Annotated in this window: 61 protein-coding genes and 1 other RNA gene (1 of these 62 running past the window's edge); 40 read left to right on the forward strand and 22 right to left on the reverse strand. The window is 34.0% G+C overall.

What is annotated here, in order from left to right:
* Positions 1-1,046 (forward strand): hypothetical protein (locus RTX21_RS13390; protein ID WP_312768488.1); only part of this gene is annotated, 1,046 nt, incomplete at its 5' end.
* On the opposite strand, the gene rnpB is transcribed toward RTX21_RS13390, so the two are convergent.
* The 3 genes from rnpB to RTX21_RS13405 form a co-directional block, all read right to left on the reverse strand.
* Positions 1,041-1,337: RNase P RNA component class A (gene rnpB, locus RTX21_RS13395), an RNA gene on the reverse strand. The two genes, RTX21_RS13390 and rnpB, sit on opposite strands and share 6 nt — an antisense overlap.
* Positions 1,338-1,362: 25 nt before the next feature.
* The gene (locus RTX21_RS13400; protein ID WP_312768490.1) at positions 1,363-2,724 is read right to left on the reverse strand and encodes a M64 family metallopeptidase; all 1,362 of its coding nucleotides are present in this window, start codon (positions 2,722-2,724) and stop codon (positions 1,363-1,365) included.
* Between the two features lie 5 nt (positions 2,725-2,729).
* Entirely contained in the window at positions 2,730-3,098 is a 369-nt protein-coding gene (locus RTX21_RS13405) for a hypothetical protein (RefSeq protein ID WP_312768492.1), read from the reverse strand.
* Between the two features lie 239 nt (positions 3,099-3,337).
* Between RTX21_RS13405 and RTX21_RS13410 the strand changes: the two genes are divergently transcribed.
* From RTX21_RS13410 to yajC, 5 genes are all read left to right on the forward strand, one after another.
* A complete protein-coding gene (locus tag RTX21_RS13410; protein ID WP_312768495.1) occupies positions 3,338-3,832 on the forward strand; it encodes a sigma-70 family RNA polymerase sigma factor in 495 nt (164 codons plus the stop codon).
* Positions 3,825-4,511 (forward strand): beta-carotene 15,15'-monooxygenase, encoded by a 687-nt coding sequence (locus RTX21_RS13415; RefSeq protein ID WP_312768498.1) that lies wholly within the window; start codon positions 3,825-3,827, stop codon positions 4,509-4,511. The genes RTX21_RS13410 and RTX21_RS13415 overlap by 8 nt, the downstream gene beginning before the upstream one ends.
* A gap of 135 nt (positions 4,512-4,646) precedes the next feature.
* A complete protein-coding gene (locus RTX21_RS13420) occupies positions 4,647-5,552 on the forward strand; it encodes a transcription antitermination protein NusB (RefSeq protein WP_312768499.1) in 906 nt (301 codons plus the stop codon).
* Positions 5,553-5,573: 21 nt separating this feature from the next.
* Positions 5,574-6,077 (forward strand): DUF1573 domain-containing protein, encoded by a 504-nt coding sequence (locus tag RTX21_RS13425; RefSeq protein ID WP_409414982.1) that lies wholly within the window; start codon positions 5,574-5,576, stop codon positions 6,075-6,077.
* 2 nt (positions 6,078-6,079) lie between these two features.
* Positions 6,080-6,409 (forward strand): preprotein translocase subunit YajC, encoded by a 330-nt coding sequence (yajC, locus tag RTX21_RS13430; protein ID WP_312768501.1) that lies wholly within the window; start codon positions 6,080-6,082, stop codon positions 6,407-6,409.
* Positions 6,410-6,513: 104 nt separating this feature from the next.
* Here the strand turns inward: yajC and RTX21_RS13435 are convergent, their stop codons facing one another.
* The 3 genes from RTX21_RS13435 to aroC are packed head-to-tail and all read right to left on the reverse strand — an operon-like array spanning position 6,514 to position 8,710.
* Positions 6,514-7,071 carry a TlpA disulfide reductase family protein gene (locus tag RTX21_RS13435; protein WP_312768502.1) on the reverse strand — a complete coding sequence of 186 codons (558 nt, stop codon included), beginning with the start codon at positions 7,069-7,071 and terminating at the stop codon, positions 6,514-6,516.
* An 11-nt stretch (positions 7,072-7,082) separates the two neighbouring features.
* Positions 7,083-7,649 (reverse strand): thioredoxin family protein, encoded by a 567-nt coding sequence (locus tag RTX21_RS13440; RefSeq protein WP_312768503.1) that lies wholly within the window; start codon positions 7,647-7,649, stop codon positions 7,083-7,085.
* Complete coding sequence (gene aroC, locus RTX21_RS13445) at positions 7,649-8,710, reverse strand: chorismate synthase (protein WP_312768504.1); 1,062 nt, start codon at positions 8,708-8,710, stop codon at positions 7,649-7,651. Before aroC ends, RTX21_RS13440 begins: the two co-directional genes overlap by 1 nt.
* A 48-nt stretch (positions 8,711-8,758) precedes the next feature.
* Here aroC and RTX21_RS13450 point away from each other — a divergent pair, with 48 nt between their 5' ends.
* Complete coding sequence (locus RTX21_RS13450) at positions 8,759-9,487, forward strand: SDR family NAD(P)-dependent oxidoreductase (RefSeq protein WP_312768505.1); 729 nt, start codon at positions 8,759-8,761, stop codon at positions 9,485-9,487.
* Between the two features lie 77 nt (positions 9,488-9,564).
* Positions 9,565-10,476, forward strand: a complete 912-nt coding sequence (locus RTX21_RS13455; RefSeq protein WP_312768507.1) for a cupin-like domain-containing protein — start codon at positions 9,565-9,567, stop codon at positions 10,474-10,476.
* A gap of 39 nt (positions 10,477-10,515) precedes the next feature.
* Here the strand turns inward: RTX21_RS13455 and RTX21_RS13460 are convergent, their stop codons facing one another.
* The 3 genes from RTX21_RS13460 to aspS all read right to left on the reverse strand — a co-directional run bounded on the left by RTX21_RS13460 (position 10,516) and on the right by aspS (position 14,194).
* Positions 10,516-11,133: a DUF2306 domain-containing protein gene (locus RTX21_RS13460; RefSeq protein ID WP_312768510.1), complete on the reverse strand. Its 618-nt coding sequence runs from the start codon at positions 11,131-11,133 to the stop codon at positions 10,516-10,518.
* A 138-nt stretch (positions 11,134-11,271) separates the two neighbouring features.
* Positions 11,272-11,997 (reverse strand): helix-turn-helix domain-containing protein, encoded by a 726-nt coding sequence (locus tag RTX21_RS13465; RefSeq protein ID WP_312768512.1) that lies wholly within the window; start codon positions 11,995-11,997, stop codon positions 11,272-11,274.
* A 442-nt stretch (positions 11,998-12,439) separates the two neighbouring features.
* Positions 12,440-14,194, reverse strand: coding sequence for an aspartate--tRNA ligase (gene aspS / locus RTX21_RS13470; protein WP_312768514.1), 1,755 nt, complete (start codon positions 14,192-14,194; stop codon positions 12,440-12,442).
* A 336-nt stretch (positions 14,195-14,530) separates the two neighbouring features.
* Here aspS and RTX21_RS13475 point away from each other — a divergent pair, with 336 nt between their 5' ends.
* On the forward strand, positions 14,531-14,749 hold the full coding sequence (locus tag RTX21_RS13475) for a 30S ribosomal protein THX (RefSeq protein WP_312768515.1): 219 nt from the start codon (positions 14,531-14,533) through the stop codon (positions 14,747-14,749).
* Between the two features lie 30 nt (positions 14,750-14,779).
* Here RTX21_RS13475 and RTX21_RS13480 read toward each other — a convergent pair whose 3' ends face one another.
* Positions 14,780-15,430 (reverse strand): DUF937 domain-containing protein, encoded by a 651-nt coding sequence (locus RTX21_RS13480; RefSeq protein WP_312768517.1) that lies wholly within the window; start codon positions 15,428-15,430, stop codon positions 14,780-14,782.
* A 63-nt stretch (positions 15,431-15,493) separates the two neighbouring features.
* Positions 15,494-15,994, reverse strand: a complete 501-nt coding sequence (locus RTX21_RS13485) for a DUF2480 family protein (RefSeq protein ID WP_312768518.1) — start codon at positions 15,992-15,994, stop codon at positions 15,494-15,496.
* A gap of 262 nt (positions 15,995-16,256) precedes the next feature.
* Here RTX21_RS13485 and lpxB point away from each other — a divergent pair, with 262 nt between their 5' ends.
* The 4 genes from lpxB to RTX21_RS13505 all read left to right on the forward strand — a co-directional run bounded on the left by lpxB (position 16,257) and on the right by RTX21_RS13505 (position 20,515).
* Positions 16,257-17,360, forward strand: a complete 1,104-nt coding sequence (gene lpxB, locus RTX21_RS13490; protein ID WP_312768520.1) for a lipid-A-disaccharide synthase — start codon at positions 16,257-16,259, stop codon at positions 17,358-17,360.
* 350 nt (positions 17,361-17,710) lie between these two features.
* Positions 17,711-18,169, forward strand: a complete 459-nt coding sequence (locus RTX21_RS13495; RefSeq protein WP_312768521.1) for a DUF1569 domain-containing protein — start codon at positions 17,711-17,713, stop codon at positions 18,167-18,169.
* A 97-nt stretch (positions 18,170-18,266) separates the two neighbouring features.
* Positions 18,267-18,650 carry a GxxExxY protein gene (locus RTX21_RS13500; RefSeq protein WP_312768524.1) on the forward strand — a complete coding sequence of 128 codons (384 nt, stop codon included), beginning with the start codon at positions 18,267-18,269 and terminating at the stop codon, positions 18,648-18,650.
* Between the two features lie 68 nt (positions 18,651-18,718).
* Positions 18,719-20,515: a ComEC/Rec2 family competence protein gene (locus RTX21_RS13505; RefSeq protein ID WP_312768526.1), complete on the forward strand. Its 1,797-nt coding sequence runs from the start codon at positions 18,719-18,721 to the stop codon at positions 20,513-20,515.
* 348 nt (positions 20,516-20,863) lie between these two features.
* Here RTX21_RS13505 and RTX21_RS13510 read toward each other — a convergent pair whose 3' ends face one another.
* The 5 genes from RTX21_RS13510 to ppk1 all read right to left on the reverse strand — a co-directional run bounded on the left by RTX21_RS13510 (position 20,864) and on the right by ppk1 (position 29,302).
* The gene (locus RTX21_RS13510; protein WP_312768528.1) at positions 20,864-23,914 is read right to left on the reverse strand and encodes a choice-of-anchor I family protein; all 3,051 of its coding nucleotides are present in this window, start codon (positions 23,912-23,914) and stop codon (positions 20,864-20,866) included.
* Positions 23,915-24,105: 191 nt separating this feature from the next.
* A complete protein-coding gene (locus RTX21_RS13515) occupies positions 24,106-25,146 on the reverse strand; it encodes an LLM class flavin-dependent oxidoreductase (RefSeq protein ID WP_312768531.1) in 1,041 nt (346 codons plus the stop codon).
* A gap of 89 nt (positions 25,147-25,235) precedes the next feature.
* Positions 25,236-26,306 (reverse strand): acyltransferase, encoded by a 1,071-nt coding sequence (locus RTX21_RS13520; RefSeq protein ID WP_312768533.1) that lies wholly within the window; start codon positions 26,304-26,306, stop codon positions 25,236-25,238.
* Positions 26,303-27,193 (reverse strand): exopolyphosphatase, encoded by an 891-nt coding sequence (locus tag RTX21_RS13525; RefSeq protein ID WP_312768536.1) that lies wholly within the window; start codon positions 27,191-27,193, stop codon positions 26,303-26,305. Before RTX21_RS13525 ends, RTX21_RS13520 begins: the two co-directional genes overlap by 4 nt.
* A 39-nt stretch (positions 27,194-27,232) precedes the next feature.
* Positions 27,233-29,302: a polyphosphate kinase 1 gene (gene ppk1 / locus RTX21_RS13530; protein WP_312768971.1), complete on the reverse strand. Its 2,070-nt coding sequence runs from the start codon at positions 29,300-29,302 to the stop codon at positions 27,233-27,235.
* 234 nt (positions 29,303-29,536) lie between these two features.
* Here ppk1 and RTX21_RS13535 point away from each other — a divergent pair, with 234 nt between their 5' ends.
* From RTX21_RS13535 to RTX21_RS13565, 7 genes are all read left to right on the forward strand, one after another.
* Entirely contained in the window at positions 29,537-30,325 is a 789-nt protein-coding gene (locus RTX21_RS13535) for a M43 family zinc metalloprotease (RefSeq protein WP_312768537.1), read from the forward strand.
* A gap of 66 nt (positions 30,326-30,391) precedes the next feature.
* On the forward strand, positions 30,392-30,784 hold the full coding sequence (locus tag RTX21_RS13540) for a zinc-dependent metalloprotease (RefSeq protein WP_312768538.1): 393 nt from the start codon (positions 30,392-30,394) through the stop codon (positions 30,782-30,784).
* A 148-nt stretch (positions 30,785-30,932) separates the two neighbouring features.
* Entirely contained in the window at positions 30,933-32,819 is a 1,887-nt protein-coding gene (dnaK, locus tag RTX21_RS13545; RefSeq protein WP_312768539.1) for a molecular chaperone DnaK, read from the forward strand.
* A 158-nt stretch (positions 32,820-32,977) separates the two neighbouring features.
* Positions 32,978-33,577: a helix-turn-helix domain-containing protein gene (locus tag RTX21_RS13550; RefSeq protein ID WP_228370502.1), complete on the forward strand. Its 600-nt coding sequence runs from the start codon at positions 32,978-32,980 to the stop codon at positions 33,575-33,577.
* Between the two features lie 4 nt (positions 33,578-33,581).
* Positions 33,582-34,871, forward strand: a complete 1,290-nt coding sequence (locus RTX21_RS13555) for a site-specific integrase (RefSeq protein ID WP_002977236.1) — start codon at positions 33,582-33,584, stop codon at positions 34,869-34,871.
* Positions 34,872-34,876: 5 nt separating this feature from the next.
* Complete coding sequence (locus tag RTX21_RS13560; protein WP_002977238.1) at positions 34,877-35,548, forward strand: hypothetical protein; 672 nt, start codon at positions 34,877-34,879, stop codon at positions 35,546-35,548.
* A 176-nt stretch (positions 35,549-35,724) separates the two neighbouring features.
* Positions 35,725-36,255 carry a hypothetical protein gene (locus tag RTX21_RS13565; protein WP_002977239.1) on the forward strand — a complete coding sequence of 177 codons (531 nt, stop codon included), beginning with the start codon at positions 35,725-35,727 and terminating at the stop codon, positions 36,253-36,255.
* A gap of 5 nt (positions 36,256-36,260) precedes the next feature.
* On the opposite strand, the gene RTX21_RS13570 is transcribed toward RTX21_RS13565, so the two are convergent.
* Positions 36,261-37,079: a hypothetical protein gene (locus RTX21_RS13570; RefSeq protein ID WP_002977242.1), complete on the reverse strand. Its 819-nt coding sequence runs from the start codon at positions 37,077-37,079 to the stop codon at positions 36,261-36,263.
* 148 nt (positions 37,080-37,227) lie between these two features.
* On the opposite strand from RTX21_RS13570, the gene RTX21_RS13575 reads away from it, so the two are divergent.
* The 6 genes from RTX21_RS13575 (at position 37,228) to RTX21_RS13600 (ending at position 41,641) form a co-directional block, all read left to right on the forward strand.
* Positions 37,228-37,515, forward strand: a complete 288-nt coding sequence (locus RTX21_RS13575) for a helix-turn-helix domain-containing protein (RefSeq protein WP_002977244.1) — start codon at positions 37,228-37,230, stop codon at positions 37,513-37,515.
* 9 nt (positions 37,516-37,524) lie between these two features.
* On the forward strand, positions 37,525-38,781 hold the full coding sequence (locus RTX21_RS13580) for a type II toxin-antitoxin system HipA family toxin (protein ID WP_002977248.1): 1,257 nt from the start codon (positions 37,525-37,527) through the stop codon (positions 38,779-38,781).
* 204 nt (positions 38,782-38,985) lie between these two features.
* Entirely contained in the window at positions 38,986-39,336 is a 351-nt protein-coding gene (locus RTX21_RS13585; RefSeq protein ID WP_002977250.1) for a helix-turn-helix domain-containing protein, read from the forward strand.
* Positions 39,337-39,350: 14 nt separating this feature from the next.
* On the forward strand, positions 39,351-39,707 hold the full coding sequence (locus RTX21_RS13590; RefSeq protein ID WP_002977252.1) for a DUF3853 family protein: 357 nt from the start codon (positions 39,351-39,353) through the stop codon (positions 39,705-39,707).
* Positions 39,688-40,698: a hypothetical protein gene (locus tag RTX21_RS13595; protein ID WP_312768543.1), complete on the forward strand. Its 1,011-nt coding sequence runs from the start codon at positions 39,688-39,690 to the stop codon at positions 40,696-40,698. Before RTX21_RS13590 ends, RTX21_RS13595 begins: the two co-directional genes overlap by 20 nt.
* Before the next feature lie 151 nt (positions 40,699-40,849).
* Positions 40,850-41,641 carry a toprim domain-containing protein gene (locus tag RTX21_RS13600; RefSeq protein ID WP_228457750.1) on the forward strand — a complete coding sequence of 264 codons (792 nt, stop codon included), beginning with the start codon at positions 40,850-40,852 and terminating at the stop codon, positions 41,639-41,641.
* 62 nt (positions 41,642-41,703) lie between these two features.
* Here the strand turns inward: RTX21_RS13600 and RTX21_RS13605 are convergent, their stop codons facing one another.
* The gene (locus RTX21_RS13605) at positions 41,704-42,798 is read right to left on the reverse strand and encodes a hypothetical protein (RefSeq protein WP_002977257.1); all 1,095 of its coding nucleotides are present in this window, start codon (positions 42,796-42,798) and stop codon (positions 41,704-41,706) included.
* Between the two features lie 54 nt (positions 42,799-42,852).
* Positions 42,853-43,644, reverse strand: a complete 792-nt coding sequence (locus RTX21_RS13610) for a hypothetical protein (protein WP_002977259.1) — start codon at positions 43,642-43,644, stop codon at positions 42,853-42,855.
* A gap of 1,182 nt (positions 43,645-44,826) precedes the next feature.
* On the opposite strand from RTX21_RS13610, the gene RTX21_RS13615 reads away from it, so the two are divergent.
* The 10 genes from RTX21_RS13615 to RTX21_RS13660 all read left to right on the forward strand — a co-directional run bounded on the left by RTX21_RS13615 (position 44,827) and on the right by RTX21_RS13660 (position 51,935).
* Positions 44,827-45,228 (forward strand): single-stranded DNA-binding protein, encoded by a 402-nt coding sequence (locus tag RTX21_RS13615; RefSeq protein ID WP_002977263.1) that lies wholly within the window; start codon positions 44,827-44,829, stop codon positions 45,226-45,228.
* A 15-nt stretch (positions 45,229-45,243) separates the two neighbouring features.
* Positions 45,244-45,681, forward strand: a complete 438-nt coding sequence (locus tag RTX21_RS13620) for a hypothetical protein (RefSeq protein WP_002977264.1) — start codon at positions 45,244-45,246, stop codon at positions 45,679-45,681.
* Positions 45,682-45,690: 9 nt separating this feature from the next.
* Positions 45,691-46,239, forward strand: a complete 549-nt coding sequence (locus tag RTX21_RS13625) for a PRTRC system protein E (RefSeq protein WP_027383749.1) — start codon at positions 45,691-45,693, stop codon at positions 46,237-46,239.
* A 9-nt stretch (positions 46,240-46,248) separates the two neighbouring features.
* On the forward strand, positions 46,249-46,467 hold the full coding sequence (locus tag RTX21_RS13630) for a PRTRC system protein C (RefSeq protein WP_002977268.1): 219 nt from the start codon (positions 46,249-46,251) through the stop codon (positions 46,465-46,467).
* Positions 46,468-46,498: 31 nt separating this feature from the next.
* A complete protein-coding gene (locus RTX21_RS13635; protein WP_002977271.1) occupies positions 46,499-46,675 on the forward strand; it encodes a hypothetical protein in 177 nt (58 codons plus the stop codon).
* Positions 46,676-46,872: 197 nt separating this feature from the next.
* Positions 46,873-47,688 carry a hypothetical protein gene (locus tag RTX21_RS13640; RefSeq protein WP_126358622.1) on the forward strand — a complete coding sequence of 272 codons (816 nt, stop codon included), beginning with the start codon at positions 46,873-46,875 and terminating at the stop codon, positions 47,686-47,688.
* A gap of 19 nt (positions 47,689-47,707) precedes the next feature.
* Positions 47,708-48,448, forward strand: coding sequence for a PRTRC system protein B (locus tag RTX21_RS13645; RefSeq protein ID WP_002977276.1), 741 nt, complete (start codon positions 47,708-47,710; stop codon positions 48,446-48,448).
* Entirely contained in the window at positions 48,448-49,275 is an 828-nt protein-coding gene (locus tag RTX21_RS13650) for a PRTRC system ThiF family protein (protein WP_002977279.1), read from the forward strand. Before RTX21_RS13645 ends, RTX21_RS13650 begins: the two co-directional genes overlap by 1 nt.
* 233 nt (positions 49,276-49,508) lie before the next feature.
* Positions 49,509-51,197 carry a phospholipase D-like domain-containing protein gene (locus RTX21_RS13655; RefSeq protein WP_164720334.1) on the forward strand — a complete coding sequence of 563 codons (1,689 nt, stop codon included), beginning with the start codon at positions 49,509-49,511 and terminating at the stop codon, positions 51,195-51,197.
* A gap of 51 nt (positions 51,198-51,248) precedes the next feature.
* Positions 51,249-51,935, forward strand: coding sequence for a hypothetical protein (locus tag RTX21_RS13660; protein ID WP_002977283.1), 687 nt, complete (start codon positions 51,249-51,251; stop codon positions 51,933-51,935).
* Positions 51,936-51,981: 46 nt separating this feature from the next.
* On the opposite strand, the gene RTX21_RS13665 is transcribed toward RTX21_RS13660, so the two are convergent.
* From RTX21_RS13665 to RTX21_RS13675, 3 genes are all read right to left on the reverse strand, one after another.
* Entirely contained in the window at positions 51,982-53,304 is a 1,323-nt protein-coding gene (locus RTX21_RS13665; protein ID WP_002977285.1) for a hypothetical protein, read from the reverse strand.
* The gene (locus RTX21_RS13670) at positions 53,301-53,846 is read right to left on the reverse strand and encodes a hypothetical protein (protein ID WP_002977286.1); all 546 of its coding nucleotides are present in this window, start codon (positions 53,844-53,846) and stop codon (positions 53,301-53,303) included. The genes RTX21_RS13665 and RTX21_RS13670 overlap by 4 nt, the downstream gene beginning before the upstream one ends.
* 130 nt (positions 53,847-53,976) lie before the next feature.
* A complete protein-coding gene (locus RTX21_RS13675; RefSeq protein WP_002977288.1) occupies positions 53,977-54,690 on the reverse strand; it encodes a hypothetical protein in 714 nt (237 codons plus the stop codon).
* Between the two features lie 360 nt (positions 54,691-55,050).
* On the opposite strand from RTX21_RS13675, the gene RTX21_RS13680 reads away from it, so the two are divergent.
* The 4 genes from RTX21_RS13680 to RTX21_RS13695 all read left to right on the forward strand — a co-directional run.
* A complete protein-coding gene (locus tag RTX21_RS13680; RefSeq protein WP_002977293.1) occupies positions 55,051-55,410 on the forward strand; it encodes a DUF6876 family protein in 360 nt (119 codons plus the stop codon).
* Between the two features lie 73 nt (positions 55,411-55,483).
* Entirely contained in the window at positions 55,484-55,909 is a 426-nt protein-coding gene (locus tag RTX21_RS13685; RefSeq protein ID WP_002977295.1) for a hypothetical protein, read from the forward strand.
* A gap of 259 nt (positions 55,910-56,168) precedes the next feature.
* Positions 56,169-57,125 carry a zincin-like metallopeptidase domain-containing protein gene (locus RTX21_RS13690; protein WP_002977297.1) on the forward strand — a complete coding sequence of 319 codons (957 nt, stop codon included), beginning with the start codon at positions 56,169-56,171 and terminating at the stop codon, positions 57,123-57,125.
* Positions 57,126-57,487: 362 nt separating this feature from the next.
* Positions 57,488-57,671 carry the 5' portion of a hypothetical protein gene (locus RTX21_RS13695; protein ID WP_002977301.1) on the forward strand. It continues 293 nt past the right edge of the window, so 184 of the gene's 477 nt are visible here — the first part of the coding sequence; its start codon is at positions 57,488-57,490; its stop codon lies beyond the right edge, outside the window.

Below are 57,671 nucleotides of genomic sequence, written 5' to 3' on the forward strand. Positions count from 1 at the left end.
TCAAAATAGAACTCAGAAAACCTATATTCCAGATCGGAAAAGCACTGGAAAATTATCTCGAGAGGAACAATAGAACAACTCAAATTAAAATATTCTATGATGACCTTTTGAGGTTCGCCGGTTATACTTCTCTCTTCGATAAAGATGGAAAGGATACTTATTGGTTGGATGTCTTTTATCCTGAGTTTGAGTATTTGGAGATTGAGGCAAGCCTTAATAAGATCTATACACTTCTACACTCTGATGGAGATGAGGAAACCCTGCCTTTCTTAAAAGTTGATTCTATCCATTTTTGTACGTTTGGAAACTCTAAACCTTTTAGAATTAGAGTAAGAAATATCCTTAATGATAATTATACCAACTTTTATATAAAGAAAGCTGATGCTTCCAGAATTTATGGATTGGAATTCGAAGATATATTCTCACCAAACAGAATCAATTTTCTTGTTTATAAAGATACTTTGATTGAAGAACATATACTTGGGATACCAGGAGATGTCTTTATTGAAAATTATTTGCAGGATTGTTCGGAACTTGAAAAAGCTCAAATAGCGAAGGAGTTTGTAAAATTCAATGAAAGATGTATGATTGGTTTATTGGGAGATATGCGTTCATACAATTATGTGGTAATTCCTATTCACGATTTTGATCAAGTCGTTTATAGAATTAGAGCAATCGATTTTGATCAGCAAAGTTATGAAGGTCAACTTAAGATTTATATTCCTCAATATTTTAAAGAAAATGTTAAGATGGTTGAACTCGTTAATGAAAAATTCAAACCTAATTCAATAGAACAATACAGAAAGGAAGTAAGGTCTGCAATCGCCAAAAGAGTTCTGACAAGTAATCAGAGATATAAGGATTTGGTAGAAATTATGAAGACGGATAATATTTCTACTCCTGAGAAAATAGAAGAACTAAGTACTTCTCTTCAAAAGCTAACCTATAACTCTCAGTTTAAGAAATGTAAAACTATGGGTGAAATATTGGAAACAGGAATTAATTTTATCATTAGGAATTACCAACATTCCCAGATCAAAAAATAGAGAAGCGCTATAAGCCGGATTCTGTTGAAGCTTGTTATTTATCTGCGATTGACATTACTGAAAATCTTTAGCTGCTTACCCCTCATCAACGAACGAGCCGCCCTTGACTGATGATATACTTAGCATTGCACCGTATAGAGTTTACCTGGTTTCACTACAGCCGAACTGTACTTGCTTTCTGTTGCACTTGTCCTATTTTCACAAATGACGGATGTTATCCGCTATACTGCCCTAAGGTGTCCGGACTTTCCTACCCAAAAATGAATTCGGATCAACAAGCCACGCTTCTCAGTTGGCAAAAATACTTAATTATAACTTAATTCTTTATCATTTTCTGAGATAAAATAAGCTGTCCATCTTTATAAGCATTAATGATATAACTCTGAGAATTGAGTCTGGAAATATCTACCTTATCTTTTTGATTGGGCTCGATATTTTGTTTTTTGACTAATTTTCCGGAAGCATCAAAAATTTCAACCTTGATTTTTTCATTGAAGATTGATTTACTTTCTAAGATGAAATAATCTTTTGCTGGATTTGGATAAAGTACAAAATCGAATTCATTTGATTTGATGTCTGAAACTCCAAGTTGTGTTTTGTTGATTGTCCAGCTGATCGTAGAAAGATGAATCGTACTGTGATTATTGGTCCTTACCATTGTCGTATTATCATAAACACTGAAAAGAACCGTATTACTTCCAATATTCAATTGACTTGGTAGAATTGTAATATTACTGACATCATTCTGAACAATCGTTCCATTGACTTTCCATTCGGATTTTAAAGTGTTAGGAATTGGTAAAATTAAGTTTACAGATAAATCAACATTTGAATTGGTACTAATTGTAGCAGTATTTATTGGAGTAAAACTGTCAATAGGATTTTTAACAGTATGAATTTTTTCAACCAAAGTTTCTTTGCATACATTACAAAATTGCTTGTTTAGATATCGCATTTCGCAATTCTGGTGCGGACGATACCAAGCCGTATTTTCAGTAAATTGATAAATTCCGACATTTCCAGAATTCAACCAATTTTTCCAACGAACCGTTGTTGGGTCGGAAGTTTTAGTTTTATTTGGAGATTCTCCGGAGCCTGAAAACCAATATTCGTCAGCTAGCTTCCCAAATGAATGTCCTAACTCGTGATAAGCCACATCAGGAGCTTGTTCATTTCTGGAAAGAAAAGCGTAAGTTCCACCACAACCGCCATATTCTGTATCATTTCCTAAAATTAAGGCCATATCAAATTCGGGAATGTTCGCCGCTAAAGTTTGTGTTACTTTAGTCGTGTTTCCATAGATGCAGCGATGCGTTCCGGAAGTATCATAAGACGTATTGAAATAATTCGTAGGATTTGAAACAGGAATCATGGGTTCTGTAACGTCGGTAGCAGTTGCCGGATGTTTTACACCACTCTGAAGAGAAATCACTTTAAGTGCATAAACATTGAAATAATTTTTATAATTAGAATAAGGCTGCTTATTTAACAGATAATCCGAAACAAAGGTGGCATCTTCCATAAAAGCAGATTGCTCACTCGCTGTATAACCATCTCCTAGAATGACCAGATTGATTCTCTTATCCTTCGGACCGTTTTCTACCAAAGGAACTAAGTCAAAGAGTTGAGCCTTGGAAAAACCTGAAATTAATATTAATAAAACGCAAAAATATTTCATAACTGTTATAATTTTAATTTGAAAACGAGTTTAGAAGTGTTACTCTCTACTTTATGGATTTCTATCTCTTCAACATTTCCATTATCATTATATCTGTAGAAAAATTCGGCTTTGTCTAGTTTCCCAATCTGTTTCTCCATCGAGTCTTTGGCATAAGATTCAAAAACAGGTGACAATGGATTATCAATGATTGATGTTTTGTAGATTTTATTATTCTTATCCATCAAAACAATTTTATAATTACTATTGGTAATATCTTTTGCCGTTCCAAATTCTTCATTCTTAAAGAATCCTTCCGACACTTTTTTGTCCATTAATTTCACAATTTCTTTCCCGTCGGACGCTCTTTCAACTTCAAAAAAAAGATAAACCATTTTGGGTTTTGTTTCAATAATATTATTTTGATTCCTGATTCCGGCTTGATTTGGCAGTTGATTTGTACAGCCGACAACAGAAATCAATAAACAACAAAGAAATGTTTTGATAATTTTATTAATAATCATAAGTCAAATATAACCAATAAAATATAAAGAAATTAACATTTGCTTAACAAAATAATTAAATCTTACAAGATACCTTGCTGAGCGAATAATTTCTTATCTTCGTCCTTGGAATGGAGAATAAACAGAAAGAGTTTTCTAAATTAATAAAGGATAACCAAGGACTTATTATTAAGGTCTCACGCCTTTATACCCATTCTTTGGAAGATCAGGAAGACCTTTTTCAGGAAATCGTGTTACAACTATGGAAATCTTACGACTCATTCCAAGGTAACTCCAAGATTTCCACTTGGATGTACAGAGTAGCACTTAATACCGCAATTACATTATTCAGGAAAAAAACAAGGCAACCCCAGACAGACGAATTACAGGATTTTCATAGCAAGAATTTTTTGGAAGATTCCGATGAAAAACAACAGCAGATCTCCTTGTTGTATAAGGTTATCAAAATGTTGCCTGATGTAGAAAGAGCAATTGTAATGATGTATCTGGATGATGAACCTTACAAAGAGATTGCGGACACATTAGGGATTACAGAAGTTAATGCCCGTGTGAAAATGAATAGATTAAAGAAAACATTAAAAGAATTAATGATAAAGCATGCCTAACTCAGAAGACTTTGATATAGATTCGTTGAAAAAAACGTGGCAGGACCAGACGATTTCTGATGGATATGATCAGAATGAAATTGAAGTGATGCTGAACAGAAAATCCAGAAACTATGTGAAATATATACTTTGGATCAGCGTTGCCGAATTTGTTATTTTCGGCCTTATCAATTTTATTGCGCTTTTTTCAGCAGATTTCCATACCGATTTTACGAATATTCTCAACAGACTTCAGATCAAAAATCAATCTCAGGTTGAGTTTTCTTTAGATAGGATCTATAATTGGATGAAGATCATGAGTCTCGTGATCACAGGTGTTTTTGTCATTATTTTTTACAGAAATTATAAAAAAATCACAATTGAGTCCAATCTCAAAAAATTTATCATTCATATTTTGGATTTCAAAAAAGCAGTTAATTTATTCATTTTCAGTAATATCATTTTATTGCTTTTGTTCATTGGAAGTTTCACAAGCTTTATCATTTTTACGATTAGACAACAAAATATCAAGATAGATAATCCGACGTTTTGGGGGCTGATAACTGGTGTTATATTTAGTCTTTTGATTTGTATCATTATCATTCTGCTTTATTACAGACTTGCTTACGGCATTATTTTGAAAAGACTCTCCAAGAATTTGAAACAACTGGAGAAGATAGATTCGGAAAAAGAAATTTGATCGATTTTATTTGAATCGAGATAAGTCTGGCTGCGAGAGACTAGTATTTTTATTTTGGATTAAAGTTCTATTGCCATATTATGACTTTGCCACATTTTTCCCTATCTTTGCATCCACTTAAAAAAGTTCTTTGAAATGCTGGGAAGACGACAAATTCGCGAAAAAATTGTAGAATCTCTATATTCTTATTATCAAAACCCCATCAAGTTTGATGTTCTCGAGAAGAATATGTTCTCAGAAATCAACAAAATCTATAATCTTTACATCTACGAGCTCAACTTTCTTGTTGGCCTTAAACGTTTGGCGGAAGATCAGATAGAAATCGGGAAAAACAAATTCCTTAAAACTCAGGAAGATATAGATCCAAACCAAAAATTCATCAGAAACCAGATCCTGCTTCAGTTAGAGGATAACGAAGAGAGAAGAAGTTTCTCAGAAAAACACAAAGATTTGATCTGGGATCCAAATGATGAGCTGTTGGTGAAGACTTTTCAAAGAATTAAAGCAGGAAAGCGTTATCAGGATTATATGGAAGATAGCGAAATCTCTTTCGAAGATGATCAAAAATTCATTGGGAAATTATTCCTGAGATACATTGCAGAAAATACAGATCTGCACGAGAGATTTGAGGAAAAAGAAATGTCTTGGGCAGATGATTTTCACATCGCCAATTCCATGATTCAGAAAACCATAGGTTTTATGAAGGAGTCAGAAGCTTCCCATACTTTAATCAAAATGTTGAAAGATGACGAAGATGAAGATTTTGCAAGAAAACTATTGAGAAGGTCGCTTAACAATTGGGAAGAGACCGAAAAGAAACTAGAAGCCAAGTTATTGAACTGGGATCTGGAAAGGATTTCTCTTATCGATAGAATTATTCTTGTTGCAGCAATTACAGAATTAGACAGTTTCCCATTGACAGCATCCAGAATCATCATTAATGAATATATTGATGTTTCCAAAGTTTACGGAACAGAAAAATCTAATGTTTTTATTAATGGGATTTTGGACAAGTATACAAAAGATATTAATAGAGTATAACCAAATATATATAATTATATTATTATGAAATCAATCAAAATATTAGCGCTGGCTGCTCTTTGCACTCTTGCTTTTTCTTGTAACAAAAAAGAAGAAAACAAACTAGACCATATCCCAGGAGTAGATTCTGCAAGTACAGTTGTAGAGGCAATGTCCCAGGAATCTGTTAATCCAGACGATGCAGCTTTGGTAAAAGAAGCGCAAAGCAAACCTTTGACAACTGTTGCATTCAGCGAAACTGATCACAACTTTGGCGATATCAAAAAAGGCGAAAAAGTAGAGCACATCTACGAAGTCACCAACACAGGAACTAATCCATTGATTATTTCTAATGTGAAGCCAGGTTGCGGATGCACAGTTCCAGATTATACAAAAGAACCAATTCTGCCAGGAAAAAAAGGCAAGATCACGTTGCATTTTGACTCTACAAACTTTGATGGATCAGTTAACAAAGTTGCAGATGTATTTGTAAATGTGGAAAAGGCTCCAGTTCGTTTAACATTCTCAGCTAATATATTACCATAATTATGCTTACAATATTTTTACAAGCGGCTCCAACTCAGTCTATGACGCCGACTCTTTTAATGATTGGATTGATGTTCGTCGGATTTTATTTTCTGATGATCCGTCCGCAAATGAAAAAACAAAAGCAGGAAAAAACTTTCCAAGAAGCGTTGAAACCGGGCGCAAAAGTGGTTACAACATCTGGTATGCACGGAACTATATTTTCTATCAATGAGGATGGTGTAGTTTTGGAAACGCTTAGTGGAAAACTAAAATTCGAAAAAGCTGCTATCTCAAGAGATTTCACAATCGCGAGATTCCCAGAAACTTTTGGATTAGAGAAGAAGAAATAATTTGAAATTATTCTTAAATTAAAAAAGACCTGAATCAATAATTCAGGTCTTTTTTTATCATTGCAAAATGAAATGTCATTCTGAGCGGAGTCGAAGAATCTCAATCACTTTGTCACATTATCAATAAACTCCAAAACCGAATCCTTGCTCCAATCCATCGAGCTGTCTTCTTTTTTCAGGATTCTGCCATCTTTTCCAATCAGATAAGTTGTAGGAAAAGCAACAGGCAAAACTTTCGGGTCTAATGGACTTTCAGCGATGTAAACAGGGGCTGTATAATTATTTTCTTTCAAGAATTTTTTTACATCTTCCTCTTGGTCCTGCATTGCAATCAACGCAAACTCCAATTTATCTTTTTTCAATTGATAAAGCTTTTCAATCGTTGGCCATTCCGTTCTGCAAGGCGGACACCATGTTCCCCAAAAATTAAGGAACAGAACTTTTCCACGAAGGTTTTTCAGATTGGTGCTGCTTGTATTGATTCCTTTCAGATCAATGTCCAAAACATCTTCAGGAAGCATCGTTTCATTATTGATTTTCGCTACTGTTGGACTCATCGCAATCTGTTCTGATACAAAATCACGAAGCGGTTTTATCAATACAAAAGCCGACAAAACAACAACTAAAACAATGTAAATCAGGTTTTTTTTTAGAAAATTCATTAGACTTAAATTTAAAGTAATTCCAAAAGTTCCTCTATCGTATCGAAGCCTCTGTTTTTTGCATAATAGGTCTGCAATTCCACGTAGAATTGGTCTTTGGTGAATTCTTCCGGATTGGCTTTGTACTTTTCCAAAAGTTCAGTTCCGTGCTTTGGTCTCGGTCCCCAATGGGCGATTTCATTAAAATCTTCATCTAGAAAAATAACAATTGGAATAGATTTTCCACCGTTTACCAAATAATTATCAATCAAACTCGGTTCTTGGTCACGGTATGTAATTCTAATTTCGAACTGTTCAAAAAACTTCACAACAACCGGAATTACCTGACTGGCATCACCGCACCAAGATTCAGAAATAATCAATATTTTCCCATTGAATTTCTTCTTAGCCAAAGTTTCAACCTGTTCAGAATTCGGAAGATATTTCTCCGTCATTCTGTTCATTCTTTGGATTCCTAATCGATAATATTCAGCGTAATCTGCTTCTTGTGTATCTTTCGGATTTCCTAATCTTTCTCCAGCATCACGAAGGTATTCTGTGTAAGAAACAGCGTTGTCCCAATATTGTTTGATGTCCATTATATTTTTCTGGTTTTATTAATTAAATACATATCTGCCAAAACAAAAGCAGCCAAACTTTCTACGATTGGTACAGCTCTTGGAACTACACACGGGTCGTGTCTTCCTTTTCCTTCAACAGTTATAGATTCACCATCTTTATTGATACTTTCTTGAGGACGAAGAATTGTCGCCACAGGTTTGAAAGCTGCTCGGAAATAGATATCCATTCCGTTGGAGATTCCACCTTGTATTCCGCCGGAAAGATTAGATTGTGTTGTTCCATCTGGGTTGAAAAGGTCGTTGTGTTCCTTTCCTGTCATTTTTGCACCACAGAAACCACTTCCATATTCAAAACCTTTGCAGGCATTGATATTCAGCATTGCCTTTCCAAGTTCTGCGTGTAATTTATTGAAAATTGGTTCGCCTAATCCTGTTGGAACATTCTTAATCACACAAGTCACCGTTCCGCCAATTGTATTGCCTTCTTTTTTGATTTCCTTGATTCTTTCTATCATTTTATCGGCAGTTTCCTCATCTGGGCAACGAACGATATTGCTTTCGGTTTTAGAAAAATCCAAAGCCTGATAAGGTTTCTCACAGAAGATTTCTCCAACCGAAGAAACATACGCATTGATTTCAATCTCGGGAAGAAGTTGTTTAGCTAAAGCACCTGCAACAACCCAATTCAGCGTTTCGCGGGCAGACGATTTTCCGCCGCCGCGATAATCTCGGATTCCATATTTTTGGTCGTAAGTATAATCGGCGTGACTTGGACGATAGGCTTGAGCGATATGGTCGTAATCTTTAGAACGTTGGTTTTCATTTTCAACAATGAATCCAATTGGCGTTCCAGTCGTTTTTCCATCAAAAATTCCTGACAAAAATCGAACTTTATCGCCTTCTTTTCTTTGTGTAACAATAGCAGATTGTCCTGGTTTTCTACGGTCAAGTTCTTGTTGAACTTTCTCAATATCGATTTCAAGACCAGCGGGAAAATTAGTAATAATTCCGCCATAAGCTTCTCCGTGACTTTCGCCAAAGGAAGAAAGCGTCAAAAAGTTTCCTAAAACATTAAACATATTACAAAATTAAGGATTTTAAAGTGTTCTATTCTATATTTTTGTAAAATGAATTCTAGTAAAACTGTTCTGATTCTCGGTGCTAATTCGGATGTTGCAAAACAAGCCATCAAAATTTACATTGATAAAGGCTATTCTGTGATTGCGGCTTCCAGAAATCTAAAGTCTCTGGAAAAATTTGCTGATGAAAATCATCTGGATAATTCTAAAATAGAGACTAAATATTTCGATGCCACAGATTTTTCTTCGCATCAGAATTTCTATGATGAATTATCTGTAAAACCAAATATCATTGTTTATGCAGCAGGATTTTTAGTGGAAAATCAAGAAGCCTTAAAGAATTTTAATGGAACTTTCGAAATGATGAAAACGAATTACATCGGTGCAGTTTCCATTCTGAATATTATTGCAACGGATAAATCGAACAAAAATCTGGAAAGGATTATTGGTTTATCATCGTTGTCGGCTGTTCGCGGTCGTAAAAGCAATTTTGTTTATGGAAGTACAAAATCCGCTTTCACACAGTATTTGGCTGGATTAAGACAGGAATTAAGCTCAAGGAAAATTATTGTAAATGTTTTAGTTATCGGTTACATCAATACTAAAATCAATGCTGGATTGGAACTTAATAAAAATCTGATAATGGAACCAGATTATGTTGCGAACTTTATTGTAAATGCGGGTAATTCTTTCACAATTGTTCCAAACTGGAAATGGAAAATTATCTATTGGATTTTAAAATTGTCTCCGGAATTTTTAGTGGCAAAGTTGCCTTAATACTAAAATTTTAATTCATATTATTTTGGTATGAATTAAAATTATTTTATAGATTTGTTCCTTTAAAATCGTTTTTAATGGAACTGAAATCATTAGATAAAGTCAAAAATATTACTTCAGACCAATTCGTTTCTCAATATATGAAACCGAATATCCCTGTAATCATCGAAGATTTTGTTGATTCTCAGAGTGCTGCATTTCAAAAATGGAATTATGATTATTTCAAGGAAATTGCCGGAGAAAAAGAAGTGGATGTTTATGGCGGGGAAATCCATTCTCTCAATAGAGCAGCGAGCAAACCGATTGCAAAAATGACTTTCGCGGAATATCTCGACCTCATTACCAACAAAGCAACAGAATATCGATTGTTTCTTTTTAATCTGCTGACCATAAAGCCGGAACTCAAAAAAGATATTCAATACAAAGATATTACAAATGGGAAAGTTTTGCATTGGTTACCATTTATGTTTTTCGGAGGCGAAGGTTCTAATACCCGAAATCACGTTGATATTGATATGTCACATGTTTTTCTGACACAATATCAAGGAATTAAAAGAGTCTGGTTGTTTCCGCTCAACCAATCTGATTTGCTTTACAAATTACCTTACAATTTTCACAGTATTACCAATCTTAAAACTTCAACTCAGGAAGAATTTCCAGGATTGAAATATCTTAAAGGCTATGAAGCGGTTCTAAAACCGGGACAAACACTTTATATGCCTTCTGGCTGGTGGCATTTTATCCAATATGAAACGGAAGGATATTCTATTTCGGTAAGAGCATTGCCATCAAAATTGATAGAAAGGTGGCGAGGATTCAGAAATTTGGTATTTACGAGACATTTCGATAACCTGATGAGAAAACTATTCAAGGAAAAATGGTTCGATTATAAAGTTTCTGTTGCGAAGAAAAGAGCTCAAAAAGCAATTGATAAAATCGAAGGAAAACATATTCTGGATGATATTCCTGATATTCCTATTCATTTTTGAATTACAGAAATTTTTAATTAAAAATTCTAAATTAAGAGGTTATTCTTTGATTGTGTTACGATGCTTATTTATAAAATATGCCACAATAATATTGGGAATCCAGCATAACCAAGCGACTATGAGATATGCTAATTCTGGAGATTTTAATAATCCATTTAATAATGGAATCCAAAGCCTGAGAGTGACAGCCGCAAAAGTACACGCATAACTGTAGGTCATAAAGTTTTGATGCTTTTTGATATTGCCGTTTTTTATACTTGTTAATGCAATAATAGTTGTGATAAGCCACAGAATGCCTAAACAAATAAATCCGAATGCAGATATAAATCCACCATTTGCAAAAAATCCAATATATATAGCTGTAAGAGAGCTGATAATTACTGAAAGGATATAAAGCTTGCCTATTTTTCTATGTAGTATAGAACTTTTTTTTCGTAATTTTTCTACAAATTGAATCCATCCTATAATAAGAGAAAGTCCTCCAAAACTAATATGACAAATAAATGAAATTTTCCATATTAAATTGTTTGTTACTTCTGGAATTTTACTGCTGAGAAAAGTATATTTTTCTTCTACAAAGAGATAAATTGAAGGGAATAATAATCCTGTGAACAAGGCCAAAACAACGATAATAATAAATAATAACTTCTTTAACATAAAAAATATTGGGATTAATCAATTGTTACAAATCCCGACAAATATGAGAAGTTTGAGAAGTGGAACTGTTCCAAAATGTAAGTTGAAACCAATTTTACTCATACATCATGGAGAATCTAAAGTGATTTAAGAGGCTAATTATTTCAAATCCAGATTTTGTTCTTTTAAAAATTCTCTTGGAGACTTATTTTCGTATTTCTTAAAATTTCTGTTGAATGAAGTTTTAGAATTAAAACCACTTTCAAATGCTAGAGAAAGAATCGTGAATTTTTCATTTTCAGGTAAAACTGCTAATCTTTTAAATTCCTTGATTCTATAAGTATTAACATAATCGTAGAAGTTTTTATTTTCTACTGTGTTGATGATTTGTGAAAGCAAATTGGGGTGAACTTCTAAAAGACTTGAAACCAGATTCAGGTTTAGTTCAGGGTCGGTAAAGAGCTTTTCAGATTCCATCTTGTGGACTAATTTTTTGTAGATCAGTTGGGTGTTTTCATCACTCAAAGAAGAATTTTGATATTTTACAGGAACTTCTTTATTCTCTGGTTGGATTTTTTCTAAAACATTATTTTCTAATTCTGAAATATCTAATATTCCAGCTTTGTTGATTCCAAAATATGCAGCTATAAGAACAAAAACGGCAACCGAAGCAAAAATTAAAATATCATTTTTTGTCACAACACAAATCCAGATTATTAAAATTCCTATGATGAGATAATATGCCCAACTCAAATTAATTTTTTCAATATTAGAATATTGGTTAGATATTTTATTTTTATATTTTTTGAGTGAAGTGAAGCTTAAACTAATGTAAATAATGCCTGAAATAATCATCAAAATATTAAGTGCTTTCCTTAACTCCAAATAACTTTTTTCGTTTTGGTAAATTTTGATTTTCTCTTCGGAAGGTAAGATGAAAAAATCATACAAAATACAGTAGATGATAACTACTGTCAAAAAATGAAGAAACCAATATTTATCAAGTTTTTGCCGAGTAAGACTTTCTATATAAAGATATAATATAGGACCATGAATAAAAGGGAATGCTTTTTCTATTCCTAAAAAGTCTGGAAAAAATAGATACTCTCCTGAAAAAATATATACAAACAAAGTAAGGTGTAGTCCAATTATAAAGAACCATATGGAAAGTATATAATCTGAAATGTTTTTTCTTTTCTTTCCTATAATTAGAAAAGATGAAAAAAAAGCGATGAAAATTCCTGCAAAATAAAATATCATCAGATTAATAAAAGAGTATGAAAAATACTTGGCTCAAAAAAAGCGAGAATTATTTCTCGCTTCTAATTTATGATTTTAAATCCAATTTCAATTCCAATTCCGTAAGCTGTTCCTGATGAATCGGTGCTGGCGCATCAATCATCACATCGCGACCGGAATTATTTTTCGGAAATGCGATATAATCTCTGATTACTTCGTTACCGTCCAAAATTGCTACCAAACGGTCAAATCCAAAAGCTAAACCTCCGTGAGGTGGCGCACCATATTTGAAAGCATTCATCAAGAATCCAAATTGAGCTTCAGCTTCTTCTTTTGAAAAACCAAGCAAATCAAACATTCTGGACTGTAAATCTTTATCAAAAATTCTGATAGAACCTCCACCAATTTCGTTTCCGTTAAGAACTAAATCATAAGCGTTGGCTCTGGCTTTTCCAGGGTCTGTTTCCAATAAACTAAAGTCTTCGGTTTTCGGAGAAGTGAATGGATGGTGCATCGCGTGGTATCTGCCACTTTCTTCATCAAATTCCAATAACGGGAAATCTACAACCCAAAGTGGAGCAAATTCATTTCCTTTTCTTAAACCAAGACGATTTCCTAATTCCATTCTCAAAGCCGAAAGCTGTGTTCTTACTTTATCAGCATTTCCGCTCATTAAGAACATCAAATCTCCTGCTCTTGCTCCGAATTTCTCAGCGATTTTCTTCAAATCTTCTTCAGAATAGAATTTGTTAACTGATGAAGTCACAATGCCATCATTCTGGAATTTGATCCAAACCATTCCTGTTGCGCCGATTTGAGGACGTTTTACCCAATCAATCAATTCATCGATTTGCTTTCTGGTGTAATCCGCGATTCCTTCAACATTGATCCCCACAACCAATTCCGACTCATCGAATATTTTGAAGTCTTTTCCTTTAACTAATTCATTCAGTTCCACGAACCCCATTCCGAAACGGATGTCAGGTTTGTCGTTGCCATATTTCTGCATTGCATCGGCAAATGTCATTCTTGGGAAATCTCCAAATTCTTTTCCGGTAATATCTTTCAACAAAGTTTTGGTCATTCCCTCGAAAACATTCATAATGTCTTCTTGCTCTACAAATGCCATTTCGCAATCGATTTGTGTAAATTCAGGTTGTCTGTCGGCACGCAAATCTTCGTCACGGAAACATTTCACGATTTGGAAATATCTGTCCATTCCGCCAACCATCAACAATTGCTTGAAAGTCTGTGGTGACTGTGGCAAAGCATAAAACTGTCCCGGATTCATTCTGCTTGGAACTACGAAATCTCTTGCGCCTTCCGGAGTAGATTTAATCAAAACAGGCGTTTCTACCTCAATGAAACCTGAATCTGAAAGATAGTTTCTGACTTTCTGCGCCATTTTGTGACGGAAAATCAGTTTGTCTTTTACTGGATTTCTTCTGATATCCAGATATCTGTATTTCATTCTCAATTCTTCGCCACCGTCGGTTTCATCTTCGATAGTGAAAGGTGGCAACTGAGACTCATTTAGAATATTTAATTTTTCAACTAAAATTTCGATGTCACCGGTTGGGATTTTTGGGTTTTTGGAAGCACGTTCTATAACGGTTCCTTCTACCCGGATCACAAATTCGCGACCTAATTTCTTAGCCGATTCCAATAATTCTTTTGAACTTCTTTCTTCGTCCAAAACCAATTGAGTAATTCCGTAACGGTCTCGCAAATCGACCCAAATCATAAAACCTTTGTCACGGATGGTTTGCACCCAGCCGGAAAGTGTTACTTTTTCATTCAGATTTGCCAGCGTCAATTCGCCGTTTGTGTGTGTACGGAACATAAAATTTAGTTTAAAGTTTAGAGGCTCAAGGTTTAAGGTTCGACGTGTCAACTTTGAATTGTGAACTTTGTACCTTGAATTTTCGAGTGCAAAGATAAGGTTTTGTGATAAATAATTTTGATTGATGTTGAAAGGTTTTTTGATATCAAAAATTGAATCTTGGCGCAGCGCGTAAGGGATAGTAGTGGATATCCTTTTTCTGTTCTCTGAACAGGAAAAGATAGGAACGGATAGCCCGACCCGAGAAGTTGCTGAGCATTGGAGAGGGATACGCCCGAAGTATTGGATAATTAAAAATTAATTCATAAATTCGTAATAATCAAATACTTAATTATTATGGGAAAAGGTGACCAAAAATCCACCAAAGGAAAAAGAGTACGCGGAAGCTATGGCAAAACGAGACCCAGAAAATCTTCTCAACCAACGGCTGTAACAGAAAAACCGACCAAAGTAAAAGCTGAGCCAAAGCCGAAAACAGCGAAACCAAAAGCTGAAAAAGCCGAGGAAACCGAAGAAAAACCAAAAGCAAAACGAACAAAAAAAGCCGAAGAATAATCTTCGGCTTTCATATTTTTAATAAGGAATTTATTTTCCAAAAATGCTTCCCAACAATCCACCAAGTCCGCCTTGTTGAGATTGTTGCTGATTTCCACCTCCAAGAACGTTTCCTAAAATATCTCCTAAACCTCCGCCAGAAGATTGAGTTGCTCCTCCAAGAACACTTCCAAGAATGTTACTCAATGGGTCGTTGGAAGCCTGAGCCTGCTGAGAAGAATTTCCAAGAATTCCACCTAATAAATCTCCTAATCCACCGCCTGAAGTTACATTGCTCGCTTGCTTCTGCTGACCGATATAGCCCATGATAACTGGTGCCAGAGTCGCCAGGATAGGACCAATCTTGTCCATAGAAATCCCAGTATTCTGAGATAATTGATTTTCTACGTTAGCTTTTTCTCCTCCAAAAATATGACTCAAAATAGAATCTCCCTCTTTTTCTCTGTCAAGAGCTTGTGAAGGATTGTTCAGGATACTTCCGTCGTGGTCTCTGTCTAGAGCTGCGTTTAGTTTGTCTGCTTCATCGGCATTTTCTGATTTCTTTTTCAGATAGCTGATGACCAAAGGCGCTGCTACGACAAGAAGTGCAATGATTTGATTTTTGCTGATCCCGAATTTGTTTTCAGCTTGTTCAGCGACTTGGTTTCCAGCGCTGCCGGTAATAAGGTCTAATAGACTCATAATTTATGTTTTTAATTTGTAAACCAAAGATAAAAACATTTGGCAATTTCTGCAGAAAAAATTTTAATTTTTAAAAATAGGAACATTGCTGCAAGCTTCTCCAAACATCAGAGACTTTACAAGAGGTTTCAGTTGTTCCACCAATTCAACATAAGCATTGTTCGGAATAAACTCGTCACTACAGCCTTTTACAAGAACACGCTTATCTTTCAACTCAGAAAAATCGTAAGTTTGAATGGCATTATGCATCAACAGAACTTCCAAATCCTCACGGTTGCCAAAAACAATTTTCTTCGCAGCATCCGTAATTTTTGAAGTGATCAGAAAGTAAGCCCACAAAGGGATAATCACATCCTCTGAGCAAAAAATATACACATAAGCATCTCTGTAAACTTCCTCATCAATGTTTTTGATTTTTTCACGGAAGTCTTTTTCCTTCAGGATCATACCTTCCCAAAGAAAATCTTTGATGTCGATTCCCAAGCGTTTCCCTTTCGGAACCAGATCGGAAATATCAAAATTCACCAATCCGCTTCCCGCCACTTTATTTACGATTTCTTCCATTTTGTAATTTAAATAATTTTTTTGGAGCTTAATCCCGCTATCCGCTATATCTTATTCTTTTTTTGCCAAAAAAGAATAAGGATGCCACTACTATCGGGGCTATGGAATTTGTCTGTAAGCACAAATTTTCCCAGAGTTAGAACTTTCCCAATCCTAATCGCTCAAAAAGCTTTAATTTTGTTCAAAGTTAATTATTTTGAACGGAAAACTTCTTTAGATTTATCTATCGAAAAGACTTTCAAAATCTAAAAACCCAGAAACCTTGAAATATTATATAATAGCAGGCGAAGCATCCGGCGATCTGCACGCTTCCAACTTGATGAAAGCCATCAAACAAAAAGACCAAAACGCAGATTTTCGTTTTTGGGGTGGCGACCTGATGCAGAAACAAGGTGGGACTTTGGTAAAACATTACCGTGATCTTGCTTTTATGGGCTTTCTGGAAGTGGTTCAGAATCTGAAAACCATTCTTAATAATATCAAATTCTGTAAAAAGGACATCCTGGAAGATAGGCCGGATGTTTTGATCCTGGTAGATTATCCGGGATTCAATTTGAGGATTGCAAAGTTTGCAAAAGAATTGGGAATTAAGGTTGTTTATTATATTTCGCCTCAGCTTTGGGCCTGGAAAGAAGGTCGTGTAGAAACAATCAAAAAATATGTCGATGAGATGCTGGTGATTCTTCCTTTTGAAAAGGATTTTTACAAAAAGCATCAGGTTGAAGCGCATTTTGTCGGGCATCCATTATTAGATGCGATTGAAGGTTTGCCATCGATTGATATTCAGGAATTCAAGAAGGAGAATCATCTTAACGATAAAGAAATCATTGCACTTCTGCCAGGTTCCAGAAAACAGGAAGTTTCCAAAATGCTGGAAATAATGTTATCTGTGAGAAATGATTTTCCGGATTATCAGTTTGTGATTGCCGGCGCACCAAGTCTTGATAAAGATTTTTATGAGCAATTTGTGGATGATGATGTTCATTTTGTTTCCAACAGAACTTACGATTTACTAAGATGTTCCAAAGCGGCTTTGGTCACTTCAGGAACTGCGACTCTGGAAACTGCTTTGCTAAATATCCCTGAAGTAGTCTGTTACAAAGGAAGCCGAATCTCTTACGAAATCGGAAAGCGATTGATCAAGAATATCAAATATATTTCTCTGGTTAATTTGATTATGGATAAAGAAGTTGTGACGGAACTTATCCAAAATGATCTGACTACTAAAAATCTCGTTGAAGAGCTTAATAAAATCCTCAATACTAATAAAAGAGACGAAATTCTGAATGATTACGGTATTTTGAGAACAAAATTAGGTGGAACCGGAGCCAGTCAAAATGCGGCTGAAATTATAGTAAATAAATAAAAATGAAGATTTTAAAATCATTATTATTCTGTCTTTTATTTCCAATAATTGTATTTTTAATAACATATGTTCCAGCTTTGGTAATTGGGAAGAAGGAATTCTCTAACGCAAGACTTATTATAGAAACCGTTTTACCAATCATATTGATCATAGGATTTTGCAACTCCATAATACTCTACATTGCCGATAACTTCAAAATAGTAAGATACAAGAGATTGGTAAGTTTTTCACCGATATTATTCTTAATACTTCTTATTCTAATTTTGAATTTGAATTCAGATTCTGTTTTGATTGCTTTGCCAATCTTAATAACAAATCTTATTTGGAATCTTACAATTAAAACAAATTATATGATTGAAGTACAATCTCAATTAAATAAGATAGAATCATTCCTACCGAAAATCCATGTGACCAATGAAAAAGTTTCCAAAGCGTCGGTTGGCTGGCATTTGGAACATTCTTTATTAATTCTGAATGGAAGTCTGAAAGGTCTCACAATGACCAATCCGGACAATTACAATCCGAAATCCAGCATTAAGAAATTTGTGTTTCTCAATTTTGGATTGATTCCGAGAGGGAAAATTAAATCTCCAAAGCAATTCATTCCATTAGAAACTCCAACCAAGGAAAGTGTCGAAAAGTTTTTGAATCTGGCAAAAGAGAGATTGGAAGCTGTGAAAAACCTCTCTGCAAAATCCTATATTACTCATCCTTTTCTCGGCGACCTCGATAAAAAAGCAACGCTCATATTTTTACGTCTTCATACCAATCATCATTTGAAGATTGTTGATGATATTTTGAAACATTAATTCTCGCAGATTTTGCTGATTAAGCAGATTTTTATACTGAATTTGTATATTTAATAAAAATTATTATTAATTTAGAGAATCAAATAAACACAAATGAATGACCGAAAACGAAATTTCTTACAAAGTAAGAAAAGCCATTTTTAATGTATATAATGGTTTAGGACCCGGATTATTAGAATCTGTTTACCATAAAATTTTAATTTATGAACTAGAAGACTTAGGATTGGATGTTAAGTCTGAAGTTTCTATGCCAATAATTTACAATCAAGTAACTTTTGATTGTGAATTTAGAATTGATATTTTGGTTGAAAATAAAGTGATTGTTGAAATCAAATCTGTTAAGGAATTAGAGAATGTTCACTTCAAGCAATTATCAACCTATCTCAAATTATCAGATAAGAGATTGGGCATCTTGGTAAATTTTAATTCGGATAATATTATAGACTCTATAAAAAGAATTGCAAATAAAATTGAGAATTAAAAATGAAAATATCTGCTTAATCAGCAAAATCTGCGAGACAAAATAATAAAAAACACAAATGAACTTCAATGAAAAAACAGCCATTATTGATATTGCTGCTATGCTTTATTATTGGAATTCTGTTCCAGGACCACCTGATTATGAGTCAGGTGCTCGTTTTTTCGCTTCTAATAATCTTGGCGGCTTCTCTTTTTTCAATAGCAATCAGGAAACGATTTTTTCAACAGATTAAATATTACTGTCTAGGATTTTTCTTTTTCTCAATCGGCATTTTTGTCCATTTTCAGAATTCTCAAAAACCTGGTTTACCAATTCTCAGAAACAAAGAAACCATTGTTTTTCAGCTTGACAAGAAACTCAATTCCAATGAGAAGAATAGAAAATATTATGTTGAGATTCTTGACGTTTCGGATTTAAAACAAAAAGAGAGTTTCCCTTTCAAAACAGTTATCAGTATTCCAAAAGATGTTGAAGCGTTAGATTTTGAACATTATTATAAAGCTGAAGTTTACATCCATCAGCCGGAAGAAGTCAGGAACGATTTTCAGTTCGATTATAAAAAATATCTGGCAAGACAAGAAGTTTATTTTCAAGCCTATCTTCCAAATGATATTCTGAAAACCGAAAAACAATCCGTTTCTTTTGAAGATAAAATCAAGCAGAAACGTTTGGATATTCTGAATCAAATCAATCATTCGTCTTTATCTCCAAAGATTCAGGAGTTCCTGAAAGGTATTATTCTGGCGGACAGAACCGAGATGGATTCTGAAACGGTCAAAGATTTTAATCAAACCGGATTGGTTCATCTTCTGGCGATTTCCGGTTCGCATATGGCGATTATTTTCTGGATAACATTGTTGATTTTGAATAAAATTGTTACTGTGAAGTTTCGAAAAGTTTCCATTGTTCTGAGTATTCTTCTGATTTGGACATTCGCCATTTTCATCGATTATGGAAGCTCTGTGATGCGAAGCTGTCTGATGATTACGTGTTATTATGTGATGGTTTTGCTGCAGAGAAAATCGGACTTGCTACATTCTTTAGCGTTATCGGCTTTTAGTCTTTTGATTTTCGATTCAAATCAGCTGTTTGATGTTGGCTTTCAGTTGAGTTACGTTGCAGTTTTGGGAATATGGTGGCTGACGAATCCAATCAAGAATCTATTCGGAAAACCAAGATCAAAATCGGAAAAGTTCTTTTACGGAATCTCCGCAATGACTTTTGCAGCGCAGATCGCGACTTTGCCTTTGGCGATATATTATTTTCATCAGTTCTCTTTTATTTCAGTCCTAGCTAATCTTTTTATTATTCCGTTGTCAGAATTGATAATTGTTTCTTCTTTGTTGATTGTGATTTTGATTGCTCTTGGATTCAATAATATTCCGTTTATCTATAAAGGTTTTGATGTTTTTGTTGAATGTGTTTTAAAATTGATTCATTGGTTTTCCAGCTTCGAATCGTTGATGACGAGAAATATTTCGCTTAATATTTGGGAATTGATCATTCTACTCTTAACAGTTTACTTTTTAAAATACTTAATCCAAGACTTTTTAAATCCGAAGAATCTGTTGAGGTTCGGATTTTGTCTATTGCTATTTTTCGCAGTAAGAATTTCATTCAGTATTTTTAATTATAACAAAGAAGAAATGCTTGTTCACAGCTATTACAAAGAGAAAATCGTGAGCGTCAAAGATAAAGACCAGGTTACATTTTGGATGAAATCAAATAAAAATGAAGACAAGATTCGGGGCTTCGTTATTAATCCCTATTTGACTTCAAGACGAATCAAGGGATTTAAAATCAATTATATTCCTTCAGATTCGGAAGCTTTTGTTTATCAGGGAAAACAATATAAGCTAGAATAATTAAATTTATTTAAAAAGCGTCCGTGTATCTTTTTTTGAAAAGTACGGACGTTTTAAGTAACCGACGTACGTTTTTGACGACCTTTGCAAACGCTCTGTTCATCGGGTTTTCAAAAGGCCAATTTTTCACATTTATCCTTATCAAAAAAGGTCAAGCTGTTTGGTTAAAAACATCAAGACCTTTTTATCAAAACATCAAGTTGTTTTAATGAAAACATCAAGACCTTTTTGACTGCCCCTGCAAACCCTCTGTTCATGGGACTTGCAGAAGGTCGTTTTTCTGACCTTAAGAATATAAAAAAGCCTCAAAAATCTGAGGCTTTTTTATTACGGATAGATGTGAAAAATCTATTTCACAATGACTCTTTTCACAAAGCCTTCCGAAGTTTTTACCAGGTAAACCCCTGTGGAAAGTCCGGATGTATCGATGGTCAAAGCATTGTTTTCTTTAGACAGCATTTTGCCGGACATATCATACAGCTCGTAACCCTGAGCTCTGTTAAAATACAGGATGTTTCCTTTGTTCACAGGATTCGGGAAGATGTTGAAGGTTGCTTTTTCGTTTTTCACATCACCCGTTGCCAGCTCCGGAGAAAGCGCTACTTCGTACATTGATAGTGTCCCGCTGATTTCATTGGCGATTACCACGTATCCTTTCCCGGTTGTCGTGTTTTGAGGAGCAATGTAGGTAATGCCTTCCGGGCCGTTGTCTCCACCATACGCAGATGTCATTCTGGAGTGTTTGTAATCGGTAAACGTCACGTTGTTCGGGTCGGTTACGTTATAAACCATTACACCGCCTGTTCTTTCCAATGTGATAAACGCGAAAGTCTGTCCGCCAATCGTTCCAAGTGCCACGCCTTCCGGCTCAGGACCTTTTGCACGGCTTCTCGCTTTGGCGCCATTTGCTTCGTTGTCTGCATTGAAGATCAAAGGGTGATTGGCTGCGATATATCTTTCGAACTGATCGCCACTATCATAGACGATTTGTTTTGTATCCGCATTGAAAATAGAGAAAGACCTTGCTCCCAAAGCATTGATTTCCTCAAAATTCGGATTGGAATTGGTGTTTCCGTTCACATTCGTCACCCGGAATCTTCCCAGGTTGTGGGATGCTTTCAGGATAGGAGCGTTCGGGAAGTTATTTGGATTCAGAACATAACCATTGGCTCCAACTGTAGTTCTCTCGCTGAAGCCGCCTAAATCTTTTTCGTCGCCTTCGTTGGCTGTCACAAGATAGTTGGTGTTTCCTATTTTGAAAGATGCCATTGCATCCGGATTATAATAAGCTTTTACAGGCCAGTTTGCAATCAGGATTTCGCCATTGTTATCAGAAGCATCGAAGCCATTTCCGGGAAGGCTCATGTCTTTTTTGCCCAATCCCCAAAGGTTTCCTAAACTGTTGGTCGTAAGGTCAACCTCAATGATACCGTTGTTTTCCTGGCAAGACACCCAGGCTTTCTGACTGTCTGAACTTATGGCGATATATTCCGGCTCCAGATCCTGAGCTAATGTGCTCGTTGACTTTACCTTTCTTCCGCCTGACGCTATGAATGCCGCTTCCTGAGTGTTGTAGCCTGCAAAAGAAAGTGTGGTTACATTAGCCTGTGAAATATTGGCAACGCCTGATGAAATATCAATAATACTGATAGAACCTTCCGGGTCAACCGTGTAAGCATCATTTGGTTCGCCCTCGTTGGCGGTCATTACCTTTTTGCCATCCGGTGTGAAAGTTACCATATCCGGTAAAACACCAACCGTTAATTGTTTCTGGAAATTTCCATTAGTGTCAAAGAAAACTACGGAACCATTGCTTTGAGCGTCCGTTCCATTAGGAGATGCTACGGCCAGAATCCCGTTTTTCACAGCGATACTGGTGATTCCCCCGTATGGTTTCATATCAACAGTTTTGATGACCGTTGGTGTCGTCGGATTGGAGAAATCGATGATGTCGAAAACATCCGTCAAAGAGCTGATGGTGAATAATCTCTGCGTTGCCGGGTCGTGAACAACAATCTCTGTAGAGCTGTTGCCGTTACTGGAAGGGTCAAAACTTCCGATGTAATTTAAAGTGATTTGGTTTGATGGCGCTGGTGCTGGTTTATCATTATCAATAATATAAACGGTAGAAGAAGCGTCTCCTGAAATCGTAGCGCCAACAGGGTTTTCAAGACTTAGAACAAAATATTCTGCCTGTTGTTCTTGTGTAGCATCATCAATGATCGGAATATTAACGGTATAGGTAGAAGTTCCGGGAACTATATTAATAGTTTCAGAAGTAAATGTATAATCATTGCTGTCTGCGGTCCCGAAAGTTGGTTTCGCAACCAAGTTGACAGTTGCGTTGGAAGGATTGTTTACATTGATTTTGAATACCAAAGTTCCTGCATTTTCATCAACTTTAATTAAAGTTTTGTCTAATGAAATGCTTGTTCCCGCCGTTGTGAACGTACTCGGAGTTGAAGCTGTTACAGCATTGTCGCTTTCATCTTCAACCACATTTGGTTTCAATGCCAAATAATAAGTTTGATTAGGATTTAAAGCTGCAGTTGGGATAACTGTGATTTGATTATCTGCAAATGTCGTTGTGAATGGAACATTATTTCCGGAGACATTATTTAACTTCAATTCAACAAGGTTCTGAGCATTGGCAGAAGTAATCGGTGAGTTATCAATCAGTCTCACATTCTCATTGAATTTGATTGTCGGATTAACGGTTGTAGAAGCGTTATTCACATTATTTGCCGGCGAATAAGTTACGGTAGGCGCAGTTGTATCAGTTCCACCGATGTTATTTCCATCCACTGTGAAATTGTCAAATCGGTTATTTCCTACGGCACCGCCGGCGCCTTGAGTAAACTGAACTTTAAGTTTGAAATTAGGATTGTTGGCAATGCCTGCAACACCTGAAAAATCAAAAGTGATCAACTCCGGATTGGCATCCTTTGAAACAACAGTTTGATATTCAAGAAAATTAGTTCCATCCAAAGAGTAGGTCCATACTTGGTTTCCTGCACCAGATCCAGACCTTCTCGTTGAGAACTTTACAACCACATTATTATAACCGGTTGTCGGGATATTGAATTGGATGTTTCCATTGATAGGATAATTGTATCTCAGATGTGTTCCGGAAGCATCTCCGTTTCTGGCATTCAGGTTATCCGCATTGAAGTTTTGGCCAGTTCCTCCTGCAAAATCTACAAAAGTATCCGTACTTCCTGTGCCTGTTGAAGTAGCGTTTATGGAACCATTTACTAGAGTGGAGGTCGGCGTGGTAATGGCTGCAACATTCGCATTGTTGTTGAAGTTCCAGTAATGGATTAATGTTTGTGCCTGGGTTGAGCCATAAAACATAGCAGCAATCGGCAAAAGACCTTTGAAAAGGTAATTGTTTTTCATTTTTACTTTTATTTAGATTTGAGCAAAAATGCTTATAATTATCGGTCGATATTTTAATTAAATCTTAAAAAATATTTAAGAATTTTTAATTAATGTTGGGTTAATCTGCGAAATGTTTAACGCATAAAAATGCCGGGAACATTATCAAAATATTTCCGGCATCTGTTATATTAATTTTATCTTTTTATTAATTATAAGGTCGCTACAATCTTGCTTCTGACCTGTGGGGCTACTTTTTCCCCGAATAATTGGATAGAATTCATCATCACGTCGTGCGCCGGGTCCCCAACATCCATATGTCCGATGAATCTTGTGAGGCCAAACAACTCTTTCATCTCGTTGATTTTATCAGAAACCTCGTTGGCATTTCCGATGAACAAAGCACCATCTTTGCTTCTTCCGCCTTCATATTGTTCCTTGGTGTAAGGTGCCCAGCCTCGGGTTCTGCCAATTCTGTCCATCTGGGACTTGTAGTTGAAAAAGTATTGGTCAATATCTTTTTTGTCATCGCTCACAAAGGTGTGCGAGTGGATGGCGATCTGCATTTTGCTTTCGTCGTGTCCGGCTCTCAGGTATTCCTGTTTATAAAACTCGATGAGGTTTTTGAACTGTCTCGGCATTCCGCCGATGATGGCAACAATTAAAGGTAATCCTAACTTCGCTGCTCTCAAGACAGATTCAGGAGTTCCGCCCACGGCAATCCAAATCGGTAGCACACCATTGTTGAAGGCTCTTGGATAAACCGTTTGATTTTCCATTGGTCTTCTTAAGATTCCGCTCCAGCTGACGTTTTCTTCATTGTTGATCTTCAATAATAAATCCAGCTTCTCTTCAAACAACTGATTGTAATCTGACAGATCGTAACCATACAAAGGAAATGATTCGATGAAGCTCCCTCTTCCTACGAAAATCTCTGCACGACCTTTTGATATCAAATCAATCATCGAGAAATCCTCATAAACTTTTACAGGTTCTGATGAGCTTAGAACTGTTACGCCACTCGCTAATTTGATGTTATTCGTGATGCTTGCAGCGGCTGCCAGAAGAATCTCGGGAGAAGAAACTGCGTAATCTGCGCGGTGATGCTCGCCCATCGCAAAAACATCCAGACCAACCTGGTCCATCAGTTTTACCTGTTCAAGGATCTCGTTAAGTTTTACGCTTGCATCTCTATATTTTCCGGTTTTTGTGTCAAGAGCAACATCTCCGAACATCCCAATTCCTAATTCCATAATAGTCTCATTTTTTTATATCACAAAAATAAAACTTAGAGATTTGTCAGACATTGATTCATGTTAAGAACGCATACTTTCCAAATATCCTAATCCTTTAGTTTTAAAAATTGCTTTTCAAAAAGATGATAGGACAAGAAAGATAGTACTACTGTGGTTATTAATGATATAATTGTTATAATGAACCAATTCCATCCCAATTGGGAACCAATTTTGCTAAATAAATTTATACAGATCGTATGGATCAGGTACAACCCATAAGTGTATTTCCCAAGCCATGCAAAAATACTTTTGTCAGAAATCTTGAAAACATTCTTTCCCCCTAAAGTAGATAAGATCAGTAAAGAAAAAAGTGATGCAAATAATAACGAGCTATATTTCTCATCCTGAAGAATACCTGAGTTGGATAAAAAAACAATTGTAGCTAATACTATCAATGCAAAAAGGTATTTGTAGGTAGAAGCTATTTTTTCTGTTCGTTGAAGAATGTCTTTCCTGAATATAAAAATATATGCTGGGATAGCCCCGAAAGCGAAGTAATCTATGTTGGTAAGGATGTCACCAGTAGGAATGTTATAGATTTTATAAATTATTTTGGAAAGAAAAGTAATTATTATACAAATGATGATCAGCTTAGGGACATTTTTTAATGAGATGAAATAAAAGACCAGTCCCCAAATGATATAGAAGTGCTCTTCTATGCATAATGACCACATGACCCTTAGAGGTGATACATTTGGGAAATCATGCTTATACATCATAACATAATTTTCTAGAAATGTAAGTGTGAAAAACCAGTTTGGCTGATAACCTTCATTAGAATAAGGGAGTTTTAATATATTCAGAATAAATGGAGTGCAGAAGGCAAACAGAACCATTGCATAATATAATGGCCAAATCCTTAGAATTCTTCTTTTAAAAAAACTCTTTAATGGAATCCTGTTTTGGTTATTTATCTTTTCTAAAAGTAAAATATAGGTGATCAAAAAACCGCTCAGGACGAAGAAAAAAGAAACACCAATCCCTCCTGCGTTAGAAAAATAATGTAAAAAATTATCTTTAGGAATTGGACTATGATGCAGGAAGACTAGCAAAAAAGAGATAAATCTTAAAGAATCGAAAGTGTGGAAATGCACTCTGCTTACTTTTAAGGAACTCATTTGTTTTTCTTCTGAGAGAGGTTAGAGTAGATGCTCTTCACAAGTCCGTCGGCAACAGAGATTTTCGGGACATAGATTTGTTTGATGTCTGCCCACGACATCACATTGTTGAAGATTTGTAAAGCCGGAACCAAAACGTCGGCGCGATCTTCGCGGATCTGGTAAAGTTGCATTCTCTCTTCTACGGAAAGGGTTTGCATCTCTTTCAAATATTTTTTGATGACAGACACGGGCATTGGTCTGCCGTCTTTGGTTTTGCTGAGAGAGAAGATTTTATTGATGTTTCCTCCTGAACCAATCGCAACGACTGGTTTTTTACTCTTGATTTTGTCTTTGATCTCATCCTTCATTTCTTCCCAAATATTCGGAGTTACCAAACCGTTGAGCAATCTGATTGTTCCAATATTAAAGGAATGCTCGTACTTCATTTTATCATTTTCGTAGAAAGTAAGCTCCGTAGAACCACCTCCGACATCTACATAGAGATAAGCAAAATTTTTATCAAGACCTTCGGCAACGTGATTTTCGTAAATCAATGTTGCTTCTTCATCTCCGGTGATGATTTCTATATTAATGTCAGCTTCCTTTTTTACAATCTCAATAATCTCTTGTCCGTTTTTCGCATCACGCATTGCACTTGTAGCACATGCGCGGTAATGCTCAACTTTGTACATCGTCATCAGTTGGCTGAAGATTTTCATCGTATTGATGACCATTTGTTTCCTTTCAGTACCGATCTCGCCATTGCTAAAAACATCAAAACCCAGCCTGAGAGGAATCCTCAGAAGATTCAGCTTTGTGAATTCTGTTTTTCCTCGGGTTTCCTTGACTTCATTAATTAGTAATCTTGCGGCGTTACTGCCTATGTCTATAGCGGCAATTATCATTTTTCTTGAGACGAATTAAAGGATAAAATTAGTAAATTATTAATATTTCTGATTTTTGAGATAATTGTAGGTTTCTATCTGTGATCTGTTTTTATTTTTCTTGTCAGATTCTACATATTCGTTTCTCATGTTTTTATCCAGAATTCTGGCTTTTACATTGTCTTGAAGCTGGATCTCTAAAAGTTCTTTCAATTCTTTTTTCAGGTTTTTCTGCAAAATTGGTGTTGCTGCCTCTATACGATAGTCGAGGTTTCTCGTCATCCAGTCGGCAGAAGAGATGTACATGTTTTCTGCTCCTTTATTATAGAAATACATTACTCTGGCATGTTCCAGATATTCGTCAACGATACTTATAGCGTGGATTTTTTTCTTGAAACTTTTTTGGTTCACAGCGCAATAGATTCCTCTTACAATCATTTTGGTGTCAACGCCGGCATTGGCTGCTTCGTAAAGTTTTAGAATTAATGTCTTATCACTTAAGGAATTGACCTTGATTATCATTTCAGCTTTTCTTCCGGCTTTGGCTTCTTCGATTTCTTTGTCGATATGAGCAATGATCCTTTCTCTCATAAACTGAGGACAAACCATCAAACTTTTACAGGTTTTCAGAACTGCTGTCGGATCAACTTTTGGTTTATTAAGAACATTGAATACTTTATTAATGTCTGCCATTATTGCCCTGTTGGATGTCATTAATAAATGGTCTCCGTAGATTTTGGCAGTTTTCTCATTGAAGTTTCCAGTACTCACAAAACCATACTGGATCGTTCTATTGTTGACTCTTTTCTTGATGACACACAATTTGGCGTGCACTTTTTTATTAGGAATACCAAGGAGGACTTTTACACCTTCCAATTCCAATCTGTCTTTCCATCCAAGGTTATTTTCTTCATCAAATCTCGCTCGCAGTTCCAACATTACCGTTACTTCTTTTCCATTTCGAACAGCATTGATCAAAGTGTTCACGATTTTAGAACTTGAAGCCAATCTATAGGCTGTGATTTGGATTGATTTCACATCTGGGTCCATTGCAGATTCTCTCAGCAGGTCAATAACAGAATCGTAAGAATGGTAAGGAAAAGTCAGTAAAACATCTTTTTTGATAATGACATCCGTGACTCTCTGTTTATTAGCAAATTCCGGGTGGATGAAGGATGTTCTTTCAACAGTTTTTTGATAAGCTTTGAAAACATCAGGAAAATCCATAAAATGTCTGAAGTTATGGATCTTCTGCCCCGGAATAATACTGTCTTTTTTGGTAAGATTCAGTTTTTTAATAAGAAATTCCAGCAGAGCTTTATCCATCTCTTTATCGAAGACAAAACGTGTTGGTTTTCCTTTTCGGCGACTTTTGACTCCTTTTTCAATTTTGTCGGCTAAGGTTGTTTTGATATCATTGTCAAGGTCAAACTCGGCATCTTTTGTCACTTTAAAACAATGCGCAGTAAAATCATCATAACCAAAATAAGAGAAAATATGCGGAAGATTATAAATGATGACATCTTCCAAAAGCATCACATCCTTTTGTTCTTTATCTTCCGTTGGTAGCAAAACAAATCTTCCGTTTGCAGTCACCGGAACTTCTATAAAAGCATATTGACTTTCATACTGCCATTCTTTTCTTCGCATTGCGATACCGATGAAAAGACTTTTTTCCCGAACATAAGGAAGCGGTTTATTATCGTGAAGTAAGATTGGAATCACGTTGGATTCTACTTCTTCATCAAAATATTTGACAACGAATTCTTTTTGTTCTTCAGTAAGATGTTTATGGTCTTTGATGAAAACCTTTTCCTTCGCCATTTCGCGTTGGACATCTTTCCATGTTTTGTCAAAATCCTCCTGTTGGTTGATAACAAGCTTGTTTATTTTTTGTAAAATTTTGGAAGGCGCATCATAAAAAGACTCTGCCAAAACTTTTTGTTTGAAGTCCATTGCACGTTTTAATCCTGCAACTCTTACTCGGAAAAATTCGTCAAGATTATTAGAGAAAATTCCAAGAAATCTGATTCTGAGATGTATAGGAACGCTTTTGTCCATTGCTTCCTGCAAAACTCTGGCGTTGAAGCCCAACCAAGTGACGTCGCGCGGATTAAATTCTTGTGCCATTATAGGGTTTTTGATGATCTCAAAATTAGTAAAATCCATTGTATTAATTTGGGTTTGTAAACTACAATGTTTTTGTTCCAAGCTATGTTTCTAGAATGTCAATTAAATTTCAAATAGAATGGGAACACCTATAAAATCTATGTTTTTTAAAATTAATTAAAAAATCAATAAAAATCTATTGTTGTTTTGAAAAAATTAATACATTTGCTTCCCTTTTATTGAAAATTTAAAAATATGAAGAAAATTCTATTAACATTAGTAAGTGTTTTTTGCCTGAATGCTTATGGACAAAGAACTTGTGGGACAAGTAAGAAGATGGCCGAGTTTTTTGCTGCTAATCCAGAAGCAGCTGCGAACAGAGCTGCTTTAAAAGATTTTTTAGTAAATAATAAATCTCAAGTCAACAAAAAAGCTGGCGTTGTTACAATCCCGGTTGTTGTGCACGTGTTATATTCAAATGCTACAATGAATATTTCTGATGCTCAGATTGCTTCTCAGTTAACAGTGCTGAATAATGATTATCGTAAACTGAACTCTGATTTTAGTACAATTGTTCCTGCTGGTTTCCAAGGCGTAGCTGCTGATATGGAATTGGCATTCTGTATGGCAACCAAAAAACCTGACGGTTCCACAACTACAGGAATAGAAAGAAAATCTGTTGCTTCAGGATTTAATTTCGATGACAATTATTATAAAACATCTGGGTTGGTTGCTTGGGATCCGACAAAATATCTTAACATTTGGGTTGGAAATATGTCAGAAGATTATTTGGGTTGGGCATATTTACCAGATTCTGCTGGTGCAGCTTATGATGGTCTTGCGATTGGGTACAAACAATTCGGGACGACAGGAACTGCAGCTTATCCGTATAACTTAGGAAGAACCGCAACTCACGAGATTGGACATTATTTTGGATTGGAGCATCCTTGGGGTTCGGTTGAAGATTATGGAGATTCTCCTGTTAAAAGTAATTGTGGTAAAACTGGTTGGGATGATTTCTGTGCGGATACGCCAGCGACTTAATATCCTCACTTTACTAAACCAACGAATGTAAATATTTATACTTGTGTTTCTACAACACTTGGCGCAATGTATATGAATTATATGGATTATGTTTATGACAGACAAATGGCAATGTTCTCTAATGACCAGAAAACAATCGCTCAGAATACAATGGTTGGTCCAAGAGCAAGCTTGCTAAATTCTAATGCTTGTTCTCTTTTAGCTGTTGATGACGTAGAAAAATCTAATTCAATTAGTCTTTTCCCGAATCCTGCTGTTAATTATATTTCAATTGCTTCGCCTTTGGTAAAAATCAATGAAGTAGAGATTTTCGGAAATGATGGAAGATTAGTGAAAAGAGCTAACATCAAAAATGAAACAGATAAAATTGATGTAAAAAGTCTTCCTATTGGAACTTATTATGTAAGAACATATGATAATGGTAACTTCGTCAAGTCAATGAAGTTTATCAAACACTAAACTAACTAAAAATTTGACTTTAATGAAACTCTGCTTTACAGCGGAGTTTTTTTTTGTTAATGACAATTTGTCACTTTTTATGTCGTGGTACAAATATTGAGAATTGCAGATTGTAATCATTAATAATAACAAAAAATAACATATAAAAATGAGTAAAATAATTGGAATTGACTTAGGTACGACCAACTCTTGCGTTGCAGTAATGGAAGGTAAAGATGCTGTAGTTATCCCTAATGCAGAAGGTAAAAGAACAACACCTTCTATCGTAGCGTTTACAGAAGATGGGGAGAGAAAAGTAGGTGACCCTGCAAAAAGACAAGCTGTAACCAATCCAAAGAAAACGGTCTATTCAATCAAAAGATTTATAGGAACTCACTTCAAGGAAGATGCTCAAGAGATTTCAAGAGTACCTTACGAAGTAGTTGCCGGACCAAACGATACTGTAAAAGTAAAAATCGACGACAGAGAATATACACCACAAGAGATTTCTGCAATGACGCTTCAGAAAATGAAGAAAACTGCCGAAGATTATCTTGGACAAGAAGTTACAAGAGCGGTAATTACTGTTCCAGCTTACTTCAATGATGCTCAAAGACAAGCTACTAAAGAAGCTGGGGAAATTGCAGGTCTTAAAGTAGAAAGAATCATCAATGAGCCTACAGCAGCAGCTTTAGCTTATGGAATGGACAAAGCTCACAAAGACCAGAAAATTGCGGTTTACGATTTAGGAGGTGGTACTTTCGATATTTCAATCCTTGATTTAGGAGACGGCGTTTTCGAAGTATTGTCTACAAACGGTGATACGCACTTAGGAGGTGATGATTTTGATGATGTGATCATCAACTGGATGGCTGATGAATTCAAAGCTGAAGAAGGCGTTGACTTGAAATCTGATGCAATCGCATTACAAAGATTGAAAGAAGCAGCTGAAAAAGCAAAAATAGAGTTGTCTTCTTCTCCTCAAACTGAAATCAACCTTCCTTATATCACAGCTACGGCTTCGGGTCCTAAGCACTTGGTTAAGACTTTGACTAAAGCTAAATTCGAACAATTATCTGCAGATCTGGTAAGACGTTCTATGGAGCCGGTTGCCAAAGCATTGAAAGATGCAGGTCTGTCAACTTCAGATATCGACGAAGTGATCTTGGTAGGTGGTTCTACAAGAATCCCGATCATCCAGGAAGAAGTTGAAAAATTCTTCGGTAAAAAACCTTCAAAAGGTGTAAACCCAGATGAGGTTGTTGCTATCGGAGCGGCTATCCAGGGTGGAGTTTTGACAGGGGACGTTACAGACGTACTTTTGTTAGACGTTACACCGCTTTCTTTAGGAATCGAAACTATGGGTTCTGTTTTCACTAAATTAATCGATGCGAATACAACTATCCCAACCAAGAAATCTGAAGTTTTCTCTACAGCGTCTGACAATCAGCCTGCAGTAAGCATCAGAGTGGGACAAGGTGAGAGACCAATGTTCAATGATAATAAAGAGATCGGTAGATTTGATCTGACAGATATTCCACCAGCACAGAGAGGCGTTCCTCAGATCGAAGTAACTTTCGATATCGATGCAAACGGAATCTTAAGCGTTTCTGCAAAAGATAAAGGAACTGGTAAAGAACAATCTATCAAAATCCAGGCATCTTCTGGTCTTTCTGACGAAGAAATCGAAAGAATGAAGAGAGAAGCTCAGGAGAACTCTGCAGCTGATGCTAAGAAAAAAGAAGAAGTTGAGATCTTCAACAAGGCGGACGGATTGATCTTCCAAACTGAAAAGCAATTGAAAGAATTCGGTGATAAATTGTCTGCTGACAAAAAAGCAGCAATCGAAACTGCTCACGCAGAATTGAAAACCGCTTTCGAAGCTAAAAACGGAGATGATGTGAAAGCTAAAACCGAAGCTCTAGACGCAGCTTGGATGGCAGCTTCAGAGGAAATGTATGCACAAGGTCAACAAGCTCAAGATGCAGGCGCTCAACAAGGTCAGGCAAACGGAGCAGAAGATGTTCAGGATGCAGACTTCGAAGAAGTTAAGTAGTTATTGATTAATATTAATTAACAAAATATAGAAAATCCCCACAGGCGTATGTTTGTGGGGATTTTTGTTTTTTCAAAGATTTTTGATTTTGTGCTTTTTTAAGTGTTTTTTATTACACATTTGTACCATATTTGTACCGGCACTTAAGCAGAGAAGATGTGGCACTTAAGATTTTTTTTCTTACCTTTAGTTTTTCTATATGTATGATTAAAAGGATTAAAAGAGAATGTCTGCATTGTTCGCAGGAATTTATACCTAAGACAGTAACTTCATTTTATTGTCGTGAGCAGTGTATAAAAAATGCTTACCAGAAAAGAAAGCGTCAAGAAAAATTAGAATTAAAAAGACAAGAACTGATTGATCAGATTCCTTTAGATAAAATTCTCTTGACAGTCCCTGAAGCTGTTTTACTCTTTGACATTGCAAAAAGAACACTTTATAGACTTATCAAACAAAATGTAATACCTTCTATTAATGAAGGAACTCGTTTAATAAAAGTAAATCGTGAAGTTTTGCAAGAAATGTTTCCTCCGGCATCTAAAGAAAAGATTGAAAAGAAAAATTCTAATCCTAACTTGTATGATCTTTCTGAAGAGAATTGCTATACTATTGGTGAGATTTCCAAAAAATTTCAGTTACACGATACGAGTGTATACAAGCATATCAGAAAGTACTCAATTCCCACCCGTCAAATTGGTAATTATGTTTATGCTCCAAAAAGCGAGATTGACAAATTATATAATGGTACTATAGATTAAGCTTATGAAACAACTTTCAAAAACTCAAGTTACAGTTAGATTGCGTAAAGCTGAGGATAGAAATGAATGGTATGTCTATTTGGAGAGTTATCCTGTATTTATTGCTGGAAAAAATAAACCGCAACGTTCTAGGGAGTATCTCAATAGAATTGTTTATACGGTTGAATGGGATAAAAAAAGAACAAGCAGAACTAACCTAAAGGACGGGACAAAAGCCTTTAAACCAAAGCGTGATGATAATGGAATTATAGTTTGTAAGAGTGAGCGTGACAGGGAGACAATGTTATATGCTGATGGAATTCGTAAACTACGCCAAAAAGAATATGATAATGTCGACTTGTATAGTGATAGCGATGCTATTAAGGCCGAATTGCAAGAAAAACAAAAAGAAAAATTTATAGATTACTGTAATAGGTTGCTAAAGAAAAGACACGGCTCAAATAATAGTTCTGATTCAATTAGAACTAACTGGAGGTGTTTAATTGAATTTATTATAGAGTTTTCCGGAGATGATTTAAGATTTTCAAAAATTGATTTGAGTTTTGCTGATGATTTTAAGCTTTATCTTTTATCGGCGCCCTATCGCGGAAAAAAGAAAGGAATTCTTTCAAATAATAGTGCTGCAACGTACTTTTCTATTTTTAAGGCAATAGTTTCCCAAGCTTTTATTGATGGTTATTTTATAATTGACTTATCAGCAAAGATTAAAGGTATTGGAGAGCAAGAATCTTTCCGTGAACATCTCTCTTTGGAGGAACTTAATCTTTTAGTAAATACTCCTTGTGAAAATGATGAATTGAAAAGAGCATCTTTATTTTCTGCACTGACAGGGTTAAGACATTGTGATATTAAAAGGCTTAAGTGGAAAGAAATTGATGTTCAGTCAAATAGAATCAAAATTCAATTTAGACAAAAGAAAACAAAAGGAGTCGAGTATACACCGATTTCTGAACAAGCAATTCATTTATGCGGAACTCCGAGACTTCCCGAACAGCTAGTATTTGAAAATTTACAAGATAGCTCTTGGATTTCGAGACCTCTCGAAAAATGGGTCAAATCAGCTGGAATAACAAAGCATATAACTTTTCATTGCTTCAGACATACTTTTGCAACATTGCAGCTTTCTTTAGGAACAGACATTTATACAGTTAGTAAAATGCTTGGACACAGTAAAGTTACAACAACTCAAGTTTATGCTAAAGTAGTTGATGAACTGAAAAATAGAGCAGCTGGAGCTATTAAGCTGGATGAAAATATTTTAGAAGAAAACCAAGAAATTATACAAGCAAACTAATAAATATGAAAGTCAAAAATTTTGAATTAATATGTATGTATTTACCCATTATAGTGGTATGTATCCTTTTAGGAACTCAAGTCAGAACATATTTTATCGATAAAGGGTCCGATGAATTTACGGCAAATATCTTTTTTATAGTCGTGATTTTCGTAGGTGTTGTTATTTATTCAGGTCTAACATTGTTTTTGCATACTATCTATGAAATTATAAGCAGAATTATTACTAAAAGAAAAAATCTAGTTTTGGTTAATGAATTCTTTTCTGGACCTGTTACTATTGCTGATATTAAAGAAGATTTAAAATTTAAAGAAGTTGTAAAGTTCGATAATAAGCTTGAGATTGCATTAAGATATACAAAGGAGCAATTTGCGCTATACACATCTGTTAATGATTTAGAAAACCTATGCAGCTACATTACAAAGTATGCTAAGAAAGAAAAAATAGAAAATTTTAGCCCTGTAAGGGTTCACAAATTATCTAATATGGATTTGTATCATTTTGGCTGGAACATTTGGAAGCACTTTGATAGGCGAAATCAATATGAAGTAGCATTGTTTTTAAAAGAAGTTTTTCAACATTCACTAAAAGATGTTGAAACGGACTCAATTAAAAGTCATTTAAAAGATGATGATGAAAAAGGTATCATTAAAATAAAAAGAGATTTAAAATTTTAGTATAATAAATATCTTAACTCCTTGCATAGTCGTAGCGATTATTGAGCATTTACTAATATTTCTGAAGCTATCCATTTACGAACTTAAATGTCGGGAATATTTCAAAAAATTATAATACATTATTAATAGTTAAATTTTTTTAGAAGAAATTTTATCATAAATAGATTTTACATAAAATGAAGAATGTAGAGAATATTCCTTTTTTACTGCAACAAATTGAAGGTAAATTAAATTCGCTATCTATAGAACAGGATAAATTAGATAATCCTCTTTTTGATATAGAAGTGACCAAAAACGAAATCTTACGGATCGAAAGTGAAATTGACCCGATAAAGAAAGAACTTATATCTTATACTGATATTCAGAGGCAGAAAGAATTAATGAGGATTCGTCTAACAGAGTATATGGATGTACTCGGCAAAAATCACGATCTCCCTTTTTCAAAAAGTCAGGGGCGTATTGGAGAATTAAATTTTTATCTAAAGCCCCTTGTTGATATCAGAAGTATTTTGAACAACGATTTGACAACTGGTATCAGCGTTAATTTAGCCCTGACAAAAGATCCATCTGATGCAGTCTTTGATGCAGAATCATTTAGAGAAACTCTTTTTCAGCAAAGACATAGTATTATCCAAGCAAACAATATCTTTCAACTCTTTGAAGTGTGCAGAAATTTCCTTGAAAAGATAAAGATAAATTATAAGTAATTTTTTTATTGGATAATGTCTTCATTGTAATGGATTCGCCACTTCGGATTGTACTGAGGTGAAGTTAACTGATAGTCTAAGTAAAAATCATAATCACTATTCATTGCCAGAAATTTACTGTAAAACTCTTCTTTATAACCTGCATTATCCAAGTAGAATCCAATAGCTTGGTGATAAGGATATACAAATGATAATTTTTTATAATGATGATGTAATTTATCTGCGTCAATTAATTGCTTTACCATAGCAAATGCATTAAGGATATTTTTTGTTCCACCGGAATATAGTGGTCTTACAGTACAGTCTATAAGTGTCTTTTCAAGATTTGAAACTTTTACTCCATTAATGAAGGTTTCCATTGTAGTACTGCTTTGATTTTTAAGAAAGTAAAATGTTTTGTCTCTGAATTGCTTTATATTTTTTGTGACTCTCTGAGGTTTACTAAAAGCTAAATCTATATTTCCTTGAGTTAAGGTGTTTTTAGGACTGGAAATGCTATCGATCTCTTCTGATAAATAGATGGCGTTGTTTTCAATAGTACTTATTTGATGCATTATTAGTGCTGAATGGTGGCTAAAGTGTGTATATTTGTTATACGCATAAACCAAGTCAACAACTTCAGGATTGGAGTCATTGAAAATATATAAATCTTGTTCTAAGGTGTAATGTTTTTGAAGTATGTATTCGCTAATTTCTTTACTTAATTTTTTGAATTTGCGAAAACTCGAAATTTCCTGTACCAAATAATCAAATTCCTTTTTATTTAAAGCCTTTCTGTGAGGACTACCAGCAATATAAGCATCAACAATCTTTTCAAAATTCATTAGTACGTAGTATTATTTACTTATGTATACATAAGAAATAATACAAAGTTAGTCTTTTTTATTTGAAAAGTCAAATGGAGGAGATTTTTATTTAAAATGTCCGTTATTTCATACAAAATGTGTAATTTTGTATGAAATAACGGACATTATGAAAAAGAAACAAATAATTTTACCCAAGTATTTGGCTCTGCTGGAACAAATGGGAGAGAATATTAAACTTGCTCGAAAAAGAAGAAAATTAACTACAGAGCAGGTTTCAGAGAGAGCCGGAATTGTACGTTCAACACTACATCTTATTGAAAAAGGTGATCCAAGTGTGGCAATGGGATCATATTTTAATGTTTTGAGAGTATTGGGTCTTAGCGATGATATTTTAAAGCTTGGATCTGATGATGAATTTGGAAGAAAATTGCAAGATTTAGAATTACTGAAATAATATAATTAAATGAAATCTACTAAAGTTGACATATTTGTATATGCAGATTGGATTGACCTTCAAGGTCCTCATTTAATGGGGATTTTGTCAGCTCATCAGGGTAAAGGAAAAAAGTCCTTTAGTTTTGAATATGATAAAGAGTGGATTAAAAGTGCGGGTCAAAATTTAATAGATCCTGATCTTCAGTTGTTTGGAGGTCCACAATATCCAACCAATAAAGAAAATTTTGGTGTTTTTATGGATAGTATGCCTGATACTTGGGGAAGAACACTAATGAAAAGAAAATCTATTCAGGTAGCCAAAGAAACTGGAGAGAAAGAAAAGAAACTTTATGATCTGGATTATTTATTAGGAGTGTATGACCAAACAAGGATGGGTGCTCTGCGATTTAAGACTTCAATAGATGGAAATTTTTTAGATGATGATGAGAATAACCCTACACCACCCTGGTCATCATTAAGAGAGTTGGAGGCAGCCGTGAAAAGTTTTGAAAATGAAGATGAGCCTAAAATGAAAAGGTTATTAGCACTGCTTGTAGTTCCAGGATCTTCATTAGGGGGTGCAAGACCGAAAGCTAATGTTATGGATCAGGAAAAAAATTTATGGATTGCTAAATTTCCTTCAAAAAATGATACAATTGATAAGGCAGCGTGGGAATATCTGGCATACCGATTAGCTACTGATGCCGGAATTAATATGTCAGAAACAAAGATTCAAAAATTAAGTAACAGCTATCATACATTTTTCACCAAAAGATTTGATAGAACAAACTCCGGAAGAATTCATTTTTCGTCAGCTATGACTATGACAGGAAACAATGAAGAAAAATTAAGAGATTCAACTGCAAGTTACCTTGATATCGTTGATTTTATTACGAACTACGGTATTGATGTTAACAATAATTTGAAGGAATTATGGAGAAGAATCGTGTTTAGTATTTGTATATCAAACACAGATGATCACCTTAGAAATCACGGATTTATTTTAACCCCAAAAGGATGGATACTTTCACCAGCCTATGACATTAATCCGTCTGTGGATAAAGAAGGACTTGCTCTAAATATTGATACAGATAATAATGCTTTGGATCTTGAACTTGCTAAGGAAGTGGGCGCTCAATTTAGACTGAACGAAAATGAAATGGATGAAATCATTGAAAAAGTCATTTCGGTTGTAAGAGGATGGGAAAGTATTGCTAGCGAGATTGGAATACCCAGATCTGAACAAGAGCGTATGAGATCTGCATTTTTACCATTTGAAAATTAATCTTTTAAAATAATCTTAGTAAATAAATTTTAATTGATTAATACGTTTAGAATGAGCTATAAAAATTAAGTTTCAACAGTAGGTAAAAACTTATTGCTTAATATCGATTACAAAAACACAGTGTTTTAAGTGTTTTCGTCGTGTTTTTCAAACACAGCGAAAACACTTTTTTCATTTGCACCATAATAATTAAAATCAAGTATTATGGATTTGCAAAATATTTCATTTGAAAATTTACCACAAGCAGTCGCCTTCTTAATTCGTGAACTTGCTGAGATAAAGCATCTGGTATCAAAAGAAGATGTTGTTATACCTCTCAAAAAAATTCCAATCGGAATAGATGAAGTAGCATCCTTAATCGGTAAAGCGAAACCAACCATTTACACTCTTGTTAGAGAAAGAAAAATCCCATGCTACAAAAACGGTAAGAAACTATATTTTTTTGAAGAAGAAATACTGAACTGGATTTCTAAAGGCAAGAAAAAGACCTTGCAGGAAATTACCGAGGAATGTGAAGCGGATTTTAAGAAAAATCGCAGAAGACAACATAACTAATAAAAATGCGATCGATGTCTAACGAAATTAATAAACTAAAGCAAAAGCTTATTTGGCAAATGACCGGGGAGGAATTAGTAAGTTTATTTAAATATGAAAATATTTATATAACAAATCGTACAAAGAGATCCTTGCAGCAAAATAAAATAATTGATGAAAAGTATGTGTATGGTCTTAAAGGTATAGCCAAGTTATTTAATTGCAGTATTTCATCTGCTATGAGATTAAAAAAGAGCGGTAAAATTAAAGATGCGATCACTCAGGAGGGGCGAAAAATTGTCCTGGACGTTGAGAGAGCTTTAGTTCTAATTAACAATGAATATGAACTAATAAACTGCAATAAAGAAAAAGATGATGTCGTTACAAGATAGCAGTCAGAAAATCATTCGCAAGGAATTTAAAAATGAAAGAATTCCTGAGAGTATAAGAATAGGCAACCATTTTGTTGATGATTTTATCTTTGATGAAAATAGTCAAGCCGCCAACATTCCCATCAATGCGCTAAGGGTTATATTTAATATAATCTCTATTATAAGTAATGAACAATTCAGACCTGAAGATCGTCCGAAGCAACTCTCTTTGTTCGATGATGATTTTGAGACTGAAAATAATACTTTCGCCCTGCTTAAAATTAAGAATAGCAAAATTTCTCCCAGTGGCTCAACAAAGCAGGTAATTAATGCCTATGAGTTTTTAGCAAAATTTAAGATGGGATGGTATAAGTCCCAGAATAGAAAAGGTAAGGAAATCAAAACTTTTGCAGGACTTATATCAACACCAACCTACGATGAAAGAGGCTACACATCTTTTCTTATCAGCAGTTATTGGCTGAAGAAATTAATTGTAATACCGGAATATAATTATATGCTTTATCAGTTGGTGTATAATATTAAAAATAATAAACATATCATATTTGCAATTTGGCTGGCTAAACTTCCATCAACTGGCACTGTATTGAAACTGTCAACATTTAATTCGAAGTTTGACTTAAATTATCGAACAGCAAATGATTTTTGTTTTAAATTTTTAAAACAGGTTAAGGGCAGTCTCGATAAATACAGTACAGTGTCATTTAATTTCAAATGCAAAGGAGAAAACATTGCAATTCATCCATATTCCACTGAAAAAATTCAGGAAGCAGATTTGAATATAGATAGCGAACACTTGTTCATCACCTATCGAATTAATTATTTTAAAAAAAGGTACAGATTGCAGGAGCAGGAAATGCTGCAGTTCGCATATCATTATCGAAATATATTACAGACAAGAGAGCTGATAGAGAAATCTTACAATTACTTTATCAAAAAAAATAGAAAATTAAAACTACGATCCTCTGATTTTAGTGGTAAGGTATTTTTATAGGAGATACAACAACTTATGATAGAACTTTACCGGGACACAAGAATGGGAAAATTTCTTCCGGATGGATATCCCGTCATTTTTTAATTAATCTAATATTTTATTTACAATGAATTGTGAGCAAATAAAACAAAACGTCAGTATCAGGACGGTTATGGAATCCTATGGTCTATTCCCTGTAAAAGAAAACAAAAGAACAGCATTTTATTTTGCATTAGATAGACAAGAGAAAACAGCCAGCCTGTCTGTAGATTTCATTAAGAATACAGCTTTTGATTTTGGAACAGGTAAAATATATGATGTTATATCAATAGTTCAAGCTATTAATAAATGTAATGTTTCAACAGCGCTTGAATATTTAAATAAGCTTGATTTTTCGCCTACAATAGATAATGTGGTTGAAACAAATGATGGCTTTACTTATAATGTTTTAAAAACAATCGATGTCGAGCATCCTGCGTTGCTAGAGTATCTTAAGTCAAGGGGAGTTTTGAATTGTAAAAGTCTTATCAAAGAGATCCATTACAAAATAGAAGATAAATATTATTTTGCGATTGCTTTTTTTAATAATTCAGGAGGTATTGAAGTCCGTAATAAATATTCTAAAATCTGCCTCGGACCAAAAGATGTGACGTTAATAAAGAAGGGAAATCAGCAAAATAATGAAATTGTTGTATTTGAGGGCTTTTTTGATTATTTGTCATATAAAACGATAGAAGATGATAAATTTTCTTCAGATGCAGATTATTTAGTCTTTAATTCAACATCGATGCTCTTAGCGGGAGATAAAATACTAAAGAAATACAAAAAAATATCTCTATTTCTTGATAATGATAAAACGGGAAAAACTGTCGTAGAGCAGATCCGCAACAGCTATAAAAATGTTGAAGATTTTTCCTGGATGTACCAACATTATAAAGATTTGAATCAGTGGCTGATAAGGTGATGATGTTTTCAGTAAAGACAAAACCGCTACTTAATAGTAGCGGTTTCATTTTGAAATTAATCTTATTGAGTAACCCATCCTGGCACTCCGTTCACACTTTTTAATATAAAGGTTCCATTTGATGGGGGAATAGGAATTACTTCAGTTGCAAAACCAAAGCTGCCATCCGCTTTGGCTACAACTTTTTTGGTGTAAGCTGGATCTCCGTCTGCATCGGGCATTTGTGAAGGTGTAACACTCAGTTTTCCATTGATATTGAGCCATCTTTCAGAAAAATCTCCAGAGATTAGCGCAAACTTATAGTCTGTATAATTGTTTGTAATGCTATCCCAAAAATTTGTTGAACTGGTGGTTACTGGTGTTGAATGAATTGCCAGCTTATTACTAATACTTCTATTTCCAGATGCGGGGCTTCCTGCACCGACACCAATAAAAACATTATTAGATCCAGTTCTATTGCCTGTACCCGACAGATATCCTATAGAAATATTATCATTGCCTGATGTGATATATGACATTGCTCCTGCACCGATTCCAATATTCCTGTTTCCGGAAATTGTTCCATTAATAATACCATTTAGTGCTGATACCCCCGCTCCATAATTTAGTTTTCCAGTAATTTCTCCTTGAGACATTGCATAGGCACTGGCCGAATTCCCTTTTCCGGAAGTTATGTTTGAGTCCGTTGCAAAAATTGAGTTGTATTCACCGGCGATAGTGCTTCTAGATTTACCGATGATATAATTTTCTTTTTGATCAAAATCAAGCTTCAGATTATTTTTTACAATAAGTTCCAGCGTGGAAGTATTACCTGTTTGAGAGACAACTTCCAATGGATCACTTTGAAGTAATGGAACCCATTTTTGACCGTCGAAATAATATAGACCTGACTTTTCAAGATGAACAGATTGCCCTGATAAATTGGTGGCAGGTGATAGAACGAAAACTATTGCTCCCTTCTGTGCTGTAGTGTAAGTTTTTGTTGCCAATTGATCTCCACTAATTCTTGGTAGAATGATCCCATCGAAATGATTGGCATCATCTGGTTTGCCTACTACTTCTAAGGTAGCTTTAGGCGTTTGAGTATTGATACCGACTTGTGAGAAAAAGTTGGCACTTATCAATAAAAAAAATAGTTTTAGAAAGTTGTTTTTCATTTTGTTATTTGATTATAGTTCACTATGTTTTTAGAATCTACTTTTGTGGTATAGCTATTTGGAGTGAGGTTTGATCCAATTTGAGTAGCCTTGCACTTCACCAGTGGCGTTTGAGTTTATCATATTTAAGTTTCCTGCAATAATATATATGGTATTATTTTGAAGCAGTACCGGAATTACATAAGTTGAATTTTCATTTTGCATAAAAACTATATCTTTAGGAAAGTATCCGATTTCGTTGCATATTCCCGAAATATCAAATAAAACATCATCTAAAACATTAGGTGCATCAGATGCTCTGCTAATTTCAAATTTTATATTCACTATCCCTTCTAATTTCCTTAAAGTTACCGAGCCTTTAAAGCCTCCATATTTTTTTGTTCCTATCGAATAATGTTTTGAGGATGTTAAGTAAACATTTTTGTCAGACGAAAGATTAAGAGGCTCAGACCACTTTGATGATTCTGTCAGAACATCATCATTGCTGTTATCAAATGACAGAATAATTCTATATTCTATTGGTTCCTTTTGATTGGATATAGATTTCCACGAATATCCGCTAAAGTAATATAGCCCTGGCTCTGTAATATCAGCTACCTGACCTGATAAGTTTGATGGTGCAGTGGTGACAAATATAACAGCACCTTTCTTTGAATAATTGTATGTTTTTTTCTGCAACTGATCTCCCGTAATGCGTGGGGGGAGAATTCCATCATAATGATTGATGTCTTCTGCTTTTCCTACAACTTCAAAAGTAGTCTCAGGAGATGAGGTGTTGATTCCTACCTGAGAAAACAGAAATGAATTAACACAGAAACAAAGCAGCATAAAAAAGTTGTTTTTCATCAGTAATTCTTTTGTTAAATTATTTTACAAAATTCATATTTAACCGTATTACTGCTATTAAACTAATTGTTATAAATGGCGGAGTGAACTTTTATGATTGTAAAAAGTCATAATTGAATATTCAAAAGTTTTATTCAAGGCGATCTATGATTAAGAATTGAACATATGTGACCATTGAGTTTATTTTGTCGCCTATGACTATGTCATTTAAAAGTATAATCGGTTTAAGCAAATTCTTCAATTCGGAAAGGCGCTCATTTTATTTCGGAAAAGCACTCTGGATATTTCGGAAAAGCGCTCCTAAACCCAACTAGTCGGACGAAAATTATCTCTTTTATACTATTAGATTCGGAAACGAACTCTTTACATTGTCGAAATTTTGATAATTGTGGATAAATACTGAATGTTGGATTGAAAAATTCGGAAACGCACTCATTCGTATTTTGATTGATGTTCGGAAAAGCACTGATCTCTTTTTCGGAAAAGCGATCATCTATCTTTCGGAAACACACTCATTCTTAAAATCCTCTCAAACAGCTGCTGCAGGATAATAGTGGAGTACAGTAAAAGTATTTCTAAAAATATATAAAAGTTCTTTTTTCTCTAAAAGGAATTTAAGCTTTTGCTTTTAAAGAAAAAATATAATCTTTTAGTACAAAAATTATGTCTTTACATCTTTACAAATAAACCGATTGTAAACAATATGTATTGCAATTAGTTTGATATTATTCACCAGTGTAAATTGATAAGTTGATTTAATAACTGTGTTTTTGTTTTTACAATTGCAAATGTAGAAAAGAGGCTTTCTCACAAAAAAATCTTTTTGGGTATCTAAAAAATTTTCTACACCAGTTCCGATAATTTGTCAGAAACTCCTAAATCCTTCGGACAAAAATATTTCAAGCCCTGAAAATAAATATAATTAGTGACTCTTTTTCCTTGGGTTTTATGCGCCTGCTCTTTTTCTATGGTCATAAGCAAAGAAAAACCGGAACCTCAGTTATACAAATCAATTCAACTTATGCTCTTTGACATCTTCGGAAATATCAAAAAAATATATAAATAATCATTTCCAATTAGGAAAAACAATAGAGAAAACCGAGTGTCCTCGATACCAAATCAATTCACTCAAGAAATTTTTAGAAAACGAAAATAATTTTAAACAATTTAAATTCAATTATTATGAACATCGTAGGCAGAATTACAAAGAATGCGGAAGTTAACGCATTAGCAAATGACAGACAAGTTGTTAATTTTTCAGTAGCTATAAATGATAGCTTTAAAAATAAACAAGGAGATAGAGTAGAACAGACCACATTTTATAACTGTTCATACTGGATTAGTTCTAATGTAGCTAAAATTCTTACCAAAGGTACTTTGGTAGAGCTGACAGGAAAACCAAGTGCAAGTGCTTGGATAGGAAAAGATGGAGAGATTCGTTCGGGTCTAAATTTTCTCACATCATTTATTAAAGTTCACGGAGGAGGAGGTAAGGCGGATGTTAATACTAATTCAACCATCGAAGCCAAACCACAAACAGCAAGTGCTTTAGTCGGAGATAAGGATGATGATTTACCATTTTAATTTAAAATTTAAACAATGAAAATATCAAAAATTCCTACAGATTATCTTTTTATCAAATCCATCGATTCAAATGAATTTAGTGATTTTGCAATCATTCATACTACTGAACAATGGAGAGAATTATGTACTGAAAGATTGGACTCTGTAAAACCTTTTGAAAATGATACTTTTTTCAAATGGCTTAATTATAAAGATGAAGCAGTTGATTTTTTTAGGTTTACGGATGAAAGCTTCTCTGAAATTAAAGATTGGTTTCAAAACAATGATATGTTTTTCGTGGAAACTAATGAAGAAGAAATCAGTCAATTGAAACCATTGGATTTTGTATTAAACTGTTATCAGATGCAGGTTTTTACTGATGGTACTGCCATTTATAATGCTTTTGAAAAGCATTTGGGTACTGAATATTGGACTCTCCAATTTTCTCTGAACGAATTAACACAGACAACTTAATTGAAAGCTATGCAGACCAATTTTTTTAGACAACTCGCCAAACTTAATTTAAAAGGTGACTTGCAGTTGATACTTCGACCAACAGAAGAAAATGGCTTTGTTCTATCCATATTGCTCAATAATGAGCAGTGTGGAGACGAAGCAAGAAAATTGATTCCACCTGTTAATTTAAAGGGAACAGCAGAAGAGCTTGATAACGGATTCTTTGAAACGGTAGGCACACCATTACAGACTGCTTCGGGTTTAATGGTAAATATGGAAAGCTTTATGAAACAGATGGAAGAAGCCAAGAAGAAATCTGCAATGGAAAAGGAGAAAAGTGATAAGGAGAAAAAAGAAAAGGAAACAAAGGATAAAAAATTTACTGAATCCTTACAAAAGGCAGTGCAATTTGAAAAGGAGGGCAAATATAAAGATGCGTGGTCTGCTCTACCTAAAATTTCAGATTATCCCGATAAGGCAGATAACATCAGGAAAAAGCAGGAACAATATGAAGTCCATCTTGCTCCAAGTCTTTTTTCCGAGCCACAAGAACCACAAGAAATTTCCAACATTTAAATATAGATTATGTTACTCGCAACACAATTAGAACGGGTTTTCATTCTGAAAGATAATGGACAGGATATTCGCCTGACAGACCCCGAACCAAAATGGAGTGTAGAAGCAGTGATGAATTTTTATGCTAATAATTATCCAATTCTTACCACTGCAAAGGTTTCCGCTCCTCTGATTAAAGATGACACTATTCAATATCAATTTGAAAGTGTAATGGGAACTAAAGGATAACAGTTTATGAATTAAATCAAAATTAAGATGAATGCAACAAAATATTATAAAAGGAAAAATAGTAATTCCGGAAGAAAAAAAACAAAAACAGGTTCATCAGCAGGTAGGCGATTTTATGAAATGGATGAAGCAGGAAAAAGACAGTTCGGAAGTACAGAAAGACCAGAGAAAGTCTGTCCCATTGGCACAAATACCAATGGTTTTCTGAAAACGGCTTTTCTGCCAAAGCTTAAAGAATGTAGCACAACATCAAATTTGTCAAAATCAAAAACAATAAAATTGGAGAGGGATTTTTATAAATCCCTTTCCCAAATGTCAGAGCATTATAATCTTTCTCAATCTGATCATAAAGATTTTGAATTTCCATATAACATCTCACTATCTCTGAATCATTGCCGAAAGCAAATGAAAACGAGTATCAAAAATTGGCAGGATATTAAATTGGAGCACAAAGGTAACTGCCTATATTTTGTGAGCGAAGAAAGAATCAGTACAGGAATGACTCTTTACTATATTCCTGTCGTTCCTCTTCATAATATGCTTCATCATAAGAAATACAGAAAAACAGCTCAAATGCTACTTTCTGTATGCACTTATCTGTATCGGATTATTGATATTCCTTATTACAGACAGGAAGCTTCATACTTATTTTGGTTATATGAAATGCTAAGCGACTGGATTGACCAAGATGAAGAATTGGATGAAAATTGTGAATATAAAAAGCAATTACAACAGGCTGAATTAATTGGTGATATTATGGAGCAGAAGATTGCATCTATCAATAATTTGTCATTTTTTCAACAGCGTGTAACTTCATTTAAAGCAAAAGATAGTTTTGATGTTGAATGTTTGAATCTTGCTAATAAAGCTTTCTCCTTATACAGCAAATTTCCCGAAGAACGCATCTATAGAAACATACATTTTAATAATAATAAGGACTTCTCTAATGATGATGAATTCGATTACGATGAAAATGATGAAGCCGTTATTTCAATGGATAAATACATTTCATTTTTTGCTGATGATAGAGGATGGGCATATCAAAGTATTATCGATAGTGTAAATAATGAATTCAATGAATATGCTGAAATTCAAGAACCTATTGTTTTCAAAGTTTTTGATGGGAAAGAAGTTTCAGATAACAGTCTGGATTTTGAAAGTGAAGTTTTTGAAATTCTTAATCAGCTTGCAGGAATACTTGGCGACTTTTCAAGTCTATAAATCTTAACTCGAATTAGTTATGAAACGAAAAAATAATAATATTGAAGCAAAAGATGTAACAGAAGATTTTGAAAATCTTTATCATCCAAAATCAGCATTAGTTTTCTACGAAAGTGATGATAAGCTTTCTGATATGTACGTTGAATATTTTGATATGGATGAAGATGGCAGTCCCATTAATGCACATCCACTTACAACCAACGAAGCTAAATATTTAGCAAAAAGACTTAAAATTCAAAATTGCAGAGAAAAAGAATTTCTTAAACCACAGGGAATTATTTCTTCTAATATTTTACTCATCGACAATTCAGAAAATGCAAAAGTGATTTGGTACACAGAATTTTCAGAACGAGAATTATATTTTTCTAAGGATTTGGAAATACCAAATGGTACAGCGAAAGTACCATCCTTAATTTGGTGTGCTGATAAACTGCATTTGAAGATATTTGCTGTTGATTACAATCAGCGACCAACAGAAGAGACTTCGCTATATCACGCACCATTTTTTAACATCTATGATAACGGGAGTGTTTGTATGGGGAACGTTGATACTAAAATTAAAAAGTCAGCTTCCTTGGAAGAATTTACGGCTACTTGGGAGCATTTTTTTTTCAATTCCTATTTCAGTCACTTAATGTACAATCATAATCCTATAAAGGGAAATTGTGTCTCGCTTTGGAAAGACCTTGTTCAGAACAGAAAGGATTTTCCAAATGATGTGCTTATAAAATCTAATCTTAAATTAAAAAACCTACTGTAATGAATATTCAAAATAATTCAATTGTAAATAATAAGCCAAGAGTTCATTTTACCTATAGTAATTTTATTCAGCCGACAAACCCAATATCTATAAATCTGATAGGGGCAGGAGGAACGGGTTCGCAGATGCTTACTGCTTTGGGCAGAATAAATTATGCGCTTAACGAAATGGATCATCCCGGACTTTCTGTAATGTTATGGGATGATGATAGGGTAGAAGAAGCAAATCTCGGCAGACAGCTTTTTGCTGAAAGCGAACTTGGACTTAATAAAGCGACAGCATTAATCAACAGGACAAACCGATTTTTCGGAACGGCTTGGAAAGCGGAGACTAGAAAATTTCAAAGAGACGCTTCGGACAGGATTACGAGTAATATGACCGCCAATATTTTTATTTCCTGTGTCGATAATGTGAAAACAAGATTTGAAATCGCTGAGGTTTTAAAAACTTTGGATGATACTTATATACATCGTAATACAGCAAAATATTGGATGGATTTTGGAAACAGTAAATGTACAGGACAGGTATTACTCTCGACAATCGGAGATATTAGACAGCCTGATTCTCAAAAATATGAAACGGTTTCCAATCTTGCTTTTATAACCGATGAATACGGTGATTTATTGAGACAGTCAGAAACAGTAGATGATACTCCAAGTTGCAGTTTGGCAGAAGCACTTGAGAAACAGGATTTATTTATTAATTCTTCTTTAGCCCAATTAGGAGGCTCACTCCTCTGGAATTTATTTCGAAATGGGATGACCGAAAACAGGGGATTTTTTCTGAATCTTCAAAATTTTAACTCACAGCCTATAAAAGTTGCCTGATGGAAATCGGGTGGCAAAAATGCAATTTCTCCTATGGTCGAAAACGCATTTTTGCCTATATGGAGCAACCACATTTTAAAATATACCTATCTAATTCCATTCCTAATATTTTAAAAAAAGGTTGCGGACTTTTTAAATTTTATCATATGATTGTAAAATTAATTTATTTTTAACTCATTGTAATATAGTTTGTTATTATCTTTATGGTAATTAACCTTGAAAACAATAATGCAATGAGAACACGTGCTAAAGAGAACGGACTTGAAGTGACCTGCGTTGCAGGAACTTCAGCAGTGATACTTTCGATTGATATGCCCCAACAACAAACTGAGGGACTACTGGGATTTTCTATCGAAAGAGAAGATTTGATAGAAAATGAAAAGTACTTTTTAAAAGGATTTAAATATTTTGAAGAAACTGTTGGGAGCGCAGTAAAAAATGAATTATTCAGCAGCTTTGAGCATCCTATCCAATCATTTATGTGGGAGGATTTTACTGTAAAATCAACCTACGATTATATCTACAATATAATTCCTGTATATGGAAAGCCTAAATTTTTAGAGCATAGACCTGGCTGTAAAATCAAGGTTAATATTCCCGACGAAAGTACTTCAAAACACTCAGTGTATTTTAACCGTGGGGTAGCGGGGAGCCTAGCATATGCTAGAGAGTTTGGGAATATCAGACCTTGGTCAGAGGGAGTATCTGAAGAGAATTCTTTGAGAGCATTAAAGTGGCTTGGTAAGGGCTTGGATGATGCTTTGTTGAACTTTATCAAAAAAGCTGAAGATGAAACATATAGTATTAGAGCTGCTTTTTACGAGTTTGAATATTTGCCCATTTTAGAAGCATTGAAAGATGCATATGAAGATAGAAGCGTTGATGTTAAGATAATTTATGATTCCAGAGGAGAGGAGAAAGCAAATAATCTTGCCATAAATGAAGCAGGCATTCCAAGACAAATTTTAATTCCAAGAAAAGAAGAAGCAAATAAAAGCTATATTGCTCATAATAAATTTATGATACTGCTGAAAGATGGTAAACCTATTGAGATATTATCGGGGTCTACCAATATAACAGCAAAAGGAATTTTTGGTCAATGTAACGCTGCTCACATTATCAGAGATGAAGAGGTCGCTCAAAAATTTCATCAATATTGGGAATATTTAGCACAAGATCCAATTAACGAAGTGTTAGGTAAGCAAACTTTGGAAATTCAAGAAGATATATTGTATGATAATCTTAACAAGGGTATAACCGTATTTTTCAGTCCCCGCGAACAAAAAACTATTCTTAAAACGTATGCTGAATATATGGATAATTCAAAAAGTCTTATTTGTGGAATGTTTCCATTTTCTTTTAGTAAGCATATGAAAGAAATAATAACTAAAGATACAGAAAATCTCAAATACATCATCTTAGATAATAATAGATCTATACATACTACATTAGTTTCAAACGATTATGATAATGTAATAATTTATGGAACTTATTTAAAAGATGGTCTATATGATTGGCTCGCAGAAAAACATTCAGGTTTACTATTGAATGCAAAGCCAAGTGGAGTAGGGACAAATTTCATTCATAATAAAATTATACTTATTGATCCTCTAGGTGAAGATCCTATTGTCATTTCCGGTTCTGCAAATTATAGTGATAATTCAATTTTGAATAATGATGAGAATACTTTGGTAATTAGAGGTGATAAGGATTTAAGTGATCTTTATTTTACTGAATTTGTAAGAATTTTTAATCATTATTATGCGCGATCTAAAGCTTTAGAAATGTCGGGAAAAGTTTCAGGGAACGATAATCCATTGCATTTGAAGACGGACTACCTTGCTTGGGTAAAATCATTCTACAATAAAAATGCATTAAAATATAAGAGAAAAAAAATGTTTGTAGATTTAATCTGTTCCTGATTTACTAGCTGCAGGGACTTTTTAATTACATAGCGATGTTACCAAATACTTATGACAAACAAGGCTTTACAAAAATTAATAGATGATTTAAATAATAAAGGTAAGAGAACAAAAAGTGTTATTTATCTTAGACCTTTAAGCCCGAATGTAGATTTCGCTAAGGTCTGGATAAATAAACCGAAAATAACTGATAATATTACATCTTCAGACGGATTCAAAAAATTTTACTTCATTAAAAATGAAACTAAAACTTATGTAGCTGTAGTCTTGGATATGTATAGTGATTTACATTGGTATGTTGTACCAGAACATAGAAAAAATGGACATTTGACCAACTCAATGAAGGATGTAGTTTTGTTTCACTTATTTATTAATAGAGATGAGCAAACAATTACTATCACAGAAAATCAAATTGGAAAATCTTTTGCTGATGCGTCGAAAAAAGTGGCACTCGAACTAGGATTTATTCAAACTGATGATAATGAATATGTGCTTGCAGGTGATGACTACGTATGTTCTGAGTCAAATTTTGTTTTGAACTCTAAAATGTCCGAAGATAGAATGGTTGAATTAAGGAACGAAATTAATTACTTAGGTCGATCACTTTGGAAAATTCAAACTGAAATTGAAATGAATCTTGGACTAAGTGATTACTGCGAAGAGCTTAAACAGACGGTTGACACATTAAGAAGTAATTCTTTGAAATTTGAATTCTTATGGAGAAACAATAACAAATAATAACTTAAACTACTGATTTTTTTAAAAAAGTAGTTTAAGATATTATTTAATTCAAGGCATCAAGATTTCCGATATATCTACTTATGATTTTTAGGTCATCATTTTCTTCAGTGTTCAAATCAGTCTTTTTAATCAATGAAATTATTTTGGAATAAAAACTATTATTAAATCCGTCAAGTGCTTTCTGATATTCGATATCAGTGTATGATATTTTGAAATCGTCAAATGAAAATGTAAAACCGATATTTGAATCAAATAACATATCTATCAGAATTTCCTCAGATAATAAAACTGACGGTTTGTCTTTTGGTACAATCTCCTTTAGTTTGAAAGTCGTTTCATATTTTTTGAATTCTTCCGATCTAATTGTTTTCTTTGAAACTTTACCTTTTTCAGAAACACGTTTATGAGCAATTGTAGTAACAAGCTCACCTATATCCTCTTGTGACAATGTTTTTGTAGTAAGTAATTCCTTTTTTTGCTTGTTAACAATTTTTGGAATATACTTTTTTGAAAATGAATCTGTGTCATAAACTCCAATGCTGTAACCGGAATTATTTGATTTGATTTTGGCTAATGGCCTGAATATTTCATTTATTTCCTCCTCTGAAAATTCTTCTTTGATTTCGGTAATTTCTTGTTCACCAAGAGGATTAATGAAAATTTCATTATGGAAATTTTTAACAATATTTGATTTTAAATTAACAATTTCCTTTTCTTCGTCATTTCTTTTCATCCAATCATTAGCAATTGAAAATCGAAAACTTCCATAACTTGAGTTTGTGATGACCGGATTAATAATTCTATCAATTTCTTTTTGAAGTTCACTTATACTGTCATCTCTAAATTTGACCAAACGCCTAACTTTAGTAAGTGCATATGCCTTTAATGATTTCAAATAATTATCTGTAAAGTCTTTAATCATTTCTAAAGTAACAGAATGACCAAATTCAAGCTTGGTAGGCTCAATAGTATAATGTGTGCTATTTTGTCTAAGAATACTTAAATAGGTATATTCTTTTGTCTGCCCAAAAGGATTAATATTTTTTAAAGAAACTAAAATCTCTAAGGCGTCATACAATTGTTCCTTAACCTCTTCATCTTTACTGTTAGTTAACCCAAAAAAAATAAACTTTTGTGCCTCCTCTATCTGTCCAGCTTTTAAATTTAAAAACGCAGCACTTCTTACCAGTATACTCCTTGTGGGTTCAAGGTCTGGTTTGTCGAAATAGAAATCTGCAACCTCACTTTCTAATTTAGCTGCCGTTTTGTATAGTTCTAATGAAGCATCAAAGTCACCTTCATCTAAAGCCTGCTTAGCCTTAAATGAGTAATCCATAGCTTCTCTATGTTGTAACTTTGGTTTCATTTATGAATTTCTTTTATGGTTGTAGGTTTGGCAAAAAGTGTGACAACGACAGATGATGATTGGTCTCTTTTTGAACCTCTATTAATTTGCTCGTGTTTCTTTTTTATGCGATTTATTAAGGTATTTGATTTGTTTTCCTCCAAAATACCGGATATTTCTACATAATGATATTCTTCGTCAAGAAAATTCAAATCATCATCATCAGGTTCAGTTTTAGAAAATCTATAGTCAACGCCATCGCCAATTTCAGTTTGTTCTACATATTTGTAATCCATTATTACTGACATTACAAACCAAGCCAATGCAACACCACCGTGATTAGCAATATCTTTATCCTCCTTCATTGTTACTTTTGAAAAATTGGAATCCCAAGTAACAATGTTTTTGCTGGATTTTCCGTCAATGGTAAATTCAAATTCAGCCTTAGAGTCTTTATGATAGCGATCAAGTCCAACAGCAGCCCAATAATTGTGAACTTTTATATGCTCTTTTGGTGGGCCTTGTAGCTTATCTAAAGTAAGATCAAGATGAAGTTCTGTCATTAAGTTATTAAAGTTATTGTTTTCACCAAATATACAAATTAATCGTTTTAGTTGTCAATTGTCATTCTAAACTACTTTTAATCTTGATTTTGTTATCAAAAAAATATAGAGTTGTTGCAACTAAGAGTTATTACATTTCCATACCTAAATCGAGTACTTCGTCAAGAATTTTCATTGTTTTAAAGGCATTTTCCCAACCTCCACAGCATTCAGGGCTTAATGCAATTGTAATGACATCTATCTTATCCATATTTTCAACTAATACATTCCCGACTTTTCTGATCAATTCATCAGAATAAATCTGATAATAGCCTTTACTGTTAGAATAAAAGAAATCTATATCCAAATTTACTATACCGCCATTTTTGGAATCTTTCAGCCAATGATGTAAGCTGTTAAGAAAGTCTTCTATCTTATACTCCCAATCTATAAATTCATTTTCCGGATATGGCTCTTTGGTTATAAAATGTGTAGTTCCAAAGAAATTCGGATATACTTCATTTAGATTTAATATATAATTATCCCAGCGGAACAACGGAGCTTTTATATTGAGTTCCTCCGGATGATTTTCATTAAGTTCAACATATTCTTCAAATGTAATTTTTTCAAGATCAACATTATCATTTAATAAATCTTCCTTGATAGATGGAATAGGGTATAATAGGTCATTATGTCTGTCAATATGATAGAAGTCGTATGATTTAGTGATATCTGTTTCCTGTAACCAGCACCACGCTGCACATAGATGATTATCCATCACATAAACCTTTCCTTTTTTGTATAAAAAATTGGCTGTTGTACTTCCTGAATCCAATAATTGCTGAGGTTTTTCTTTTATCCACATATGCTACCAAATATAGTAAATATCCAGCTGTTGTTGTATAGATAATAGTTCTCTTAAACCTGCTATAATCTAAATGTTCCGTGTTTTCGGTTTGCAAAACTATAAATACAGTTTCTGTACAAAAAAATCTTTTTGGGTTTCTAAATAAAATGCTGCGCCATTTTTTTCAGATACTCCTAAATCCGAAGGACAAAAATATTTCATAGCCTCCATTACATACTTCATTGCGGTTTTGTATTGAATCTGAATTTCTTTCGTCAGAAGCAATGAAAAACAGGGAGAAAGTAGATTATAAAACAATGCTGTTAAAATATCAACTGCTCTCAACAATTTAAATATTAACCCAAAAAATTGGCAATTATGAAAAATCCCAAAATCTCAGCTAATGATTTTTACAATCAGTTTACAGGAACTGAGCAGTACTATTCCTACATCTTTGGAATATTATTGACTGACGGAGTCAAAAATGTGGCATATGAAGAAGAGTGCTACTGGTTTCTGGACTGTATAGCATCTTATCAGACTTCTCAAAAATTTCAAAGTGAAGATTTTCAAGTATGGACGATTAAAAGAATCAAGGATGAGCAGTTTAGTCTTTCTGCATCTGACGGAAATGAAAATCAGTTAATGTCAGCCATTATTCCATTCTCTGACTTCTTTTTTGAAGAATTTACCATCTGGAAAGAGGGTAATGTACTATTACTTCCAAGCGAACACTAAATAATATGAAAACCTCACGATGTATAGGTAATCGTTTTATCAAATTCCAAACTTAAGAATACTTATAAATTTTATGGGAACTTATTCAATTATATATTTAAAAGAAGCTCAATTAGCTGAGGAAGTAAATAACTTTCTGAAAGAAAACTTTGATTTGAACTATGAAAATTTCAATGGCGTTGACTATGGTGTTTTCTTTACACAGGCAATGTTCAATGAAGAACTTAGATTTTTAAATGAAGATGAAGAAGGTAAAAAGATACTAGCCCATTATGACCGACCGCTTACTACAGAAACTTACTATTCTCTCTTATTTGGAATAGGCAACTGCTTTGGAGATATTGGAACTGCCTGTATAAAAGTCTCAAGTGTAATTGAATCAGATTTCAAGTTTATCAGAGCACTTCAGAAGTTCAAAAAGACACCTGAATTTATCAAATATGTCGATTTGAAAAAATCACAGCATCTTCAAAGATTATTATCAATAAGGATTGAATAATTTTAATTGTTTTCTAATCCTTTATATTCTGACTTTCTCGGTTTTCTTATGCGAAATTAGAAATCCATCCTCCAATCAAAAAATCTTTTTGGGTCTCTATAATTACAGCATAGCTATAATTTCAGACACTCCTGAATTCTTCGAACAAAAAGATTTCAAAGCCTTCATTACATTCTTTCATTCCGGTTTTATTGAATGACAGATTTCTTTTGGAATGCACATAAAACAATAGAAAAGTCAGAATATTAAATAAAGTATTATGAAAACATTCACAAAAAAAAGTAATTCAAAAGATTCTTCACAAGAAAAAAATGAAGATAGATTCATTTTAAAAATACTCGAAAACCTTGATAAAGTTAATCCGCAGGACTGGGAACATTATGCTGATGTGCAATTTCAAATGCCGAAAAATCTTTTTACAAAAAAGCAATATCAAGGCTTTAACACAGTAGCTCTTTATATTGATGCTTTAATCAATAATTTCCAAACCGCCGATTATGCGACATTCAACTCTATTTCGAAAGCCGGTGGCAGACTAAAAAAAGGAGCAAAAGGTACAATCATTGAATTTTTTAGCTTCATCTACAAACATAGAGAGACGGGTAAAATCTATAGCAGAGAACAAGTATTAGAAATGTCGGTGAATGAAAGAGAAAATATTAATAAGATCAGCTGTTTAAAGAATTATACCGTTTTTAATGCTGAACTGATTGAGAATATAGCCGATCTAAATATTGATACTGTCATTGAAGAGGAAAATCTAGTACTGGATTTTCAGGAACAATGTAATAGTGAAGAATTTATCAATTCAATTATTACTAACGGTAATCTAACAGTTAGGCAAACTCTTTCTAGTACAGCTTATTATACGCCTTTAACAGATATAATTTCAATTCCAGAAAAGAAATATTTTATATCTGAAGATAAATATTATTCTACATTATTTCACGAGATCATTCACTGGACTGGTCACGAAAGCAGATTAAAAAGAGAATTAAAAGGTCATTCAGATTTAACAAGTTACTCTTTTGAAGAACTTATTGCAGAAATGGGTAGTATGCTAATCTGCCTCCAATTTGGAATTACTAAGGAGTTTATCAATTCCGTAAGATATCTTAAAAGCTGGTCTGTCAAAAATACATCTAAGCGTGAGGAAAATATCAAGAAAGCATTTGCATCATCTAAAAAAGCAAAGAAATTTCTTGAACAACTTTGATAAAATAATAAGGCTGCCATAGGGCAGCCTTTTCTATTATCGTCAAGAATTATTATTAAATATTTTCCTAAAGAATCTTTTTAAAGGATTCTTCAAGACATTCCAGCCAACGACGATAATAACTAAAGTTAGAGATATTTTTCTTGCATTATTATTGTCAGTGGTATTACCTATAAACGCAAACAGAAATATGTAAAACGCTATTGCTCCGTACACCACAAATTTTATTATTCTTTTCATTATTAATTCTGATTAATAAGAATATGTAAATATAAAAATATTTTTGAAATAATAGGTAAAATATTTTAAATTGGTTTAATAGGTAAAAAATAGTATATTTGTTTAATTCTGATAACAATGAAATGGAAGAGAGTACAAATCACAATTTATTTACGGACATTGCAAGAAGGAATTTTCTAATAAAACAGTTCTTTAAAGCAAATGATGTTACCATTGATTTACTGGGAGATATCAATAATCCCTTAATGGTAACTGAAAACAATATTGTTTTAAGCTGCTATGTCAGTAATTTTAATCTTATTTTTA

The organism is Epilithonimonas sp. (assembly GCF_032054305.1).
Lineage (GTDB): Bacteria > Bacteroidota > Bacteroidia > Flavobacteriales > Weeksellaceae > Epilithonimonas.

Bases quoted from the DNA above. Each gene is read 5' to 3' on its own strand.
- aroC (WP_312768504.1), bottom strand. From the start codon at position 8,710: ATGTTTAATGTTTTAGGAAACTTTTTGACGCTTTCTTCCTTTGGCGAA.
- RTX21_RS13435 (WP_312768502.1), bottom strand. From the start codon at position 7,071: ATGAATTTTCTAAAAAAAAACCTGATTTACATTGTTTTAGTTGTTGTT.
- RTX21_RS13450 (WP_312768505.1), top strand. From the start codon at position 8,759: ATGAATTCTAGTAAAACTGTTCTGATTCTCGGTGCTAATTCGGATGTT.
- RTX21_RS13520 (WP_312768533.1), bottom strand. From the start codon at position 26,306: ATGAGTTCCTTAAAAGTAAGCAGAGTGCATTTCCACACTTTCGATTCT.
- RTX21_RS13440 (WP_312768503.1), bottom strand. From the start codon at position 7,649: ATGGACATCAAACAATATTGGGACAACGCTGTTTCTTACACAGAATAC.
- RTX21_RS13635 (WP_002977271.1), top strand. From the start codon at position 46,499: ATGCAACAAAATATTATAAAAGGAAAAATAGTAATTCCGGAAGAAAAA.
- RTX21_RS13670 (WP_002977286.1), bottom strand. From the start codon at position 53,846: ATGACAGAACTTCATCTTGATCTTACTTTAGATAAGCTACAAGGCCCA.
- RTX21_RS13455 (WP_312768507.1), top strand. From the start codon at position 9,565: ATGGAACTGAAATCATTAGATAAAGTCAAAAATATTACTTCAGACCAA.
- RTX21_RS13480 (WP_312768517.1), bottom strand. From the start codon at position 15,430: ATGAGTCTATTAGACCTTATTACCGGCAGCGCTGGAAACCAAGTCGCT.
- RTX21_RS13625 (WP_027383749.1), top strand. From the start codon at position 45,691: ATGCAGACCAATTTTTTTAGACAACTCGCCAAACTTAATTTAAAAGGT.
- RTX21_RS13510 (WP_312768528.1), bottom strand. From the start codon at position 23,914: ATGAAAAACAATTACCTTTTCAAAGGTCTTTTGCCGATTGCTGCTATG.
- RTX21_RS13415 (WP_312768498.1), top strand. From the start codon at position 3,825: ATGCCTAACTCAGAAGACTTTGATATAGATTCGTTGAAAAAAACGTGG.
- RTX21_RS13535 (WP_312768537.1), top strand. From the start codon at position 29,537: ATGAAGAAAATTCTATTAACATTAGTAAGTGTTTTTTGCCTGAATGCT.
- RTX21_RS13555 (WP_002977236.1), top strand. From the start codon at position 33,582: ATGAAACAACTTTCAAAAACTCAAGTTACAGTTAGATTGCGTAAAGCT.
- ppk1 (WP_312768971.1), bottom strand. From the start codon at position 29,302: ATGGCACAAGAATTTAATCCGCGCGACGTCACTTGGTTGGGCTTCAAC.
- aspS (WP_312768514.1), bottom strand. From the start codon at position 14,194: ATGTTCCGTACACACACAAACGGCGAATTGACGCTGGCAAATCTGAAT.
- RTX21_RS13610 (WP_002977259.1), bottom strand. From the start codon at position 43,644: ATGAAAAACAACTTTTTTATGCTGCTTTGTTTCTGTGTTAATTCATTT.
- RTX21_RS13690 (WP_002977297.1), top strand. From the start codon at position 56,169: ATGAAAACATTCACAAAAAAAAGTAATTCAAAAGATTCTTCACAAGAA.
- RTX21_RS13485 (WP_312768518.1), bottom strand. From the start codon at position 15,994: ATGGAAGAAATCGTAAATAAAGTGGCGGGAAGCGGATTGGTGAATTTT.
- RTX21_RS13665 (WP_002977285.1), bottom strand. From the start codon at position 53,304: ATGAAACCAAAGTTACAACATAGAGAAGCTATGGATTACTCATTTAAG.
- RTX21_RS13600 (WP_228457750.1), top strand. From the start codon at position 40,850: ATGGAATCCTATGGTCTATTCCCTGTAAAAGAAAACAAAAGAACAGCA.
- RTX21_RS13645 (WP_002977276.1), top strand. From the start codon at position 47,708: ATGAAACGAAAAAATAATAATATTGAAGCAAAAGATGTAACAGAAGAT.
- RTX21_RS13595 (WP_312768543.1), top strand. From the start codon at position 39,688: ATGATGTCGTTACAAGATAGCAGTCAGAAAATCATTCGCAAGGAATTT.
- RTX21_RS13630 (WP_002977268.1), top strand. From the start codon at position 46,249: ATGTTACTCGCAACACAATTAGAACGGGTTTTCATTCTGAAAGATAAT.
- RTX21_RS13525 (WP_312768536.1), bottom strand. From the start codon at position 27,193: ATGATAATTGCCGCTATAGACATAGGCAGTAACGCCGCAAGATTACTA.
- RTX21_RS13590 (WP_002977252.1), top strand. From the start codon at position 39,351: ATGTCTAACGAAATTAATAAACTAAAGCAAAAGCTTATTTGGCAAATG.
- RTX21_RS13675 (WP_002977288.1), bottom strand. From the start codon at position 54,690: ATGTGGATAAAAGAAAAACCTCAGCAATTATTGGATTCAGGAAGTACA.
- RTX21_RS13460 (WP_312768510.1), bottom strand. From the start codon at position 11,133: ATGTTAAAGAAGTTATTATTTATTATTATCGTTGTTTTGGCCTTGTTC.
- RTX21_RS13405 (WP_312768492.1), bottom strand. From the start codon at position 3,098: ATGGTTTATCTTTTTTTTGAAGTTGAAAGAGCGTCCGACGGGAAAGAA.
- RTX21_RS13650 (WP_002977279.1), top strand. From the start codon at position 48,448: ATGAATATTCAAAATAATTCAATTGTAAATAATAAGCCAAGAGTTCAT.
- RTX21_RS13615 (WP_002977263.1), top strand. From the start codon at position 44,827: ATGAACATCGTAGGCAGAATTACAAAGAATGCGGAAGTTAACGCATTA.
- RTX21_RS13585 (WP_002977250.1), top strand. From the start codon at position 38,986: ATGGATTTGCAAAATATTTCATTTGAAAATTTACCACAAGCAGTCGCC.
- RTX21_RS13560 (WP_002977238.1), top strand. From the start codon at position 34,877: ATGAAAGTCAAAAATTTTGAATTAATATGTATGTATTTACCCATTATA.
- dnaK (WP_312768539.1), top strand. From the start codon at position 30,933: ATGAGTAAAATAATTGGAATTGACTTAGGTACGACCAACTCTTGCGTT.
- RTX21_RS13500 (WP_312768524.1), top strand. From the start codon at position 18,267: ATGACCGAAAACGAAATTTCTTACAAAGTAAGAAAAGCCATTTTTAAT.
- RTX21_RS13575 (WP_002977244.1), top strand. From the start codon at position 37,228: ATGAAAAAGAAACAAATAATTTTACCCAAGTATTTGGCTCTGCTGGAA.
- RTX21_RS13580 (WP_002977248.1), top strand. From the start codon at position 37,525: ATGAAATCTACTAAAGTTGACATATTTGTATATGCAGATTGGATTGAC.
- RTX21_RS13505 (WP_312768526.1), top strand. From the start codon at position 18,719: ATGAAAAAACAGCCATTATTGATATTGCTGCTATGCTTTATTATTGGA.
- RTX21_RS13685 (WP_002977295.1), top strand. From the start codon at position 55,484: ATGGGAACTTATTCAATTATATATTTAAAAGAAGCTCAATTAGCTGAG.
- RTX21_RS13660 (WP_002977283.1), top strand. From the start codon at position 51,249: ATGACAAACAAGGCTTTACAAAAATTAATAGATGATTTAAATAATAAA.
- RTX21_RS13605 (WP_002977257.1), bottom strand. From the start codon at position 42,798: ATGAAAAACAACTTTCTAAAACTATTTTTTTTATTGATAAGTGCCAAC.
- RTX21_RS13515 (WP_312768531.1), bottom strand. From the start codon at position 25,146: ATGGAATTAGGAATTGGGATGTTCGGAGATGTTGCTCTTGACACAAAA.
- yajC (WP_312768501.1), top strand. From the start codon at position 6,080: ATGCTTACAATATTTTTACAAGCGGCTCCAACTCAGTCTATGACGCCG.
- RTX21_RS13540 (WP_312768538.1), top strand. From the start codon at position 30,392: ATGTATATGAATTATATGGATTATGTTTATGACAGACAAATGGCAATG.
- RTX21_RS13400 (WP_312768490.1), bottom strand. From the start codon at position 2,724: ATGAAATATTTTTGCGTTTTATTAATATTAATTTCAGGTTTTTCCAAG.
- RTX21_RS13410 (WP_312768495.1), top strand. From the start codon at position 3,338: ATGGAGAATAAACAGAAAGAGTTTTCTAAATTAATAAAGGATAACCAA.
- RTX21_RS13495 (WP_312768521.1), top strand. From the start codon at position 17,711: ATGATTGAAGTACAATCTCAATTAAATAAGATAGAATCATTCCTACCG.
- RTX21_RS13420 (WP_312768499.1), top strand. From the start codon at position 4,647: ATGCTGGGAAGACGACAAATTCGCGAAAAAATTGTAGAATCTCTATAT.
- RTX21_RS13620 (WP_002977264.1), top strand. From the start codon at position 45,244: ATGAAAATATCAAAAATTCCTACAGATTATCTTTTTATCAAATCCATC.
- RTX21_RS13565 (WP_002977239.1), top strand. From the start codon at position 35,725: ATGAAGAATGTAGAGAATATTCCTTTTTTACTGCAACAAATTGAAGGT.
- RTX21_RS13640 (WP_126358622.1), top strand. From the start codon at position 46,873: ATGAAAACGAGTATCAAAAATTGGCAGGATATTAAATTGGAGCACAAA.
- RTX21_RS13655 (WP_164720334.1), top strand. From the start codon at position 49,509: ATGAGAACACGTGCTAAAGAGAACGGACTTGAAGTGACCTGCGTTGCA.
- RTX21_RS13475 (WP_312768515.1), top strand. From the start codon at position 14,531: ATGGGAAAAGGTGACCAAAAATCCACCAAAGGAAAAAGAGTACGCGGA.
- RTX21_RS13570 (WP_002977242.1), bottom strand. From the start codon at position 37,079: ATGAATTTTGAAAAGATTGTTGATGCTTATATTGCTGGTAGTCCTCAC.
- RTX21_RS13680 (WP_002977293.1), top strand. From the start codon at position 55,051: ATGAAAAATCCCAAAATCTCAGCTAATGATTTTTACAATCAGTTTACA.